Origin of the sequence: Cobetia sp. MMG027, from assembly GCF_027947415.1 — a bacterium.
GTDB classification, from domain to species: Bacteria; Pseudomonadota; Gammaproteobacteria; order Pseudomonadales; family Halomonadaceae; genus Cobetia; species Cobetia marina.
Window position 1 is genome coordinate 172,492 of the sequence record NZ_JAQJIO010000010.1, and the last position, 55,403, is coordinate 227,894.

45 protein-coding genes (1 of these 45 running past the window's edge) are annotated in these 55,403 nt (G+C 63.6%); 29 read left to right on the forward strand and 16 right to left on the reverse strand.

The window, feature by feature from the left end:
* Nucleotides 1–1,294 carry the 5' portion of a beta-ketoacyl synthase gene (locus PJK54_RS14765; RefSeq protein WP_271303260.1) on the reverse strand. The gene continues 581 nt to the left of window position 1, outside the view, so only the first 1,294 of its 1,875 coding nucleotides appear in the window; it begins with the start codon at nucleotides 1,292–1,294; its stop codon lies beyond the left edge, outside the window.
* A gap of 465 nt (nucleotides 1,295–1,759) precedes the next feature.
* On the opposite strand from PJK54_RS14765, the gene trmB reads away from it, so the two are divergent.
* A complete protein-coding gene (gene trmB / locus PJK54_RS14770) occupies nucleotides 1,760–2,449 on the forward strand; it encodes a tRNA (guanine(46)-N(7))-methyltransferase TrmB (protein WP_176494265.1) in 690 nt (229 codons plus the stop codon).
* 6 nt (nucleotides 2,450–2,455) lie between these two features.
* Here trmB and PJK54_RS14775 read toward each other — a convergent pair whose 3' ends face one another.
* A complete protein-coding gene (locus tag PJK54_RS14775) occupies nucleotides 2,456–3,382 on the reverse strand; it encodes a LysR family transcriptional regulator (protein WP_077378039.1) in 927 nt (308 codons plus the stop codon).
* A 142-nt stretch (nucleotides 3,383–3,524) separates the two neighbouring features.
* Between PJK54_RS14775 and PJK54_RS14780 the strand changes: the two genes are divergently transcribed.
* The 3 genes from PJK54_RS14780 to dacB all read left to right on the forward strand — a co-directional run bounded on the left by PJK54_RS14780 (nucleotide 3,525) and on the right by dacB (nucleotide 5,945).
* Nucleotides 3,525–3,977, forward strand: coding sequence for a PACE efflux transporter (locus PJK54_RS14780; RefSeq protein ID WP_077378043.1), 453 nt, complete (start codon nucleotides 3,525–3,527; stop codon nucleotides 3,975–3,977).
* Between the two features lie 4 nt (nucleotides 3,978–3,981).
* Complete coding sequence (locus PJK54_RS14785) at nucleotides 3,982–4,311, forward strand: DMT family transporter (RefSeq protein WP_077378046.1); 330 nt, start codon at nucleotides 3,982–3,984, stop codon at nucleotides 4,309–4,311.
* Between the two features lie 68 nt (nucleotides 4,312–4,379).
* Nucleotides 4,380–5,945, forward strand: a complete 1,566-nt coding sequence (gene dacB / locus PJK54_RS14790) for a D-alanyl-D-alanine carboxypeptidase/D-alanyl-D-alanine endopeptidase (protein WP_271303243.1) — start codon at nucleotides 4,380–4,382, stop codon at nucleotides 5,943–5,945.
* A 316-nt stretch (nucleotides 5,946–6,261) separates the two neighbouring features.
* Here dacB and PJK54_RS14795 read toward each other — a convergent pair whose 3' ends face one another.
* Together PJK54_RS14795 and nhaB are read right to left on the reverse strand one after the other, a co-directional pair.
* Nucleotides 6,262–7,239 (reverse strand): MDR family oxidoreductase, encoded by a 978-nt coding sequence (locus PJK54_RS14795; protein WP_077378051.1) that lies wholly within the window; start codon nucleotides 7,237–7,239, stop codon nucleotides 6,262–6,264.
* 163 nt (nucleotides 7,240–7,402) lie between these two features.
* Nucleotides 7,403–8,935 carry a sodium/proton antiporter NhaB gene (gene nhaB / locus PJK54_RS14800; protein ID WP_136939576.1) on the reverse strand — a complete coding sequence of 511 codons (1,533 nt, stop codon included), beginning with the start codon at nucleotides 8,933–8,935 and terminating at the stop codon, nucleotides 7,403–7,405.
* 292 nt (nucleotides 8,936–9,227) lie between these two features.
* On the opposite strand from nhaB, the gene PJK54_RS14805 reads away from it, so the two are divergent.
* The 4 genes from PJK54_RS14805 to PJK54_RS14820 all read left to right on the forward strand — a co-directional run bounded on the left by PJK54_RS14805 (nucleotide 9,228) and on the right by PJK54_RS14820 (nucleotide 14,738).
* Entirely contained in the window at nucleotides 9,228–9,599 is a 372-nt protein-coding gene (locus tag PJK54_RS14805) for a diacylglycerol kinase (protein WP_077378057.1), read from the forward strand.
* A gap of 80 nt (nucleotides 9,600–9,679) precedes the next feature.
* Nucleotides 9,680–12,769 (forward strand): bifunctional [glutamate--ammonia ligase]-adenylyl-L-tyrosine phosphorylase/[glutamate--ammonia-ligase] adenylyltransferase, encoded by a 3,090-nt coding sequence (gene glnE, locus PJK54_RS14810; RefSeq protein WP_271303244.1) that lies wholly within the window; start codon nucleotides 9,680–9,682, stop codon nucleotides 12,767–12,769.
* Between the two features lie 148 nt (nucleotides 12,770–12,917).
* The gene (locus PJK54_RS14815) at nucleotides 12,918–13,688 is read left to right on the forward strand and encodes a hypothetical protein (protein ID WP_271303245.1); all 771 of its coding nucleotides are present in this window, start codon (nucleotides 12,918–12,920) and stop codon (nucleotides 13,686–13,688) included.
* 150 nt (nucleotides 13,689–13,838) lie between these two features.
* Entirely contained in the window at nucleotides 13,839–14,738 is a 900-nt protein-coding gene (locus PJK54_RS14820) for an ion transporter (RefSeq protein WP_077378068.1), read from the forward strand.
* A gap of 77 nt (nucleotides 14,739–14,815) precedes the next feature.
* Here PJK54_RS14820 and speD read toward each other — a convergent pair whose 3' ends face one another.
* The 4 genes from speD to PJK54_RS14840 all read right to left on the reverse strand — a co-directional run bounded on the left by speD (nucleotide 14,816) and on the right by PJK54_RS14840 (nucleotide 18,519).
* Nucleotides 14,816–15,610: an adenosylmethionine decarboxylase gene (speD, locus tag PJK54_RS14825; RefSeq protein ID WP_077378071.1), complete on the reverse strand. Its 795-nt coding sequence runs from the start codon at nucleotides 15,608–15,610 to the stop codon at nucleotides 14,816–14,818.
* Nucleotides 15,611–15,914: 304 nt separating this feature from the next.
* A complete protein-coding gene (locus tag PJK54_RS14830; protein WP_077378074.1) occupies nucleotides 15,915–16,340 on the reverse strand; it encodes an OsmC family protein in 426 nt (141 codons plus the stop codon).
* Between the two features lie 146 nt (nucleotides 16,341–16,486).
* Nucleotides 16,487–17,320 (reverse strand): nucleotidyltransferase family protein, encoded by an 834-nt coding sequence (locus PJK54_RS14835; RefSeq protein ID WP_271303246.1) that lies wholly within the window; start codon nucleotides 17,318–17,320, stop codon nucleotides 16,487–16,489.
* Complete coding sequence (locus tag PJK54_RS14840; protein WP_271303247.1) at nucleotides 17,320–18,519, reverse strand: aminoglycoside phosphotransferase family protein; 1,200 nt, start codon at nucleotides 18,517–18,519, stop codon at nucleotides 17,320–17,322. Before PJK54_RS14840 ends, PJK54_RS14835 begins: the two co-directional genes overlap by 1 nt.
* Before the next feature lie 360 nt (nucleotides 18,520–18,879).
* Here PJK54_RS14840 and PJK54_RS14845 point away from each other — a divergent pair, with 360 nt between their 5' ends.
* The 8 genes from PJK54_RS14845 (at nucleotide 18,880) to PJK54_RS14880 (ending at nucleotide 27,779) form a co-directional block, all read left to right on the forward strand.
* The gene (locus PJK54_RS14845; RefSeq protein ID WP_176503641.1) at nucleotides 18,880–21,264 is read left to right on the forward strand and encodes an LPS-assembly protein LptD; all 2,385 of its coding nucleotides are present in this window, start codon (nucleotides 18,880–18,882) and stop codon (nucleotides 21,262–21,264) included.
* A gap of 84 nt (nucleotides 21,265–21,348) precedes the next feature.
* Nucleotides 21,349–22,632, forward strand: a complete 1,284-nt coding sequence (locus PJK54_RS14850; RefSeq protein WP_077378083.1) for a peptidylprolyl isomerase — start codon at nucleotides 21,349–21,351, stop codon at nucleotides 22,630–22,632.
* Nucleotides 22,633–22,639: 7 nt separating this feature from the next.
* A complete protein-coding gene (gene pdxA / locus PJK54_RS14855) occupies nucleotides 22,640–23,638 on the forward strand; it encodes a 4-hydroxythreonine-4-phosphate dehydrogenase PdxA (protein ID WP_084207861.1) in 999 nt (332 codons plus the stop codon).
* 210 nt (nucleotides 23,639–23,848) lie between these two features.
* The gene (gene rsmA, locus PJK54_RS14860; RefSeq protein ID WP_077378089.1) at nucleotides 23,849–24,757 is read left to right on the forward strand and encodes a 16S rRNA (adenine(1518)-N(6)/adenine(1519)-N(6))-dimethyltransferase RsmA; all 909 of its coding nucleotides are present in this window, start codon (nucleotides 23,849–23,851) and stop codon (nucleotides 24,755–24,757) included.
* On the forward strand, nucleotides 24,754–25,134 hold the full coding sequence (gene apaG, locus PJK54_RS14865; RefSeq protein WP_077378092.1) for a Co2+/Mg2+ efflux protein ApaG: 381 nt from the start codon (nucleotides 24,754–24,756) through the stop codon (nucleotides 25,132–25,134). Before rsmA ends, apaG begins: the two co-directional genes overlap by 4 nt.
* A 115-nt stretch (nucleotides 25,135–25,249) precedes the next feature.
* A complete protein-coding gene (locus PJK54_RS14870) occupies nucleotides 25,250–26,092 on the forward strand; it encodes a symmetrical bis(5'-nucleosyl)-tetraphosphatase (RefSeq protein WP_141392525.1) in 843 nt (280 codons plus the stop codon).
* 67 nt (nucleotides 26,093–26,159) lie between these two features.
* Nucleotides 26,160–26,486 (forward strand): thiosulfate sulfurtransferase GlpE, encoded by a 327-nt coding sequence (glpE, locus tag PJK54_RS14875; RefSeq protein WP_077378098.1) that lies wholly within the window; start codon nucleotides 26,160–26,162, stop codon nucleotides 26,484–26,486.
* Nucleotides 26,487–26,534: 48 nt separating this feature from the next.
* Entirely contained in the window at nucleotides 26,535–27,779 is a 1,245-nt protein-coding gene (locus tag PJK54_RS14880; protein WP_271303248.1) for a polynucleotide adenylyltransferase, read from the forward strand.
* A 46-nt stretch (nucleotides 27,780–27,825) separates the two neighbouring features.
* On the opposite strand, the gene PJK54_RS14885 is transcribed toward PJK54_RS14880, so the two are convergent.
* Complete coding sequence (locus PJK54_RS14885; RefSeq protein ID WP_271303249.1) at nucleotides 27,826–28,506, reverse strand: glycerol-3-phosphate acyltransferase; 681 nt, start codon at nucleotides 28,504–28,506, stop codon at nucleotides 27,826–27,828.
* 115 nt (nucleotides 28,507–28,621) lie between these two features.
* On the opposite strand from PJK54_RS14885, the gene folB reads away from it, so the two are divergent.
* Both folB and folK read left to right on the forward strand, forming a co-directional pair.
* A complete protein-coding gene (folB, locus tag PJK54_RS14890) occupies nucleotides 28,622–28,990 on the forward strand; it encodes a dihydroneopterin aldolase (RefSeq protein WP_077378104.1) in 369 nt (122 codons plus the stop codon).
* Nucleotides 28,987–29,526 carry a 2-amino-4-hydroxy-6-hydroxymethyldihydropteridine diphosphokinase gene (folK, locus tag PJK54_RS14895; protein ID WP_077378107.1) on the forward strand — a complete coding sequence of 180 codons (540 nt, stop codon included), beginning with the start codon at nucleotides 28,987–28,989 and terminating at the stop codon, nucleotides 29,524–29,526. The genes folB and folK overlap by 4 nt, the downstream gene beginning before the upstream one ends.
* 196 nt (nucleotides 29,527–29,722) lie before the next feature.
* Here the strand turns inward: folK and tsaD are convergent, their stop codons facing one another.
* Nucleotides 29,723–30,763: a tRNA (adenosine(37)-N6)-threonylcarbamoyltransferase complex transferase subunit TsaD gene (tsaD, locus tag PJK54_RS14900; protein WP_271303250.1), complete on the reverse strand. Its 1,041-nt coding sequence runs from the start codon at nucleotides 30,761–30,763 to the stop codon at nucleotides 29,723–29,725.
* Nucleotides 30,764–31,188: 425 nt separating this feature from the next.
* Between tsaD and rpsU the strand changes: the two genes are divergently transcribed.
* The 3 genes from rpsU to rpoD all read left to right on the forward strand — a co-directional run bounded on the left by rpsU (nucleotide 31,189) and on the right by rpoD (nucleotide 35,852).
* Entirely contained in the window at nucleotides 31,189–31,404 is a 216-nt protein-coding gene (gene rpsU / locus PJK54_RS14905) for a 30S ribosomal protein S21 (protein WP_024951433.1), read from the forward strand.
* 245 nt (nucleotides 31,405–31,649) lie between these two features.
* Complete coding sequence (dnaG, locus tag PJK54_RS14910) at nucleotides 31,650–33,704, forward strand: DNA primase (protein ID WP_271303251.1); 2,055 nt, start codon at nucleotides 31,650–31,652, stop codon at nucleotides 33,702–33,704.
* 309 nt (nucleotides 33,705–34,013) lie between these two features.
* Nucleotides 34,014–35,852 carry an RNA polymerase sigma factor RpoD gene (rpoD, locus tag PJK54_RS14915; protein ID WP_084207866.1) on the forward strand — a complete coding sequence of 613 codons (1,839 nt, stop codon included), beginning with the start codon at nucleotides 34,014–34,016 and terminating at the stop codon, nucleotides 35,850–35,852.
* 162 nt (nucleotides 35,853–36,014) lie between these two features.
* Here the strand turns inward: rpoD and PJK54_RS14920 are convergent, their stop codons facing one another.
* The 3 genes from PJK54_RS14920 to PJK54_RS14930 form a co-directional block, all read right to left on the reverse strand.
* Nucleotides 36,015–36,341 (reverse strand): S24/S26 family peptidase, encoded by a 327-nt coding sequence (locus PJK54_RS14920; protein WP_077378119.1) that lies wholly within the window; start codon nucleotides 36,339–36,341, stop codon nucleotides 36,015–36,017.
* 274 nt (nucleotides 36,342–36,615) lie between these two features.
* Nucleotides 36,616–37,350 (reverse strand): hypothetical protein, encoded by a 735-nt coding sequence (locus tag PJK54_RS14925; RefSeq protein WP_103751455.1) that lies wholly within the window; start codon nucleotides 37,348–37,350, stop codon nucleotides 36,616–36,618.
* Between the two features lie 147 nt (nucleotides 37,351–37,497).
* Nucleotides 37,498–38,472 carry a LysR substrate-binding domain-containing protein gene (locus PJK54_RS14930; protein ID WP_077378122.1) on the reverse strand — a complete coding sequence of 325 codons (975 nt, stop codon included), beginning with the start codon at nucleotides 38,470–38,472 and terminating at the stop codon, nucleotides 37,498–37,500.
* A gap of 216 nt (nucleotides 38,473–38,688) precedes the next feature.
* Here PJK54_RS14930 and PJK54_RS14935 point away from each other — a divergent pair, with 216 nt between their 5' ends.
* The 6 genes from PJK54_RS14935 to PJK54_RS14960 all read left to right on the forward strand — a co-directional run bounded on the left by PJK54_RS14935 (nucleotide 38,689) and on the right by PJK54_RS14960 (nucleotide 45,617).
* Entirely contained in the window at nucleotides 38,689–40,071 is a 1,383-nt protein-coding gene (locus PJK54_RS14935; RefSeq protein WP_077378125.1) for an L-serine ammonia-lyase, read from the forward strand.
* A 480-nt stretch (nucleotides 40,072–40,551) separates the two neighbouring features.
* Nucleotides 40,552–41,385, forward strand: coding sequence for an ABC transporter ATP-binding protein (locus PJK54_RS14940; RefSeq protein ID WP_176503631.1), 834 nt, complete (start codon nucleotides 40,552–40,554; stop codon nucleotides 41,383–41,385).
* The gene (locus PJK54_RS14945) at nucleotides 41,382–42,209 is read left to right on the forward strand and encodes an ABC transporter ATP-binding protein (RefSeq protein ID WP_271303252.1); all 828 of its coding nucleotides are present in this window, start codon (nucleotides 41,382–41,384) and stop codon (nucleotides 42,207–42,209) included. Before PJK54_RS14940 ends, PJK54_RS14945 begins: the two co-directional genes overlap by 4 nt.
* 228 nt (nucleotides 42,210–42,437) lie before the next feature.
* Nucleotides 42,438–43,619: an ABC transporter substrate-binding protein gene (locus tag PJK54_RS14950; protein WP_271303261.1), complete on the forward strand. Its 1,182-nt coding sequence runs from the start codon at nucleotides 42,438–42,440 to the stop codon at nucleotides 43,617–43,619.
* Nucleotides 43,620–43,726: 107 nt separating this feature from the next.
* The gene (locus PJK54_RS14955; protein ID WP_176494279.1) at nucleotides 43,727–44,614 is read left to right on the forward strand and encodes a branched-chain amino acid ABC transporter permease; all 888 of its coding nucleotides are present in this window, start codon (nucleotides 43,727–43,729) and stop codon (nucleotides 44,612–44,614) included.
* A gap of 1 nt (nucleotide 44,615) precedes the next feature.
* Nucleotides 44,616–45,617, forward strand: coding sequence for a branched-chain amino acid ABC transporter permease (locus PJK54_RS14960; protein WP_136939562.1), 1,002 nt, complete (start codon nucleotides 44,616–44,618; stop codon nucleotides 45,615–45,617).
* A gap of 462 nt (nucleotides 45,618–46,079) precedes the next feature.
* On the opposite strand, the gene nirD is transcribed toward PJK54_RS14960, so the two are convergent.
* Genes nirD through PJK54_RS14975 form a run of 3 tightly spaced genes read right to left on the reverse strand, consistent with a single transcriptional unit; the run spans nucleotide 46,080 to nucleotide 50,586 of the window.
* Nucleotides 46,080–46,526, reverse strand: coding sequence for a nitrite reductase small subunit NirD (gene nirD, locus PJK54_RS14965; RefSeq protein WP_271303253.1), 447 nt, complete (start codon nucleotides 46,524–46,526; stop codon nucleotides 46,080–46,082).
* Nucleotides 46,523–49,177 carry a nitrite reductase large subunit NirB gene (nirB, locus tag PJK54_RS14970; RefSeq protein ID WP_271303254.1) on the reverse strand — a complete coding sequence of 885 codons (2,655 nt, stop codon included), beginning with the start codon at nucleotides 49,175–49,177 and terminating at the stop codon, nucleotides 46,523–46,525. Before nirB ends, nirD begins: the two co-directional genes overlap by 4 nt.
* Complete coding sequence (locus tag PJK54_RS14975) at nucleotides 49,174–50,586, reverse strand: NAD(P)/FAD-dependent oxidoreductase (RefSeq protein WP_191237678.1); 1,413 nt, start codon at nucleotides 50,584–50,586, stop codon at nucleotides 49,174–49,176. Before PJK54_RS14975 ends, nirB begins: the two co-directional genes overlap by 4 nt.
* Before the next feature lie 791 nt (nucleotides 50,587–51,377).
* On the opposite strand from PJK54_RS14975, the gene PJK54_RS14980 reads away from it, so the two are divergent.
* Both PJK54_RS14980 and cobA read left to right on the forward strand, forming a co-directional pair.
* On the forward strand, nucleotides 51,378–54,236 hold the full coding sequence (locus tag PJK54_RS14980) for a nitrate reductase (RefSeq protein ID WP_271303255.1): 2,859 nt from the start codon (nucleotides 51,378–51,380) through the stop codon (nucleotides 54,234–54,236).
* Complete coding sequence (gene cobA / locus PJK54_RS14985) at nucleotides 54,205–55,173, forward strand: uroporphyrinogen-III C-methyltransferase (RefSeq protein WP_271303256.1); 969 nt, start codon at nucleotides 54,205–54,207, stop codon at nucleotides 55,171–55,173. Before PJK54_RS14980 ends, cobA begins: the two co-directional genes overlap by 32 nt.
* Nucleotides 55,174–55,403: the final 230 nt, after the last annotated feature.

Here is a 55,403-nt window from a genome sequence, read left to right on the forward strand (position 1 = left end):
TGGAGGTGGCGTGCGCATGCACGAAACTGCGCTGGCGTACGCCTTCATCACCGACGATGTCTCGCGCCAGCGCCACCGCCTTGCTCAGCGTGATGTAATTGCCGACGCCCGGTGCCGAGATGGACCGCTTCCAGCCATCCGCATTGACGAAGACATCCGGGACACTGCCCAGGATGCGAGCGCCGGTCTCCAGCGCCAGCTCATCCGCCATCAGAATCACGAACTGGGTCGCTTCGGCGATGGTGAAACCGCAGTTGCGCGCAAAGGGACGGCAGGCTTTCTGGTAATCGCTGTCAGTGAGGACTTCCAGCGCATCGAGGGCCTTGAGGCTCTCGTCATCGGCCAGCGCCCCCATGCTGCGGAACCCTTCAATGACTTCCGGCGTGATGGGCGCATCCGCCGTGCCTACCATCACCACGCGACGGCGTCCGCTGCGGATGTCATTCAGGCCCAGCTTCAGGTTGTAGAGGAAACTGGCGCAGGCACCCATCGCGGCACCGGCTCCCCCGACATTGCCAAGCACATAGGCATTCAGGAAGTCGGCCGGCATCTGGGCATAGCCCAGCGGCATCTGCTTGGAGGTGGCGCGCTCGCCGGCCACGAAGGACTTCATCAGTCCGCCCCAGCCTTCAGTGTCCATCTGGCCGATCGAGTTGCCGGCATAGACGGCAATGTCGTCGGGGTCGAGGCTGTCGCGCAGCGAGTCCCAGTCAAGTCCGCTGTCGCCGAGGCAATCGCTGGCGCCGAAGATCGTCATCGACAGGCCGCGAGGGTGATGCACGCTGCGGTAGAGCTGCTCCGGCGCGAAGCCGCTGGGCAGCTGACCGGCGGCGCGGACCAGTGCCTTGCGGTTGTCCGGCAGCAGGACATCGAATTCGCCTGCCGGCACCGTGACTTCGACGCGACGATTGTCCAGCTCGCGGATCTGCCACGCGGCGGGTGGCTGCTCCGGCAGCTGGCGGCTGCGCAGGGTGAAGCTCAGGTCCTCGGTCAACGTCAGGCGTGACTGGCGGTTGGCGGGAATCCCGGCGTCATTGAAGCGTTCGTCTTCGATGCGACGAATCAGGGAATGTGCCAGTACCTGCTCTTCCAGACGAGCCGCGAGTGCCTGTGCCTCGGCGGGCTGGCCTTCGGCATCGAACCACTGACCCTGCTCGTCGCAGCGGGCGAGATTCATGAGCGATGCAAGGCCCAGCAGGGTCTCCTGGCGGTCCGTCTCCGACAGAGTCTCGAGCACCGTGCGCCGGAAGGCTTGATGACCCGAAGTCCTGCCGGCGGCGTTGACTCCGCCCATGCCGACGATCACCGGTAAGTGTGACAAGCCGCTTTCCTCGTGAAAAATGCTGTGAGTCGTTGGTCTGGGCGACGCCTCTGCGGGCATTCGTCCAAATGATGCCGCGATGATAACACCCCCTCAATACAGGCGTCATGCACCCTGCTCTCAGGCTGCGGCGCTAGCGAGGACTCGCTGCGAACACTGTGCGATATCCTGCGTTGCAGGGTAGGCCATTCCACCGAGGTCCTGGGTCACGAAAAAAGATCAATCGTTTGTTTGATTATGGGCGTGACGGATGAGATGCTTCAGGGGCTGTTTGAGTCGCTAGAGTTGGTGTAGGCGCGTGCCGAGAGGCATGCGCTTTTTTTGTGCATTGCCTGCCGGCGCTTGCCGCCAGACCGAGCGGGGCGCGGCGGATTCCCGAAAGAGGAATCTGCTAGAATTCCCTCGTCCATTTTCTGCTCGCCTGCCACCGGAATTCCGATGTACGCCAACTCCCGTCAGATCGACTCTCCCCAGACCGGCCCCCACGAGGACATCGAGCGGCGCGTACGCCGTGCGATGGCACATCCGCTTCGCAAGCCAGTCGCGGAGCACACGCGTGAGGCGTTTGAACAGGCGCAACGCTGGCTGGCGGAACAGGACAAGCCCTTGTGGCTGGACAGCGGCTGTGGCGTCGGGCGCTCGACCCGCCTGCTGGCACTGGCCCATCCGGATCATGCGGTGATCGGGGTCGATCGCAGCGAGGACCGCCTCACTCGCAAGCACGGCGAGCTTCCGGACAACGCGTTGCTGGTACGTGCTGATCTCGTTGATTTCTGGCGTCTCGCACTGGCGGCAGGCTGGGCGCCGGCTCATCACACCCTGCTGTATCCCAATCCCTATCCCAAGGCGCGTCACCTCAAGATGCGCTGGCAAGGCCATCCGGTATTTCCGATCATCATGGCATTGGGCGGTCGGCTCGAGTTGCGCACCAACTGGCAGATCTACGCACTGGAATTCGCTCAGGCCATCGGTCATGCCACCGGTGTCGAGGTGACGGCAGAGGCCTTTGTTCCGCACGGCGATTATCTGACCCACTTCGAGCGCAAGTATCATGAGTCCGGTCAGGCGCTGTGGCGCCTTGAATGCCAGCTCGAGCACACGCCTGAGCGTTACCCCCTGCAGGTGTGAGGCGTGTCATGCCGGCGGCAGGTTCTGGTTGGCGATGGCGGCGTGACTGTCACGGAAGGTGTCGCGCAGTGATTGGCGCAGCCAGCTGGCGGCAGGGCCGCGGGGGCTGTCACGTCGCGAGATCAATTCGATATCGATATCGGCGGTGGCGCCCAGTGCACTCAGGTCCAGTATCGTCAGCCGCTTCTGGAAGGGCGGGTAATGGGCGATGTGACGTGGCACCTGTGCCCAGCCCAGGCCACGTGTCGTCAGTTCCGCCATGGCATAGAAGCTGTTGAGCTGCCAGAAACGCTGTGAACGAGGAGCTTCCTGGCCGGGGCCCAGCTGCTGACGCTGACCGATCATCAATTGACGGTGATCCGCCAGATCGCTGTGGGTCGGGCTCTCGAGCTGTGCCAGGGGATGGTCGCGGGCGACGATCAGCACCTGCTCCAGTCGTCCCAGAGCCTCCCGCTCCAGTGCCATGGCACAGAGCGGCTGGCAGAACAGGATGCCGAGGTTGGCCTCGTGCTGCTCCACCCAGCGCGCCACTTCATCCTGAGCCCCATTGAGCAGATTCAGTGTCAGTGTCGGATACTGTACCGCCATCTTTTCCAGTACTTCCATCACGGGTGGCATCTCCACCAGCGCTTCATCGATCGCCAAAGTCAGGCTGGCTTCCAGGCCCTCGCTGAGGGTGCGTGCGCGGGCCTCCAGGCGTTGGCATTGCACCAGCACGCTATTGGCTTCGTGCAGCAGTGCCTTGCCTGCAGGTGTCAGGATGGGGGTACGCGGGGTGCGATCGAACAGCTCGCAGCCCAGGTCCATCTCCAGATTGGCGATGGCGGTGCTGACGGCGGACTGCGCACGGCCTAGACGACGTGCCGCGGCGGAGAAAGACCCCGTTTCCGCCACGCAACGCAGCGTCGTCAGCTGTTCCAGTGTCCAGTTCATTGCCTTGCCTCTCGCCTCGATCCATCTGAATACTAGATGGATACTAACTTTTATCCATCTCCATGACCTCTAGAATGCCTGACATATCCACCTCGCACAGCCGCACGGCATCATGTGCGAAGTCTGAGCAGGAGTCTCGGTGATGCGTTCCAACAAAGAGCGATTGGCACAGGCTGGGTTGCTGGAGCTGGGCGGCATTCTGATCGTGGCCCCGCTGTCCGCCATGTTGACGGGGCATGATCTGGCGAGCATGGGGAGCCTGGCCGTGGTGATGTCCACGCTGGCCGTGATCTGGAGTACGGTCTGGAACTGGATGTTCGACCGCTGGGTACCGACTCGCCAGCGCAATATGCTTCAGCGCATCACCCAGGCACTCGGCTTCGAGCTGGGCCTGGTGCTGGTGACGGTCTTCCTCGTCGCGGCCTGGCTGGAGATCGGGCTATGGCAGGCACTGTTGCTGGACCTTGGTTTCGTGGCCTTCTTCCTTGTCTGGGCCATGATCTTCAATCCACTGTTCGACGCGGTCATGACCCGCCTGCTGGCACGCAAGGCTGCCCGTGAGCGGAAGCACCCGTCACCACATTCCATGAGGTGAGTCGATGAGTTATGTCTTTCTGGCGCTGGCAATACTGGCAGAGGTCATCGCGACCAGTGCGCTCAAGGCCTCCGAGTCCTTTTCGCGACTCGGCCCCAGCCTGATCGTGGTGGTGGGGTACGGCATCGCCTTCTATCTTCTGACGCTGGTGCTGCGGGACCTGCCGCTGGGCGTCACCTATGCGGTGTGGTCTGGACTGGGGATCGTGCTGGTCACCCTGTTCGGCGCGGTGGTCTATCGCGAGATGCCGGACCTGCCGGCGATCCTGGGTCTGGCGATGATCGTGGGGGGAGTTGCCGTCCTGCATCTGTTTTCCAGCGCCACTCCTCATTAAGCTAGAGGCATCACGGCGCCAATCCGGCTGTGACATGGATGCTCACCGACGACGTCACTGGATGCCTCATGCCTCTACTTCGCACTGCAAAAACCTCTGCGCGACCTGCGTTGCTGTCCACGTTGCTCTCTTCGCTGCTTCGCCCGTTCAAGGCAGCGGCACACCCCGCGATGTCGGGAATGCCGCTGCGCTTCACGCGCTCGCTGCGCGGACTGGCCATCGCCGCCGGCGCTACCCTGGTAGCGACCGGGCCGGCGCAGGCAGCCGGGTTCGACAACCTCACTCGCCTGGCTGACAAGGGCTTCATCGTCAGTGCCCAGGCTCGCATGCTGGACACCGGCGAGACGCTGGCCTCGGTCAATCCCGACCAGCAACTGACGCCGGCTTCGCTGTCCAAGCTCTATATCGCCGGCGCGGCGCTGGACCGTTTCGGGCCGCAGTATCGCTTCTCCACACGTCTGCGCAGCACGGGCTCGATCAATGACGGCGTGTTGACCGGCGATCTGGTGCTCGAGGGCAGTGGTGACCCGGCATTGACCAGTGAAGAACTGTGGCGTCTGACCGAAGAGCTGCGCTTCAGGGGCATCCGGCGTATCGAGGGACGCCTGCTGGTCAGTCAGTGGCGTTTCGGGCCGGTGCCATGCATCAGTACCGATCGCTGCAATGCCTCGCGTCGCTCGAGCAACGCCTATGATGCGCTGCTGTCGTCCGCGGCCAGCAACTATGCCAGCTGGTGCGTGAAGGTGATGCCGGGGGCGGGCAGTCAGGCGCCGGCGCGACTTGCCAGCTGTGACACGACCCAGCCCACCGAGATCTTCGACAATCAGGTCACCACCGTCGCGGCCGGCGGAAAGAATGCCCTCAATGCGCGGCGTACCACCAGCAACGGGCGCGATACGCTGGTCGTCAGTGGCACCATCGCCGCCGACAGCCAGCCGCGCAGCATCTACCGTGCCGTGTCCAATCCGGCGCTGTATACCGGCGAGCTGATGCGCGACATGCTGGCGCGTGCCGGCATCGCGGTCACGGGCGGCGTGGACATCACCACCACGGCGCCGCCTTCCAGTGCGGTACAGCTGGGGAGTGTCGAGGGCAAGCCGATGCAGGAGCTGTTGACGCGGATGCTCAACTACTCCAACAACTTCATGGCCGACCAGCTGACATTGGCACTGGTCGGTGGCAGTCAGGCCACGCTGCGTCAGGGAGGCGCCAAGCTTGAGACCTTCGCCAGCGCGATCCCGGGTCACGGCCCGCTGACGCTGTATTCAGGCAGTGGTCTGACCTCGCAGAACCGTACCAGCGTCAATGGTCTGATCGCGTTGCTCGACAGCATGTACCACCGTCCGGCCCTGTTCCCCACTTTCGTTGCTGGGCTTCAGGCACCGGCCAATGGTCCGATGCGCTTCATTCGGCGCGGCAGCGAGACCTTCCGCAATCACGTGATGGTCAAGACGGGAACGCTCAACAATCCTGTGCCGGTGCGCGCCATCTCGGGCTACTTCCGCACCCAGACAGGCCGCTGGGGAGCCTTTGCCGTGATGGTCAACGGGCGTGCCGCCGTGCCGTATCTTTCCTGGCCGCAGGTGCTGGATCCGGTCGCGGAGGACCTGACCGCGATGATCGAGCGCAATTGATCCATCGGCCGTGACTGCATGATACGAAAGCCCCCGCCAGCTGGCGGGGGCTTTCGTCTTCATGGCCTGTGTGACAGGCACAAAAAACCCCGCCCGAAGGCGGGGTGATCCTCCACACGCCCGGCATGGCTGAGGGGAGGGCACTCGGGACGCTCGACAGGGCGTAACGAGATGCCTAGAGCATAGCGTCGTGAGGCCGCCTTGGCTAACCTCAAACAGCGTATTGCACCGCAACAATCAATGACTTGGCGCAATTTTCGAGGCAATGGCGCATTTTTTCCGTGATCGGCTGCGATTCGTGGTGCGCGTTGGCATGTCAGCGGGCGGGATCCAGCAGTACGCGGCCACTGATGTTGCCGTCGATCATGGCCTCGGCACGTGCCGCGATGTCATCCAGTCCCACCGTCTCCAGCTGCATCCGCGCGTGCAGCTCGCTGGAGACCTCGGCCAGTCGTTGCCACACCTGCTGGCGACGCTCGGCATTGATCATCACGCTGTCGACGCCGAGCAATGAGACGCCGCGCAGGATGAATGGCATCACGCTGGTGGGCAGGTCGGCGCCCGCCGCGAGCCCCACGGCCGCCACCTTGCCATCGTAATGCATCTGCGCCAGCAGATTGGCCAGTACCTGGCCACCGGCGGTATCCACGGCACCGGCCCAGCGGCTCTTCTCCAGCGGACGGCCCTTCTCCTCGAAATCGCTGCGCAGATGGACCTCGCTCGCACCCAGTGACTCGAGCCACTCACGCTGCTCGGCCTTGCCGCTGACCGCGTGGACCTCGAAGCCCTGCTCGGCCAGCATCTGCACTGCCCAGCTGCCGACCCCGCCAGTGGCGCCGGTGACGATCACCGGGCCTTGCTGGGGCGTCAGGCCGGCCTCTTCGAGACGCATCACGCACAGCATGGCAGTCAGGCCCGCCGTGCCGAAGGCCATGGCCTGTTCGGCGCTCAGGTTCGCGGGGCGCTTGACCAGCCACTCGGGCTTGACGCGCATGCGCTCGGCCAGTCCGCCCCAATGACGCTCGCCCACGCCCCAGCCGGTCAGGATGACCTCGTCGCCTGGCTGGAAGTCCGGCGAATCGGAGGCCTCGACACGTCCCGCGAAATCGATGCCCGGCACGAAGGGCAGCTCGCGCACGATCTTGCCACGGCCGGTGATGGCCAGCGCATCCTTGTAATTGAGGCCGGAACGCTCGATGGCCACCGTGACAGGCAGGTCGGGTAGCTGATCATCGGAGAGTTCGACGACTCGGGCGCGTGGGGTCTCGTCGTGCAGCATCAGTGCGCGGGACATGGCAGTCTCCTCGTGATTGGCGTTGGTGTTGGCGCTCTTCCTGCGTGAAGGTGTCAGGGCGTCTGGCGTGAGACGCTCGGTCTCACAGTGCCTGCAAGCGACGCCGCGGGGAAGTCCTGAGACCTCGACATTGGGATGAGACTGACGCAACCGGGGCCGCTGATCAGATGAAGCTGCGTACGGTGGCCAGGCCGACAAGGGTCATCAGCACGGTATAGGGCAGCGCCATCCATACCATGCGTCCGTAGGACAGCCGGACCAGCGGGGCGATGGCCGAGGTCAGCAGGAACAGGAACGCCGCCTGACCATTGGGGGTCGCCACGCTTGGCAGGTTGGTGCCGGTGTTGACCGCCACCGCCAGCGCATGGAAATGCTCACGACTGATGTTGCCTGCCAGGTACTCGTTCTTTACCTGAGTGATGTATACCGTCGCCACGAAGACATTGTCCGAGATGGCGGACAGCAGTCCGTTGGCGAGGAACAGCGCCCCCGCCTGGTCCTCCATCGGCAGACTGAGCACCCATTGGATGAAGGGCTGGAACAGATGCTGCTCGTGGATGACGGCGACGATGGTGAAGAACACCACCAGCAGTGACGTGAAGGGCAGCGCTTCCTGGAAGGCGCGTCCGATCTGATGCTCATCGGTGATGCCGTTGCCGGCGGTCAACAGGATGATCACCGCCAGCCCGATCAGCCCGACCTCGGCCAGATGCAGCGCCAGTGACAGTACCAGCAGGATGGCCACCACCACCTGCACGATCAACGCTGCGCGCTCGCGCGGGGTGCGGCGCGCATCCTGATGGCGATCATAGTCCTCGAGAATCCGGCGGACGCTGGCAGGCAGGCGTTGGCCATAGCCGAACCAGCGGCCGCGTTCCAGCAGCACGCATAGCGCAAGTCCGGCGAAGAAGGTGGGAAGGGTGACGGGGGCCATCTGCAGGAAGAAGGACAGGAAATCCCACTCGGCGGCCTTGGCGATTACCAGATTCTGCGGCTCGCCGATCATGGTGCTGACGCCCCCCAGCGCGGTACCGACGGCACCATGCATCAACAGCGAGCGCAGGAAGCCGCGGAAGTCCTCGAGATCTTCGCTGTGGATCGCCTCGACACTGATGTCGTTGGCGTGATCATGCTGGGTATCGAAATTCTTGCCTGACGCCACCTTGTGATAGACGGAGTAGAAGCCCACCGCGATACCGATGATCACCGCGGTCACGGTCAAGGCATCCAGGAAGGCGGACAGCAGGGCGCTGGCCAGACAGAACATCAGCGACAGCCAGGTCTTGGAGCGGACGCCGAGAATGATCTTGGTGAAGGTATAGAGCAGCAACGGCTTCATGAAGTAGATGCCTGCCACCATGAACATCAACAGCAGGATCACCGGCAGATTGCGCTCCATCTCCTGCATGATGGCATCCGGGGAGGCCATGCCGATGGCGACGGCCTCGATCGCCAGCAGGCCGCCGGGTTGCAGCGGGTAGCACTTGAGCGCCATGGCCAGCGTGAAGATGAACTCGCCCAGCAACAGCCAGCCGACGATCACCCCACCCTGAGGGCCGCTGAACCACAGCAGCAGCGGATTGGTGATCAGGAACAGGCACATCAACTGCTTGTACCAGCGCGGCGATTGGCCGAGGAAGTTGCGCGCCAGTCCGTGACCGAGTGTCTGGCGTGTGTCGTGAGATGAGGAAGGCATGGGCAGTTCCTGGGCGTTGACTTGTTGTTGTTGGATGACCGTATCGGCAATGCCGCAACATCGCGGGCTTTGCTATCATCGCCGCCGTCATCGAGCGCCTGGCGGTATTAGAGCATGCTCGGTGATGAGGTCTCGGGTAGCCTTTGGTCGTGAAAACCGCGCAGCTAGCGCTGCGAGGTCGCCAGCCGGTGTGCTGGCAGCTCTTCCCGAGACGTGTTTCTGGTAAACGTCATCGTCCGATTGAAAGATCGGCCTCTGCAGCCACCGTGCTGCGTCTGCACGAGACCCGAAGATGAAATCACGGCATACCGGCCTGACCCACCTCAAGCACTCCGCGCGTTACTCTCTCAAGGGGCTCAAGGCGGCCTGGCGCAATGAAGAAGCCTTCCGGCAGGAATTGATCCTGTGCGCGCTACTCTTGCCGTTCGCCTGGTGGATTGGGGAATCGCACATCGAGTGGCTGCTGCTGGTCGGCTCCATCCTGATCGTGTTGATGGTCGAGCTGCTCAATTCCGCGGTGGAGTGCGCGATCGATCGCATCGGCCCGGAGTTTCATGAACTGTCCGGGCGCGCCAAGGACATGGGCTCGGCAGCGGTGATGCTCGGTCTGATCTTCGCGGGCCTGACCTGGGGCACGCTGCTCTACGACAAGCTGTTCGGATAGGGCATATCGCCTGTGGGGCATGGCCGTGTCATGTCCCCTCTGCCTCCGTTATGCTGAAAGCCGGATCGAAGGAGACGACCATGCCCGACAACGCCCCCGCCTCATCACCCCACTCTTCCCGCCCGTCAGCGGATCTCCCGCTGCCGGCAGACTTCCTGCCGCTGGAGGCGCTGCTCGGCCAGCAATCCGAGCACAGTCGCCAGACACTGGAGGAGGCTGCCGGCGCCGTACGGGAGCGTCTGAACGAGAGCCTGATGCAGGCCCGGAGTCTCAGCGAGATGCGCGGCGATGCCAGCTCGCCCGTGGCGACGTTTCTGGCGCTGGGGGCGCAGCAACGTCTCGAGCTCGCCCGTCTGGTCACGCTGTCGGACTTCGCTCTCGATACCCTGTGCCGTCGCCCTGAGCTTCTGGCCGAACTGATCGAGAGCGGCGAGCTTGAACGCGCCTTGCCGCCACGGGAATTGAGCGCACGGCTGGCGGAGGGGCTGTCGGCCGCCGAGGATGAAAAGGCGATGCAGCAGGTGCTGCGGCGTTTTCGCCAGCTGCGCATGCTGGGCATCATCTGGCGTGATCTCAATGGCACGGGCATGTGGGACACGGCGGGCGCGGTCTCGCGACTGGCCGAGGTCTCGCTTGAAGGTGCGCTGGGGTGGCTGGAGGCCTTTCTTGAACCGCGCTATGGCCGCCCGGCAGCGGATCGTTTCGGAGAGCCGCAGCGGTTGGTGGTGCTCGGCATGGGCAAGCTGGGGGCCGGAGAGCTCAACCTGTCCTCCGATATCGACTTGATCTTCGCCTTCCCCGACAAGGGCGAGACGACGGGCGGGCGCAAGTCGCTGGATCACCAGGAATATTTCACGCGGCTGGGCCAGAAGTTGATCGCGGCGCTGGATGCGATGACCGCCGATGGCTTCGTGTTCCGCGTCGACATGCGCCTGCGGCCGCTGGGGGACGGCGGCCCACTGGTGGGCAGCTTCTCGATGCTGGCCAGCTACTACCAGGATCAGGGGCGTGAATGGGAGCGCTACGCGATGCTCAAGGCGCGTCCAGTGGCCGGCAGCATCACCGCGGGCGAGCGACTGATCGCACATCTGCGGCCCTTCGTCTACCGCAAGTATCTGGACTTCGGCGCCATCGAATCCCTGCGCGAGATGAAGGGGATGATCAATCGCGAGGTCAAGCGCCGCGGGCTCTCTGACAACATCAAGCTGGGGTCCGGTGGCATTCGCGAAGTGGAATTCGTCGCCCAGGCCTTCCAGTTGATCCGCGGTGGGCGCGAGTCGGAACTGCAGGTCACCTCACTCAAGACAGCCTTCGCGCGACTGCCCGAGCTTGGCTTGCTGCCACAGGCGGTCGTGGATGAGCTGGTGCCGGATTACGTCTTCCTGCGTGATCTTGAGCATGCCCTGCAGGCGCAGGCCGACCGCCAGACCCAGACATTGCCGCTGGACCCGCTGGGGCGCGAGCGTCTCGCCCTGGCGATGCAGCTGCCGGACTGGGAGGCGCTCACCGAGCGACTCGAAGAGGTGCGCGCTCGCATCCGGCTGCACTTCGACAACGTGATCGCCGCGCCGGAAGACGAGGAAACCGAACCGCCCGAAGGGCAGCAGGCACTCGATGAGTGGCGTGCCCTGTGGCGCGATGAGCTGACGGTGGAAGAGGGTCGGGAGCTGCTCGCCGAAAGCGGATTTGAGGCACCCGACGAGAGTCTGCGGCGTCTGAACAGCCTGCGTCGCTCACGGGCAGTGCAGGGGATGCAGCGCATCGGTTTTGATCGTCTGGATGCCTTGATGCCCTCATTGCTGCAGGCGCTGGGCTCGGCGGCGGGCGACCCGGAAAAGCCCGGCGAGCATGATGCCAGTCGCGTACTGGAGCGTGTGCTGCCGCTGATCGAGGCCGTGTTGCGTCGCACGGCCTACCTGGCGCTGCTGCGCGAGAATCCTGATGCACTGACGCAGTTGATGCGCCTGTGTGCGGCGAGCCCCTGGATTGCCGAGCAGCTGGCGCGCTATCCGGTGCTGCTGGACGAGCTGCTGCACCCGCACAATCTCTACTCGCCCGCCGACAAGGTGCGTCTGGCCGATGAGCTGCGCATCGCGCTGTCACGCATCCCCGAAGAGGATGAAGAGGCGTTGCTCGAGGCGCTGCGCGTCTTCCGTCACGCCCAGGTGCTGCACGTCGCGGCCTCCGACATCGCGGGGGCGCGCCCGCTGATGAAGGTGAGCGATTATCTGACCTTCATCGCCGAGGTGATCCTCGAGCAGGTACTGGCGATGGCCTGGAAGACCCTGACCCGCAAGCACGGCTTTCCGCTGGGGCGGGATGGCCAGCCGATCACCGGGGACAGTCTGAGCGGCTGCTTCGTGATCGTCGGCTACGGCAAGCTTGGGGGCATCGAGCTGGGCTATGGCTCGGATCTGGATCTGGTCTTCCTGCACGATGCCGCCAGCAAGGGCCAGACGGATGGCCCGCGCCCCCTCGACAACCCGCTGTTCTTCACCCGGCTGGGTCAGCGCATCATTCATCTGCTGACCGCGGTGACTCCGGCCGGTGCCCTCTACGAAGTCGACATGCGCCTGCGGCCTTCCGGCAACTCCGGACTGCTGGTCTCGAGCCTGGCTTCCTTCCGTGATTACCAGCTTTCCCAGGCCTGGACCTGGGAGCATCAGGCGCTGGTGCGGGCACGTGCCGTGGCGGGGGATCCGGCGCTGGCGCTGGCGTTTGAGCAGACACGTCGGGAGGTGCTGGGGCAGGCCCGAGAGGCCGATGCCCTGGGCAAGGACGTCGTCGCCATGCGCCACAAGATGCGGGATCACCTGGGGAGTTCCGCCAAGGACCGGGATGCAGGCCAGTTCCACCTCAAGCAGGATGCGGGAGGCATCGTCGATATCGAGTTTCTGGCCCAGTACTGCGTGTTGTCGATGAGCCATCAGGAGCCTGAGCTTCTGAGATGGAGTGACAACATGCGACTGCTCGAGACGCTGGAGGCCTGTGGGCGCCTGCCGGGTGAACAGGCCAGTGAGCTGCGCGAGGCCTATCTGGCCTATCGCAATACCAGCCACCGCCTCGCGCTGGAAAAGCGTGGCAGCCTCATCAATCTCGAACAGGTGCCGCTCATCGCCATGCACCGCGAGCGTGTCATCGCCATCTGGCAATCCTTGCTGGGGGAGTGATCTTGACTCAGACATTTCGTGTTCAGCTCAGGCATTCCCTGTCCCGATGATTCGCGCGGCGTGATTAAACGCCATATCAATGCTCGCAATCCCCTGTCGCCATCCCCAAGAAAGGGTGCACCAGACAACGTTGACAGGGGAGGTCAGCATGATGGAGTGGATCGCGAATCACTCGAAAACCATCTCGGCGATTGCCAGTATCGGCTCGTTCTTCATCTGGCTGGTCTACGCACAGCTGCTGTATCACAACTTCCGTCGCCAGCGGCGCCCGCGCGTGTTGATCAATCGCGGCAAGTCCAAGGGGATCGACAGCCTGTGCATCGTCAGCAACATGAGTGCCGAATCGATCTTCATCGAGCACATCATCGCCCGGCTGGATACCAGTCATGGCAGCCTGCTGATGGATGTCACCGAGTTCGAACGCAGCTATCAGGAAGGTGACGAGCAGAGTGACAATCAGCAGGATGGCGACAGCGAACAGTCCGCGAAGGAGGCTTCCAGCAGCAGTGAATGGCGTATCTCCGATACCACGCGTCAGGGGCCGCTGGGCTCGGGCGACTTCCTGCATATCGGGACGTTCTCTGAAGTCATCGAGCGCATGGCGCGCCGCAATGGCATCTCGCTCGACGGTCACTGGCCCAGCAATGAGCAGCTGAAATTCCAGCGCCTGACGCTGAGCATCATCGGCATCTATGGCAGTGAGGACCACCCGATCGGCGTCGAGCGTGCCTTCCGTCTGTACGATGCCAATGGAGAATGTGCGCTGGTACCGGAGCGCTGGGATTCCAATCGCCTGTCATCACGCCGCCAGCGTCACAAGTTGCGCAAGCTTCTGAATCGCATCAGTGGGGAAGACATCAGCGAGCAGTCTACCTTCCAGCCCCCGAGTGACGACGAGTCGCGCGACAAGGCGTCATGAGTGCGGGCACATGAGGCTAACGCATGAACTACCGGACGCATGAATCACTAGGCGCATGAATCATCGCAAGCATGACAGCGGTGTCTTCACACTGTCAGGGCGTCGAGGATGGGGTAGGCTTTCCTGAGCCCCATTTACGGAGATCCTCGGATGCAGGAACGCGTCACGCCCTTTCAGCTGTTCATCCTGGTGCTGTCACTGTATGTCATCGGTGCGATGGTCGTGGATCTGATCTTCGAACTGTCGCCCCCGGTCCAGCGACTGCTGCAGTACATGGACTACGTGGTCTGCCTGTTCTTCTTCGTCGATTTCTGCAAGCGGTTCGCCAGTGCGAAGAGCAAGCGCGAGTACATGAAGTGGGGCTGGATCGACCTGCTGGCCTGTATTCCGGCAGGCCTCTTCCAGGGGGCGAGGCTGTTTCGTGTGGTGCAGATACTGCGAGTGCTGCGCGCCATCAAGTCGATGGAGATGATCTGGAAGCTGCTGTTCCGCAATCGCGCCGAGGGGGTGTTCGCCTCTGCGGCCACTGCCACGGTGCTGCTGGTGGTCTTCGGCGCACTCACCATGCTGATGGTGGAGACTCCCAACCCCGACAGCCCCATCAACACTGCCGAGGAGGCGCTGTGGTGGGCCGTCGTGACGGTGACCACCGTCGGCTATGGGGACTATTATCCCATCACCACCCTGGGGCGGGTCGTGGCCGTGCTGTTGATGGTGGGAGGCGTGGGGTTGTTCGGGAGCTTCGCGGCCTACATCAGTTCGATCTTCATCGAGGATGACAGTGAGCAGGAGGCGCGCGCGGCGCGTGCCCAGCGCGACATGACCCGCGCGCTCTACCACCAGATCAGCGAGCTGACGACCGAGGTGCGTGAATTGCGCACCCGGCTTGATGAAGTGGCGGTGATGCAGGGGGAGTCGCTGGCGGAGCGCGAACAGCGCCGTGAGGCGCTCCAGCGTGAGGTCAATGACGAGATGGCCCGGCGTCTGGACGAGGCCGGCACCACTGCGCCGCAACGCAAGACGGACCCCGGGCCTGACGGAAAGCGTTGAGCCGTGATCGGGCCAGAAAAAAGCCCCTGACACCCAAAGGTGTCAGGGGCTTTTGCATGCCTCAAGGCGTGCCCGGCTCAGTCGAAGTTGCGCGAGTAGAAGATCTCGAGCATTTCGCGACGCAGACGGCTTTCGATGTTGGTGGCTTCCTCGAAGGTCAGCTCGCGACGCGAGGTGCCGAAGAGGTAGTTGTCCAGCTCGAAGTCCTTGAGCAGCATCTTGGTGTGGAACATGTTTTCCTGATACACGTTCACATCGACCATCTGGTAGGCACACTTGGTGTCTTCCGCCAGGTAATCCTGGATCGAGGTGATGTCGTGATCGATGAACAGCTTCTTGCCATCCACGTCGCGGGTGAAGCCGCGCACGCGGTAATCCATGGTCACGATGTCAGAGTCGAAACTGTGGATCAGGTAGTTCAGCGCCTTCAGCGGGCTGATCATGCCACAGGTCGAGACATCGATATCCAGACGGAAGGTGCTGATGCCGTTGTCCGGGTGGGACTCAGGGTAGGTGTGCACCGTGACGTGTGACTTGTCCAGATGGCCGACGACCGTCTCGGGCAGCGGGCCCGGGCCCGGCTCCGTCTGGGCGGGGTCCGTCTCTTCCAGCTCATGCTCGGCGATCAGGATGGTCACGCTGGCACCATGCGGCTCGTAGTCCTGACGCGCGATGTTCAGCACGTGAGCACCGATGATGTTGGTGACATCCTTGAGTATCTGGGTCAGGCGCTCGGCGTTGTAGAGTTCATCGATATAATCGATATACGCCGTACGCTGTTCTTCGGTCTGCGCGTAGCAGATGTCGTAGATATTGAAGCTCAACGAACTGGTGAGGTTGTTGAACCCGTGAAGGCGGAGTTGATCGCTCACGTCCAGGCCTCCTTGAGATGGGAGGGTGGTATGACATCCGATGCCTCTATCACGCCCGCGTGGCGTTGCCATCCAGGGGTGAACATCGGGCCGAAGAAGGTGTCCTGCGGCGCTCGTTTCGTGGCCGATGGCCGAGGAGCGACCGGGAAGACAACCGGTTTGAGGGGCGTATTATGCACAGGCAGGGCTGACACGCCAGCGTCAATTCCCGTCGAGCGTCGCTCGCTGGCGTGAGCCCCCCTCTGCCACCCGCCGTCAGATCGCTCATGGCGGCGGGTGGCAGAGGGGGAGTGCCGGGAGATGATCAGGCGGCGCTGTCGATGACTTCGTAGGAGTGCGTGATCTCGACGCCACCGGCGCTGAGCATCAATGACGCGCTGCAGTACTTTTCGGCGGACAGCTCCACGGCGCGTTTTACCTGTGCTTCCTTGAGGTTGTAGCCCGTGACCACGAAGTTGACGTGAATGCTGGTGAAGACGCTGGGCACGCCATCGGCGCGCTCGGCCGTGAGGTCTGCGCGGCAGTCCGTGACCTGCTGGCGGGCCTTCTCGAGAATCTGGATGACGTCAAAGCTGGTGCAGCCGCCCAGCCCCATCAGCAGCATCTCCATCGGGCGCGGGCCGGTGTTGCGTCCGCCATTTTCCGGATTGCCATCCATGACGACGCTGTGGCCGCTGCCGGATTCCGCGAGGAACTGGCGACCATCGGTCCACTTGATGCTGGTGTTCATTGCCATGACGAATTCTCTCCCTTCGGTGAATCAATGAGTCAGTGAGGTGCACCGGTGCGCAGGCGGGACCGCACGAAGGCGCACAGAATAGCATTGCCGCGCCCGCGGCCGGAGGAACGTCCGGCGCTGAGCTTATGCCTGCGAGCTCATGCCCCCGGATGTGCCGGGCGATCGCTGAGCAGCCTGTCCAGCTCGTCCAGTCTTGCCGGCGTTCCGACGTCGATCCATTCGCCACGGTGATGCAGTCCGCGTGCCTCCCCGCGCTGCATGGCATCGCGCAGCAGCGGTGCCAGCTTGAACACGCCATCACCCTCTCGCAGAGCCGGCGTCTCGTGCAGGGCGCGCCGGATCAGGCGTGGGGACAGCCATGACACGCCGGAGAAGGTCAGGCGGTCTGCGTTGTCCATGCACTCGTCCGCTTCATTCACGGGGCCGTCGCACACTTCGCCATCCTGCATCAGCAGGAAGTCGCCGCTCGGATGGTGTGGCGGGTTGTCCACCAGTACCAGGCCCGCCAACGGCCTTGGCGGCAGGCACTGAGTCTGGCTGGCCAGTGCCTGGGCCATCAGCGCCCCGAGATCCACATCGCACCAGACATCGCCATTGATCAGCAGGAAGGGCGTCTCGTCGGCGTCATCGGCCGTCAGAGCGCCGGGCAGTGTCAGCGCGCGTGCGATGCCGCCACCGGTCTCCAGTGGCGTCGTCTCATGAGAGAACGTCAGTGTCAGTTCGCGCCTGCGGCCCTGCCAGCGCGCCTGCAGCAAGCCGCAGGGAGAGCGAGCAGCGGCGAAATGCTCCAGGATCTTCTGCGCAAGATGGCCGACGTTGATGACGATGTCATCCACGCCTGCGGCTTCCAGCCTGAGCAGGTGATGCTCCAGCAGCGGGCGTCCTGCGACGTTCAGCAGCGGCTTGGGCGTGTGGTCAGTCAATGGACGCATGCGAGTCCCGAAGCCCGCGGCCAGAATCATCGCGCGCATCAGCCTTTCTCCTGCGTGACATCTGTCTGACGTGCCTCGGCGTTGCGCATCAGGCGTGCCGCGCGATCGGCCAGAGCGGCCAGCTCATCGTAGTCGTCAAGGTTGATCTCCGGCGTCTCGCCATTGGCCAGTCGCAGGCCTCGTGCCTCGCACTCGGAGGCCAGACGCAGTGACAGCGCCGGGGTCAGCACCTCATCCAGCCAGTGGGTGAAGGAGATCAGTTCGGGGCAGAAGGCCAGACCTTCACGCAGATGGCCGAGGAAGCGTGGCATCAGCGTCAGATAGCGTGGCTTGGCGTCGCGCAGGGTCAGGCGCGCGAAGATGCCGAGAATCTTGAGATTGCGCTGCACGCCCATGCGCTCGACGCTCTGACGATACGCGAGCGGGCTGGGGGCCGGCAGGCCAGCGGCGTCATAGCGTGGCAGGGCGGCAAGGCGGGCCTGTTCGATCCAGCGCGCCATGGCGGGCTCCGGCCAGCGCCAGTGGCGGTCACGCAGCAGCGAGATCAGGTCGTAGTTCTCGGGGCCGATGACGGCATCCTGGAAATCGATGATCCACAGCGTCTCCCGCGACTGGCCGGCATCGGCATGCAGGAACAGGTTCTGGGCATGGAAGTCGCGGTGCACGGTGACGAGAGGTTGCGCGCGCGCGGCCGTCAGCAGCTGTCCGCAGAGCGTTTCCCAGGCGGCGTAGCGGCGGTCATGCGGCATGTCGAGCAGCTGCCCCAGACACCATTCGGGGAAGAGGTCCATCTCGGCCTTGAGGCGCGCATCGTCATAGGCGGGCAGGTCGGCCAGCGGCAGTTCATGCAACTGCTCGAGCAGGCCGATGGCCTCGCCATAGTAGTGGTCGGCGTGTTCGGTGCTGGTCAGGGCCGTCATCAGTGGCGTATCACCGAGATCCTCAAGCTCCAGAAAGCCTCGGGCGTCATCGAAGGCGAAGACCTCGGGTAGGGGCAGGCCGGCTTCCCGCCACTGGCGAGCGATGGCGACGAAGCCATGGCTGTCCTCCTTTTCCGGCGGTGCATCCATCAGGATGCGGGGCGACATGCCGGGGGCGCTCTCATCGAGATGCAGGCGGAAGTAGCGACGAAAGCTGGCGTCGTCGGCCACCGCGCTCATGCGGACGGTGTCGGGGGCGAGGTCGTGGCGTGCGGCAGCCCAGGCGTGGAGGGCCTGACGGCGGGCGTCGGATGTCATGGGGCGGGGCTCCTGTCGGCGGATACGGGGGCCGGCTGTCAGTTGACGCCTGTGCCGCGGCCCCGCATGCTGGGGTGTGGTGACCACAGGACAGGCGGAACCGGCAAGCAGGAAGGCCGGTTGCTGGGCCTGTATAATACCGATTCCCCCAGCCAAGGACACAGAGCAGCCATGGCCCAGCGCAGCCATTCAATACACACGGGCAAGCCGGTGTCCGCCCTCGGGCGGCCGCATCGTCGTCTTGCGTCTTCCACGACGGCGACGCGTCTCCCCGTCAGCCAGCCGGCGACATGGCGGCTCAAGCCGCTGGTGCTGCGTCTCCTGTGGACGCTGGCCCCGCTGGCCGCTGGCGCGCCGCTGATGGCGCAAGCCGCCCCGCCGGAGCCGCTGTCGGCAAGCCAGCTCGACTGGCAGCCTTATGATGAGGTGCCGAAGGGGCAGTTGTGCAGCGGTCGCTACGTGACACCGGCCTACCGGATCGATGCGGGCGACACGCCCGAGCAGGTCGCGACCTCCGCCGACAAGGCCAATTATGGCAATGACGGCGTCGCGACCCTGATGGGCGAGGTAGTGCTCAGACGGGGTGATTCCCAGCTGGAATCGCCCGAGGTCAGCGTCAACGAGGCGCGAGATACCGCGACGGCCAAGGGCCCGGTGACCTACCGTCAGCCCGGCGTGCTGCTGCGCGGAGATGATGCCCGCGTCTCGCTCAACAGCGACGCGGCCAGCGTCGACAATGGTCACTACGTCTTCCACAAGCAGCGTATCCGGGGGGATGCGGTGCAGTTGGCGCGTCTGGAAGATGGCCGTTATCGCCTGAAGGATGCCAGCTTCACCTCCTGTGAGCCGGGCAACAGCCTGTGGCGTCTGGTCGGCAGCGATATCACCATCGACCGGGAGTCCGGTTGGGGGGAGGCGACCCACGCGCGCATGGAAATGGGCGGCGTGCCGGTCTTCTATTGGCCCTATGTGCGTTTCCCGGTCGATGACCGCCGCCACACCGGGTTGCTGTGGCCGCAGCTCAGCTACACCAGCTCCAGCGGCTTCGATTATGCCCAGCCCATCTATCTGAACCTGGCCCCGAATTACGATGCCACCATCACGCCTCGCTACATTTCAGAGCGCGGTGAGATGCTGGAAGGTGAGTTCCGTTACCTGCTGCCGCGTGGCGACGAAGGCACGCTGGAAGGCGCCTGGTTGGCCGATGACGATGGCGGCAGTGATCCGGATGACGATGAAGAGGATCTCATCGGCGAGGATCGCTGGTACATCAATTACCAGCACTCTGGTCGCTATGACGCGCGCACGGCCTATCAGCTCAAGTATGGCGCGGCATCCGACGGCAATTACTTCGATGACTTCGGGCGCAACTTCGGCGAGACCGAGACGGACAGCCTCGAGCGTCTCGCGCGACTGAATTACCGTGGCGACGTCTGGGATCTCGAGTTCAAGGCGCAGGGGTATCAGCGGATGGACTTTCCGCTGGATGACGAGGACAAGCCGTTCTATCGCCTGCCGAGCCTGACTGCCAACGCGCGCTGGAGCCAGACCAGCGGCTTCTATGAAGAATGGAATTCCAACGCCACCTACTTCTGGCGTGATGTGGACGAGACCGACACGGACATCGACGACGATGAAGCCGCCAACGGCACCCGTCTGCGTCTGGCGCCGGCCGTGGGCTGGCGCAGCGATCAGAGCTGGAGCTTCATCGAGCCGCGTGCCCAGCTGATCAGTCTGAGCTACGACCTGGACTACGGGGATCGCGAGACCGATCGTGACAGCAGTACCTCGGCGACCATTCCGGTGCTGTCACTGGACAGCGGCTTGATCTTCGACCGTGATACCGAGTGGTTCGGCGAAGGTTACAAGCAGACGCTGGAGCCGCGTCTGTACTACGCCTATGTCCCTGAGGTCGATCAGTCCGACTTCCCGGACTTCGACACCTCCGAGGATGCCTTCAGCTGGAATCAGCTGTGGTCTCCCTACCGCTTCAGCGGTGGCGACCGAGTAGGCGACACCAACAAGATCTCCTACGGCGTCTCCTCGCGCTTCATCAGTGACGAGAGCGGTCGTGAACGCCTCAAGCTGGGCGTTGGCCAGTCCAGCTACCTGTCGGACCGCAACATCGACATGGATGGGGACCCGGACAAGACGTCTCGCTCCGACTTCGACAGCTACTCCGATTACTATCGGGCGACGCGTGACCGCTCGCCGGTGGTCTTCCAGGCCGATGTGGTCCTCAACGACCAGTGGACCGCGACCCAGGCCGTGTTCCAGGACTTCGATCGCGGTGTCACCGAAAGCGCCCAGACATCACTGCGTTATCGCGCCAAACAGGGCACGGTACTGAACTTTGGCTTCAATCGTGAGATCGAAGGGTTCGTGCCTTACGATGATGAGGACGATGAAGACGTGCTGGGCTATACCCGCAACGAGTGGGATTTCTCGTTCGCGACGCCGGTCAGTGCAAGCTGGTCGCTGCTGGGCCGCTATCAGTACGACAGCACCAATTCCCGCTCGCTGGAGAAGGTGCTGGGTGTCCAGTACAACGACTGCTGCTATGGCGTCCAGGTCACCTGGCGGGAATGGCAGGATGACAACGACACCGCCAATACCATCTCGGATGATGAAGAGAAGAACGGTATCTTCCTGACCTTCGAGTTCAAGGGACTGGGTGGCGTCGGCCAGAGCGCGGACAGCTATCTGGAGCAGGCGGTGCCGGGCTATCGCAACGCCGGTTTCTGACCCCCGGGATGCGTCACGCACGCTGACGACAGGGCGCCGCTGCAAGGCGGCGCCATCAACATTTTTACGTCGAGAGAACACCCGATGCGCAAGACCCTGATTGCCCCGCTGGGGCTGGCATTCGCGCTGGCAAGCCTGCCGGTGAGTGCCGCCGAGTTGCTCGACCGTGTGGTTGCCGTGGTCAACAAGGACGCCATCATGCAAAGCGACATGGAGCGGCGTGTCTCCCAGGCCAGCCAACAGCTGCAGAGTCGCGGTATCAACCTGCCGCCGCGCAATGTGCTGGAGCGCCAGGTGCTCGACCGCATGGTCAATGAGCAGATTCAGCTGCAGATGGCGGAGCAGGCCAATCTGAGCATCGATGACACCCAGCTCAATGCCACCCTGCGGGGAATCGCCAAGGACAATGGTCTGAGCCTAGAGGCCTTTGCCGACAAGCTCGAGCAGGATGGCATGTCGCTGGCCGATGTGCGTGATCAGGTGCGTCGTGAACTGCTGGTGCAACAGATCCAGCAGCGTCGCGTGGCCAGCAAGGTGCGCATCTCCGATCGCGAGATCGACCGGTATCTCAACCAGCAGGACGTCGGCAGTGATATCCAGTATCACCTGGCGCACCTGCTGGTCGCCCTGCCGCAGGAGCCGACACCGGCTCAGGTCAAGGCGGCGCGCGAGCGTGCCGATGGTCTGCGTCAGCAGATCGCCGATGGGACGGACTTCGCCCAGGTGGCAGCGGCGGAATCCGCTGGCAGCCAGGCGCTGAGTGGCGGGGATCTCGGCTGGCGCGCCGGCGGTGAGCTGCCGAGCGTATTCGCCGATGTGGTGCCGGACATGCAGGCAGGTGAGGTGTCCCAGCCGTTGCGCAGTGCCAGCGGCTATCACCTGGTCAAGCTGATCGAGAAGCGTGGCGCAGGCAAGTCATTGATTTCCCAGACTCAGGCGCGTCACATCCTGATCCAGCCCAACCCGAACATGAGTGATCAGCAGGCGCTTGAGCGTGCCGAGTCCATCCGCCGTCGCGTGCTGGGAGGCGAGGACTTCGCCGCGCTGGCCCAGGAGTTCAGCGACGACAAGGGCAGCTCTCTCAAGGGTGGCGAGCTGGGGTGGGTCAGCCCGGGGCAGACGGTGTCGTCCTTCGAGACTGCCATGAACGCCCTGAAGGTGGGGGAGGTCAGCCAGCCCATCAAGACGCGCTTCGGCTATCACATCATCGAGGTCGAGAATCGTCGTCAGCAGGATGTCACCAATTCCAGCCAGCGTGACAAGGTCCGCAAGACCCTGTTCCAGCGCAAGCTCAATGACGAACTGGAAGCCTGGCAGCAGCAGATCCGCGCCGAGGCCTATGTCGACAACCGCCTTGATGAGCAGTGAGCGCGCCATGTCGTCCGAGGTGATCGCGCTGACCGCCGGGGAGCCGGCGGGCATCGGTCCCGAGCTGCTGGTGATGCTGGCGGCTCAGGCCGAGGACTTCCCGGCGCAGCTGGTCGCGGTCGCCGATCCCGACCTGCTGGCCAGTCGTGCCCGCCTGCTGGGGCTTTCGCTTGAATTGCATGAGCTGAGCCCCGGCGACCCCCTGCCACCGGCCCGCAATGGTCATCTGGCCGTATGGCCGGTGCCGCTGGCGGTGCCCAGTGAGCCGGGGGTGATCGATGCGCGCAACGGTGATCATGTCCTGCAGATGCTCGACGTGGCCATCGCCGCCTGTCAGGCCGGACACGCCAGTGCCATGGTGACGGCGCCGCTGTCCAAGGCTGCCGTGATCGAGGCCGGCCACGCCGGTTTCACGGGGCATACCGAGTATCTGCGCGACGTCTGCGGTGTCGAGGAAGTGGTCATGATGCTGGCGTGCCCGGGACTGCGTGTCGCGCTGGCCACCACCCATCTGCCGCTGCGTGAGGTGGCCGACGCCATCACGCCGCAGGGGCTGACACGAGTGCTCACTATCCTGGCGGAAGATCTCAAACGCTACTTCGGGCGTGAGACGCCGCGCATCGCGGTGTGCGGACTCAACCCCCATGCCGGCGAAGGTGGGCATCTCGGTGTCGAGGAGATCGAGGTGATCTCACCGACGCTCGAGGCACTGCGCGCCACGGGCATGCAGCTGGCGGGGCCGCTGCCGGCGGATACCCTGTTCACGCCACGTCATCTCGATGGCGTGGATGCCGTGCTGGCGATGTATCACGATCAGGGGCTGCCGGTGCTCAAGTACGCCGGATTCGGTCAGGCGGCCAACATCACGCTGGGCCTGCCTATCGTGCGTACCTCGGTCGATCACGGTACCGCGCTGGATCTCGCGGGCACGGGTCGGGCCGATGTCGGAAGTCTCGTGCAGGCCGTGCAGGTGGCCATCGAGATGGCAGCCGCCGCGCGAGCCTGAGATAATCCCCCATCATCTGGCGTGACCGTCCATGCGGCACGCCGAGCGCGCACCTCAAGCAGGCGTCGCCGCTACCCCAGTCATTCGACCATCCAGGATGGTCTCGCCGTCCTTTCCATGTCCCTCGATGCCTCTGCATCGATTCCACAGGTGAAGGATGGCGTCTTGTTGTCGGGAGTCCACAGGGCTCCCCGGAGGAAAGTCAGTCCCATGTCCCAACATTTCCCGGCGCATCGTGCGCGCAAGCGTTTCGGCCAGAACTTCCTGCAGGATCTTGGCGTCATCTCCCGTATCGTCAGGGCCATTCGTCCGGCAGAGGGGGAGCGGCTGGTCGAGATCGGTCCGGGGCAGGGGGCGCTGACCGGTCCGTTGCTGGAAGCGGCGGGCAAGCTGGAGGTCATCGAGCTGGACCGTGACCTGATCCCCGGGCTGCGCGTGCAGTTCTTCAACTATCCCGATTTCGTCATCCACGAGGGCGATGCCCTGCGCTTCGATTTTCCGGCGCTGGTGGGCGATGGTCCGGCACTGCGCGTGGTCGGCAACCTGCCGTACAACATCTCCACGCCACTGATCTTCCACCTGCTGGAAGCGCGTGGCGCGATTGCCGACATGCACTTCATGCTGCAGAAGGAAGTGGTCGAGCGTCTGGCGGCTGAGCCGGGTGGTACGGACTGGGGCCGTCTGTCGGTGATGACCCAGTATTACTGTGCGGTCGAGAACCTCTTCCTGGTGCCGCCCAGTGCCTTCTTCCCGGCGCCAAAGGTGGACTCGGCCATCGTGCGTCTGGTGCCGCATGCCGAGCTGCCGCATCCGGCGACTGACGAGAAGCTGCTGGCCATCATCGTGCGGGAAGCCTTCTCCCAGCGTCGCAAGACCCTGCGCAACAACTTCAAGGGGCGTATCGATGCCGAACAGCTGACGGCGCTGGGCATTGATCCCTCGCGTCGCCCGCAGACGCTGACGGTCGCGGAGCTGGTGATGATCACCAACCATCTGAGCGCCCAGGGCATGACCGCCAGTCAGGCGGACAGCGCGCCCCGCAAGCGCCCCCGCAGCAATGTCGGTCACGGTGAGGTCACGACCTCGCAGGCCGCCACTGACAGCGATCACGACGCATGAGCGGCGTGGCGGACATTCATGTCGACGCCGTACCGGAGTACTGCGCCGACGAGAGTCGTCCGAGCGAGAACCGCTTCGTGTTCCGCTACACCATCACGGTGCACAATGGCAGCGACGAGACGATCCAGCTGCTGGCGCGTTACTGGAAGATCACCCAGGGAAGCGGCAACGAGCAGGAAGTCCGCGGCAAGGGGGTGGTCGGCAAGCAGCCGCTGATCGCCCCGGGGGAAAGCTTCCGCTATACCTCGCGGGCCGTCCTCGACATGCCGGTCGGCGTGATGCAGGGGGCCTATACCTTCTCCGATGCCACCCATGCGCGCACCTTCGAAGTCGCCATCGCGCCATTTCGTCTGGCCGGGCCGCATCAGGTGCATTGATGCCTGCCGAGTCTCGGGCCAGGTCGGGACATGGCCCATCGGTCTGTCGCCGTCCTGAACGAAATCATCAGCAAGTCATTCACGTAGCAGGCCGCCAGGCGGCCGGGGGAGCAGCATGACGCAGTGGGCGATTGGCGATCTGCAGGGATGTCACGTTGAGTTCGAACGCCTGTTGCAGCGTCTGGAGTTCACGCCCGGACGTGATGTGATGTGGTTGGCCGGAGATCTGGTCAATCGCGGGCCGGGCTCGCTTGAATGCCTGCGCCATGCCAAGGCTCTCGGGGACAGTGCGCGCATCGTGCTGGGCAACCATGATCTGCATCTGCTGGCGGTCGCGCATGGCTTCGGGCGCCTCAAGCGTTCCGATACGCTTCAGCCCATTCTGGACGCGCCGGATCGCGACGAGCTGCTTGACTGGCTGCGTCGCCAGCCGTTGATGGTGGAAGAGACCATCGATGCGCGGCGCACGGTGATGACGCATGCCGGCGTTCTGCCCGGCTGGACCTTGAATCAGGCGGCAGCGCTGGCCCGCGAGGCGGAAGCTGCACTGGCGGGGGACGCCTATCGCGAGTTTCTCGGCGAGATGTATGGCGACACGCCCGATCTCTGGCGGGAGGATCTCAGCGGCATCGCGCGGCTGCGTTGCATCGTGAATGTCTTCACCCGCATGCGTTTCGTGGACCGCGAGGGTCGCATGGACTTTGCGGCCAAGGAGGGGCTGGATTCCGCGCCCGAGGGCTATCGTCCCTGGTTCCAGTTTCCGCGTCCCGAGGGGGCCTGGGATGACTCTCCGCGCCTGCTGTTCGGCCATTGGGCGGCGCTGGAAGGCGAGACTCCAGCGGCGCGCCAGGATGTCGCGGCACTGGATACCGGCTGTGTATGGGGTGGCGGGCTGACAGCGCTCGATCTCGAGACGGGGCAGCGCGTGTTCGAACCGGCGGTGACATCGCGCGACTGACTCTGCAAGGCGCCTCCCCTGCGCGGCGCACGTCCATTTTCCTGTCCCTATCTTCAGCGGAGTTCCCATGAGTTTCGAACATCTTGATCTGGCGTCACTGGCGCAATGGCGCGACGGCGAACAACCCTTCGTGCTGCTGGACATCCGTGATCCGCTCAGCTTCACCCAGGGGCGCATTCCCGGCAGCCGGCATCTGGACAACGCCAGTGCAGGGGCGATCCTGGAAGAGACCCCTCGCGACACACCGCTGGTAGTGGTGTGCTATCACGGCCACTCCAGTCAGCAGGCAGCGGCCTGGCTTGCCGGGCAGGGCTTCGAGAAGGTCTACTCTCTCGATGGCGGTTTCACCCAGTATCAGCTCACCCATGGCGACGATGTCGAAAGCGGTAGCTGATCCCACCTTTGCCTGATTGTCTCATCTCCCTTCTGCCAAGGAGTCCCCATGACTCGTAGTGCCCCTCATCGACTTGATGCGTCATCGGACCGCCTGCTGCAAGGGCTCGAGGTCTATCGGGTAGGGGGCGCCGTGCGCGATGCGCGCCTGGGCTGGCCATGGCATGAGTGCGATTTCGTGGTGGTGGGCGCGACGGTCGAGGACATGCAGGCGCGTGGTTTCCGCCCGGTGGGGCGCGACTTTCCGGTCTTCCTGCACCCTCAGACGCAGGAGGAATATGCGCTGGCACGCACCGAGCGCAAGTCCGGACATGGCTACGTTGGCTTCACCGTGCATGCCAGCCCCGACGTGACCCTGGAAGAGGATCTCGTGCGTCGTGATCTGACCATCAATGCCATGGCCGAGCCGCTGGGCAGTCCGCCCGGCGAGGGCGAACTGGTGGACCCCTACGGCGGACTTGCGGATCTCGAGGCACGACTGTTGCGCCACGTCTCCGACGCCTTCAGTGAAGACCCGCTACGCGTGCTGCGCGTGGCACGCTTCCTGGCACGTTATCAGGGGCTGGGTTTCACGGTCGCCGAGGAGACTCGCGCGTTGATGCAGGGGATGGTCGAGAGCGGCGAAGTCTCGCATCTGGTCGCTGAGCGTGTCTGGAAGGAAACCGAGAAGGCGCTGGAGGAAGCCAGTCCTGAGGCCTACTTCCAGCTGCTGGATGAGCTGGGTGCCCTGAGCGTGCTGATGCCGGCGCTGGCGAGGGAGGCCCGTGCGCTTGAGTCAGCGCTGGAGCGGCTGGATCGACTGCCGCGACAGCTGGTCGATGAGGCGGAGATAGTCTGCTGGCGCATGGCACGGCTGGTGGAGCACCTGTCGCGTGAGGAGATCGATACCCTGGCGCAGGAGCTGCGTCTGCCCAGTGCCGTGCGCGATGCGGCTCAGCAGGCGCGTCTGTGCCGAGAGCTGAATGATGCGTCGCATCGTGAGGGTGGCGTGCAGGCGGAAGATCTCAAGGTCTGGCTGGATGGCGTCGATGCGTGGCGTCGTGGTGAGCGCCAGTCGGTGCTGGTGGCCTTGCTGGCGGTGGAAGACAAGGGGCTGGCACGGCTGGGCAATGCCGCCTGGCAGGCCGCGACGGCGGTCTCGCCGCAATCCCTGGTCGCTCAGGGGCTCAAGGGTGCCGAGATCGGGCGGGCGATGGGCGAGCAGCGTCAGCAGGCGATTGCCGAGGCGTTGGATGAGTGGCGAGCCACGCCAGAGGTCCATGCGCCGCACTGTGGTTGTGGCCACGCTCACTGAGAGGACGATGCACGCAGAGGCAAGGGCCGGGCTGCGGAGTGAGGGTCTACAGGCGCGGTTCGCTGCCATCGCTCAGGCGGCGCAGATTGAGCGCGTGACGCACCACGATCAGACTGGCGAAGACGAGTATCACGCCGCTCATTTCCGGCGCCAGCCACAGGCTGAAGAGCGGGGCGGCAAGCCCTGAGACGAGTGAGGCAATGGCGGCGGTGCGCAGGCGCCACGCCAGTCCGATCCACAGGGCAGCACAGCTCAGGGCCACGCCCGGTGCCAGCATCAACAGCACGCCGAAGGCGGCAGCGACAGCCTTGCCGCCTCGATGTCCACGATGCCATAGCGGCAGGCTGTGGCCGATCAGCACCGTCAGCCCGATCAGTCCCAGCGCCCAGGCGGGCAGGGCGATCTCGCCACCCAGCCACAGGGCAGGCATGCCCTTGGTGGCATCGAAGGCCAGGACCAGCGCGGCAGGCATGGCACCGTGCAGTCGCAGTACATTCGAGAAGCCCGGATTGAAGGAGCCGGCCAGCCGCGGGTCGGTCAGGCCCAGGCGCTGGCAGATCCACACCGCTCCCAGAACCGACCCTCCCCCATAGGCCAGTGCCAGCAGCAGGCTCAGCTGCTGCCAGTGTGCCAGCGTGGCCACCCAGCCGATGATGTCGCTCAGCATGCCTCCCCCGCACATGACCCGCTGCGCGCCGTCAGCCATGTCGCTTGCGGACAGGCGCATCGCGCGGCTCGGTTTGGCCAAGCAGGGGCTGGGTGCAGTAGAATCTCGGGCATGATGGCGGGGCCTTTGGCGGCGTCGTTTTACTGGTTCATCCGACAAGCATAGAGGTAACGCCATGGATCGTGTGCTGATCGAGGCTCTGGCAGTTGAGACCGTGATAGGAGTCTATGACTGGGAGCGTACCATTCGCCAGCGTCTGGTGATCGATCTAGAGATGGCGACGGACATCCGTCCTGCCGCGGCCGGGGATGATCTGACGCATACCCTTGATTATGCTGCCATCAGCGCTCGGATCCAGACCTACGCAGACGACAGCCAGTTCGAGCTGGTGGAGACCTTCGCTGAGCGTCTCGCCGCGCTGCTGCGGGAAGAATTCGGGATTCCCTGGCTCAGGATGACGGTGCGCAAGCCGGGGGCGGTCCCGGAGGCGCAAGCGGTGGGCGTGCGCATCGAGCGTGGCACGCTCGTGGATGTCAGCGCATGACCCTGGTGCTTGTCTCCATCGGCAGCAACATCGAGCGTGATCATCACGTGCGAGTCTGCCTGGATGCCCTGGAGGCGACCTTCGGGGAGCTCACGCTGTCTTCCGTCTACGAAAGCGAGCCGGTGGGGTTCGTCGATGGGCGCAATTTCTACAATCTGGTGGCGGGATTCCACAGTGACTGGAGCGTCGGTGAGCTGCAAGCCTGGTGCAAGCAGGTCGAGTTCGCCAACGGGCGCCTCGAGGGCAGCCCCAAGTTCAGTCCGCGTACGTTGGATATCGACATCCTGACGGTCGGTGAGCTGACCGGCGAGATCGACGGTGTCCTGCTGCCGCGCGAGGAAGTGGATCGCAATGCCTTCGTGCTGCTGCCACTGGCGGAAGCCTTCGCCGAGCAGCGCCACCCGGTGCGTGGGGTCGACTATGCCAGCCTGTGGCAGTCATTCGTCGAGCATGGGCATGCCGAGTCGCAGCCCTTGTGGCCGGTGGAGTTCAGCTGGCGTTGTCGGAGGATCTCCCGCACCGGCGTCGCGCCGTGATGAGGCGGCACTCTGCGCGGTCTGATCACGGCGCTGAATGACGCTCGCGCCATGACCTGCGCCACATGAAGCACGAACGCCCTGCCGGGTAGCCCGGCAGGGCGTTGCTGTTTTCATCGGAACCGTTTTCATCGTAGCCGTTTCATCGCAGCTACGCCTTTTCACGGCCGCCGAGACGCGCCGGGAGCGGCAGTGATCAGTCGTGATGCCCCTGCGGCGCGGACAGGCTATCGAGAGGCCAGCGTGGTACGGCCTTCATCGGGCCTGTGTCCTGCTCACCGGCTTTCAGTCGTTGTGCACCCACGTAGGCGATCATGGCGCCATTGTCGGTACAGAAGCGACCGCGCGGATAGTAGGCGCGGGCGTTGCGCTTGGCCAGTTCATGGCTCAGGCGCTCGCGCAGGCGGGTATTGGCACTGACGCCGCCCGCCACGACCAGACGCTTGAGACCGGTCTGATCCAGCGCGCGGCGGCACTTGATGACCAGGGTGTCGACCACGGCTTCCTCGAAGGCGCGCGCGATGTCGGCGCGATGCTGTTCGTCCGGCTCGCCACTGGCCTTTGCCTTCTTGAGGGTGACCATGGTGTGGGTCTTGAGGCCCGAGAAGCTGAAATCCAGTCCGGGGCGATCCGTCATCGGGCGCGGGAAGCGGTAGCGCTTCGGATCGCCCTGCTCGGCCAGCTTGGCAACCTGCGGGCCGCCGGGGTAGGGCAGTTCCAGCATCTTGGCGGCCTTGTCGAAGGCCTCGCCTGCGGCATCATCCACGGACTCGCCCAGCAGCTCGTACTCGCCCAGCCCGCGCACCGCCACCAGCTGTGTGTGACCACCGGAGACCAGCAGCGCCACGAAGGGGAATTCCGGTGCGTCGTCTTCCAGCATCGGGGCCAGCAGGTGGCCTTCCATGTGATGCACCCCGAGCACCGGAATCTGCCAGGCTCTGGCCAGGCCATGGGCCGTCGAGGCGCCGACCATCAAGGCGCCCACCAGCCCCGGGCCTGCGGTATAGGTGATGGCATCGATGTCAGCGGCTTTCAGATTCGCCTCGTCCATCACCTGCTGGATCAACGGCAGCAGCTTGCGGGTATGATCGCGAGAGGCCAGCTCCGGCACCACACCGCCGAATTCGGCGTGCATGGCGATCTGGCTGTAGAGGGCGTCTGCAAGCAGGCCCTGGTCCGTGTCGTAGATGGCGACGCCGGTCTCGTCGCAGGAAGTCTCGATGCCGAGCACACGCATGGCTGACTCTCAGGAAATATCAGAAGTAGAGGGCGGCACGGCCAGCGAGGCTGCCTGAGCGAGCCCGAGAGGCGCGGGTGCCGTGAATGCGCGATATTCTACTGGCTGTGAGCACGGGTGTCGCGCCAGCTGGCGTTATGCGAGAGACGATTTCCGGTTTCCGCGTTTGCAAAGGCGGGGACGGGTGTCTAGAATATGGCACTCTGCAAGACTGGGTCGTGCATCCGACCACCCCGCAAAAGCTCCCCGAATCATGATTCCAGCCAGCGACGGCTACCCTCACCGGTGGTGTCGCAGGCGACTGATTGATGCTGGATCGACCTGCAGGTGGCGGTTTACCGTCGCTGGCTGGTGGCTCCTGAGGAGTGGCTGCACCGGATGTGCGTTCAAACCGAACTCATGATCTCAAGGTAGGTGAGTGTTTAATGCCTTCAGTTAAAGTACGTGACAACGAGCCGTTCGACGTCGCCCTGCGCCGTTTCAAGCGCTCCTGCGAAAAAGCCGGTGTTCTTTCCGAAGTGCGTCGTCGTGAGCACTACGAGAAGCCGACCGCTGTTCGCAAGCGTCAGCAGGCGGCCGCTGTAAAGCGCCACGCCAAGAAGGTTCAGCGTGAGCGCAAGCGTTTCGAGCGTCTCTACTGATCCGTACTTTTGGGGAGTGATCCACTGCTCTCTGGAAGGACACCAAGCGGCTGCCTCACGGTGGCCGCTTGTTTTTGTCTCTGGTGATCCGTTTGTTCCCGAGTCGTGTGTCAGTTCACTGCACACGTTGCTGTTTCTCGAGGGATGGCCTGACCCGAGCGCTGTCGTCGATGTGATCGCCCGTTGGCGTGATGTCGACTCACTGCGTTGGGGTCAGTCCGTTTTTCCATGACTTCTGGCGAACCATGGCTGGTCTCATCCCGCAAGGCTTCATAGACGATCTGCTGGCCCGTACCGATGTGGTCGAGGTGGTAGGTGAGCGTGTCCAGTTGAAGAAGGCTGGCAAGAGCTATGTCGGCCTCTGCCCCTTCCATCAGGAAAACTCTCCCTCGTTCAACGTCATTCCGGACAAGCAGTTCTATCACTGCTTCGGGTGCGGGGCGAGCGGCAGTGCCCTCAAGTTTCTGATGGAATTCGATCGTCTGCCGTTTCCGGAAGCGGTCGAGCAGCTCGCCTCGCGTCTGGCGCTCGAGGTGCCCCGTGAAGGCGGCAATCAGAGTCCCCATGAACGTCGCGAGCGCCAGCGCCGCGAGCAGGCCCGTGAAGAGGGTGTCAATCTGCTTGAGGCGGCGGCTGACTTCTATCGCCAGCGCCTGACGGAACCTGCCGCACAGTCCGCCCGTGAGTATCTTGAGGGGCGTGGGCTGTCGCGTGAGGTGATGCGCGATTTCGGTATCGGCTTTGCGCCCCAGGGCTGGGAACACCTCAAGCACCATCTGAGCAAGCTGGGTGTCAGCGAAGAGGTGCAGATCGAGTACGGCCTGCTGATCCATCACGAGGAGAGTGGGCGGCGCTATGACCGCTTCCGCGATCGCGTGATGTTCCCGATCCGTGACTGGAAGGGGCGCACCATCGCCTTCGGTGGTCGCGTGATGGGCGATGCGAAACCCAAATACCTGAATTCCCCCGAGACGCCTGTCTTCCACAAGGGGCGTGAGCTCTACGGCCTGTATGAGGCCCGCGAGGCGAATCGCAAGCTTGAGCGCATGCTGATCGTCGAGGGCTACATGGACGTCGTGGCGCTGGCGCAGTATGGCATTCGCAATGCCTGCGCCACCCTGGGCACCGCGACCAGTGAGGAACACCTCAAGCGCCTCTATCGGCTGGTCGATGAAGTGGTGTTCTGCTTCGACGGTGACAAGGCTGGCCGTCAGGCCGCGCGCCGGGCACTGGAGACGGTGCTGGACGTCATGATCGATGGCCGTCAGGCACGTTTCCTGTTCCTGCCTGAGGGTGAAGACCCGGATTCGCTGGTGCGCAGTGAAGGGCAGGAAGCCTTCGAGAAGCGGGTGACCTGCGCCTCGGGGCTCTCCGAGTTCCTGTTCGAGCAGGCGGCGGAAGGGCGCGACCTCAAGCGCATGGAGCAGCTGGAGCGCTTCGTGACCCAGGCACTGGAATGGATCTCCCGGGTGCCCGAGGGGGTGCTGCGTTCACTGCTGCTCAAGGAGCTGGAGCGCCGCAGTGGCCTGGAGCGTGAGCGGCTGGATGCCATGCTGGTGGAGCGTGCCGCGGCGCGTGATGCCCAGCAGGCGCGTCTCCGGCAGCATCAGCAGCTGCGCCAGTCGCACTCCGCCGCTCCGGCGGGGAATCGCCTGGAAGGTGGCAGTCTGAATGAACCGCAGGGTGGCGACTGGTCATCGCTGGATGCGATGGCAGATGCCGGCTTCGGTGAGCAGGATGCAGAGGGCTGGCAGCCGGAGGACTGGGCGCCACCCCCGGAGGCTGGTGGTGCCTCGGGTGGGCGGTCTCGTCCGGCCGCTGCCTCGCATGGCGCGGCGCGCAAGACGTCACCGCGTCACTCGGTCAGCATGCTGACGCGCCTGCTGCACCTTCTGGTGCATGAGCCGCAGCTGGTGGCGGAGCTGCCGGCCAGTGATGAATGGATCGAAGGCGCCGGCGAGCCGGCAGACAGTGAGGATGTCCGTCTGCTGGTCGAGGTGGTGAGATTGCTCAAGGCTGGCCAGTATCGTTCGCCTCAGGTGCTGCTGGCGCACTTTCTGGGCACTGCTCAGGGGCCGCGCCTCGAGCAGTTGGCCGCGCGTGAGCTGCTCATCCCGCGTGAAGTGCGCAGCGAGGAGCTGAAGGGGCTGGTGGAGCATTGCCAGCATCAGCTGGCGCGCACGTCACCCGAGGCGGAATACCAGGCCTTGCTGGCCAAGGAAAAGCAGGGCGAGAAGCTGTCGGCTGAGGAGAAGCAGCGGCTGATGGCCCTGCTGATGCAGCTGGCAACGCGGCGCTGAAGCTCACGGAGCCTTTCGGTGACCGCATGTGGGAGATGGGCCGTCCTCGCGGATGAAAAAGCGTTGGCTGACCTTGAAAGACGCTCACACACACACTATCTAATGGGGTAGTTCCCGATGCGGACTGCCGCAACGTAACCGATAACGCTAACACACCTGGATGGTCCGGCAAATACGCCGCTGGCAGCATCTCCCGATGGCACGCTATACTGGTGCGCTTGATGCTCTCTTCGTCCCTAACCGGCGCTTACTCGCTGAGCAGCGTCGCGTCCAGGTGCTTCATTCTTCTTCGTCGAGATTAGGGGTTCTATGGCTGGTAATGCGCAGCAGCAGTCGCGTCTCAAGGAGTTGATCGCGCGCGGCAAGGAACAGGGTTACCTGACCTATGCCGAGGTCAACGATCACCTGCCCGAGGATATCGCTGATCCAGAACAGGTGGAAGACATCATCAGCATGATCAACGATATGGGCATCAAGGTCGCTGAAGAAGCGCCTGATGCCGATACCTTGATGATGTCTGATTCCTCCACTGACGAGTCCGCCGCCGAAGAAGCCGTCGCTGCTCTCGCCGCGGTGGAAAGCGATGTGGGACGCACGACCGACCCGGTCCGCATGTACATGCGTGAAATGGGTACCGTCGAACTCCTGACCCGTGAAGGCGAGATCAAGATCGCCAAGCGGATCGAGGAAGGCACGCGTGAGGTCATGTCGTCTCTGGCCTTCCTGCCGGGAGCGGTCGACTCCATTCTCGAAGCCTACGATGGCACGCTCGGCGAGGACGGCGGACGTCTGTCCGACCTGTTCTCCGGTTTCATCGATCCGGATGAAGGCGTACCGGGTGTCGCTGAAGTCGAGGTCGAGGAAGTCGAGGAAGTCGAGGAAGGCGAGGAGTCTGAAGGCGAGGACGACGACGAGGACGACTCCGCTTCCGAGGGTGGTCCGGACCCTGAGCTCGCACGCGTGCGCTTCGAGCAGATTCGCGAGCAGAATGATCTGACCAAGGCCGCCATCGAGAAGTACGGTTCAGGTTCTCCTGAGGCCAAGGCCGAGCAGGAGCGTCTTGCCGAGCTGTTCTCGCCGATCAAGCTGGTGCCCAAGCACTTCGAGCGCCTGGTCGGTCAGGTTCGCGTGTCCGTCGAGCAGGTGCGCGAGCAGGAAAAGGTCATCCTGCAGATCTTCGTCAAGCGCGGCAAGGTGCCTCGCAAGAGCTTCATCAAGGCCTTCCCGGGCCACGAGTCCGACATGGATTGGTTCGACGGCTTCATCGGCGGCAGCAAGAAGTACGCCGACAAGCTCGAGCCGTTCCGTGCCGACGTGCTGCGTGCCCAGCGCAAGATCGCCTTCGAGCAGGACATGGTCCAGCTGCCGGTCAGCGAGCTCAAGGAAGTCAATCGTCGCCTGTCGATCGGTGAAGCCAAGGCGCGGCGTGCCAAGAAGGAAATGGTCGAGGCCAACCTGCGTCTGGTCATCTCCATCGCCAAGAAGTACACCAATCGTGGCCTGCAGTTCCTGGATCTCATCCAGGAAGGCAACATCGGCCTGATGAAGGCCGTGGACAAGTTCGAGTACCGTCGTGGTTACAAGTTCTCGACCTACGCCACCTGGTGGATCCGTCAGGCGATCACGCGCTCCATCGCGGATCAGGCGCGCACCATCCGTATTCCGGTGCACATGATCGAGACCATCAACAAGCTGAACCGTGTCTCGCGTCAGATGCTGCAGGAAATGGGTCGCGAGCCGACGCCGGAAGAGCTGGGTGAACGCCTCGAGATGCCGGAAGACAAGGTGCGTCGCGTGCTCAAGATCGCCAAGGAGCCCATCTCCATGGAGACGCCGATCGGTGACGACGATGATTCGCACCTGGGTGACTTCATCGAGGACGGCACCATGGTCTCGCCGATCGACTCCGCCACCGGCGAAGGTCTGATCGAAGCGACCCGTGGCATCCTGTCTGGCCTGACCGCACGTGAAGCCAAGGTGCTGCGCATGCGTTTCGGTATCGACATGAACACCGACCACACCCTCGAGGAAGTCGGCAAGCAGTTCGATGTCACCCGTGAGCGTATCCGTCAGATCGAAGCGAAAGCGCTGCGCAAGCTGCGTCACCCGTCACGCTCCGAGTCACTGCGTTCCTTCATGGAAGAGTGATCTGAAGCGTTCGGAGCCACGGTTCAGCCGCTGGCCTCGCTGACAGCACAACGCCCGCCCCCATGCGAATGGGAGGCGGGCGTTGTCGTTTCTGGACGCGAGTGAATGGCGTGGATGGCAGGCGGACATGATCGTCTTGCGATGCACTGAGTGGTGGTGCCGTCAGGCTCCATGCCCCAGCTGATGCGAGGATGAGGTCGCGGCCACGCTGAAGATGACGCGTCCCTTGACGCACTGGCGGGACACCGGGCCCATCTGCTCACTGCTCAAGCCATCGGGGTGCTCTCCGTACAGCCAGAGGCGGCCGTGGTGGTCGATGCGATCTACATGCTTGATCAGCCGTCCCAGCGTCGGGTGTTCCACCACGATGGTGGTACCCGGTGCCAAGGGCCAGTGTCCAGGCCAGCGCATGCTGATGACCAGACTGTGCTGCGGGAGGCGGGGGGCAAGACTATGACCGTGCAGGCGGTAGCTGTTGAACCAGCGCATGTGAGGCTCCTTGAAGGTGAGGGCATGACACGGTCGGGGTCTTGTCGGTGTCTTTCCTGAGCAGTGGTGATAGTTGTAAGATATCCACTGCTTAGTAAAATATAATCATTCTCATTTGATGTCCAGGCATTCTCATCCCCGGACGGAGGGGTGGTGCCGGGCAAGGGCCGAAAAAAAGCCGCGGCTCATGGTGAGCAGCGGCTTCTTCGGTATCACGAACGTGCGGGATTCTCGGGGTTCCAGCGGCGCTGGAGAGGGACTCGAGCGATGTGCGTCAGAGTGCGGCGTCGAGTTCGCGCAGTCGGGCACGGCGCTGGCGACCCATGCGAATGGCCAGCAGCACGATTTCGGCCACGGCGATCGCCATCAAGGTGTAGCCGAACAGTTCGGTGACTTCCTCGGCAGCATTCTTGACCGAGCGCAGGTAGGCGCTGCCCATCAGGGTTTCCCAGAACTCCGAGCGACCATAGAGGCGCGAGAAGACATAGGTGGCCAGGAAGCCGGCGCCAAACAATCCGAAGGCGAAGCTGCGACCGAAGTGTTCGAACTCGGCCACGAAGCGGGTGCGATGGCGCCATACGCCGATGATGACCGGAATCGCGACCACGCTGACCAGGATCTGCCAGCTGCCATCACCGAGCATGCCATCGAGCATGGCGTCCTGTTCACGGATCAATGACGCTGCGAACAGGCCGAACAGCAGCAGGCTGACGGTGCGCAGATCCGGCAGGCGTGAATGTACCAGCCACATGGTGGCGGCACTCAGCGCCAGCAGGGTGCTCTGCATGTGTTCCGTCCAGCTGGCTTCGCTGAAGCCGACATCGCCGAAGTGATGGGCATCATGCATTACCAGCGACATCATCGCTGCCACCACGGGGGCATAGATGGCCAGGCGCAGGCAGGCCTGCATGAACAGCGAGGTCGGCTTGCGACCATAAAGAGGCTGTTCGGCGCTGATGGGCAGCGGGACGGTATGGTGGTGTCGTGTCTGTGAGGTCAGGCGAGACAAGGGACTCTCCGGACAGTCCATGGACTGCCTGTCAGGGTGAGGGTGTCGTTTGCCTGCTCATTATAACGATGCAAAGGTGGCGGGTTAATATTGCCTTAAGAAAACTGTGAGGTGCCATTTGAGCATCGATGTCGCGTCATCAATCACTCATCCCTGTCTCAGGCGGTCGCGCTCGGCCTCTTCGACGATCCAGTCATGCACGGCCTGGATACGGCCATCGTCCAGAGTGCCGTGGGGATGGACGATGACGTAACGCTTGCCGGTCAGCACGCGCTCCGCGAACGGGGCAATCAGGATGCCGCTGTTCAGTTCATGGGTGATCAGGGTGCGTCTTGCCATGGCGACGCCCATGCCGGCGATGGCCGCTTCCATCGAGAGATGATTGCGATTGAAGGTATAGCCACGCTGAACGTTGACCTCCGGTGCGCCGATGCTCGCCAGGTAGAATTCCCATTCGGCATGGTCGTGGCTGCCGCGCCACGCAGTGACGTCATGCAGGAGGGGGTACCAGGCGAGATCCTGAGCATTGCGCAGTGGGGGGCGGCCGCGCATCAGGCCGGGGTGGCAGACGGGGAAGATCTCTTCTTCCATCAGCTCCGTGACCTGCATGCCGGGGTAGTGGCCATCGTTGAGGTCGACCGCCAGCTCGAAATCCCCCTCGCGCAAGGGTGAGTCACTGTCCTCGGCACGTACGTGCAGCTCGATGTCCGGGAAGCGTGCCTGCAGGCGGGGCAGGCGTGGTGCCAGCCATTTCGAGAGGAAAGACGGCACCGAGCGCAAGCGCAGCACGCCGCTCATCAGGCCGCTGCGCAGCCGCTTGACCTCCAGCCCCACTGCGCCGTAGGACTGCTCCACCACGCGTGCCAGACGCGCACCTTCCCCCGTCAGTTCCAGCCCGCGTGAACGGCGTAGAAACAGCTTGAAGCCCAGCCGCTCCTCCAGCTGCTTGATCTGCTGGCTGACTGCACCCGTGGTGACATGCAGTTCCTCGGCGGCACGCGTGAAGGAGGCGTGGCGCGCCGCGCAGGCGAATACCTGAAGCCAGGCGTGGGTCTGGCCATTGAGGTGGCGTGGGCTGATGGGGTGAGGCGTGGCGAGTGGCGAGTCGGAGGGCTTGGGCATGCTGGAACTCGTGCTGGCAAGAGACGACAGATGGATACTGACTGAACAGGGATGACGCTTATGACACAGTCTACGCCGTTTTTGTCTCGTATGGTTTAGTAAAACTAAAGCCATGGGCAATTTTTATGGTTTGTGACTGTGGTGCCCCTCCCTCATCATGGCGTCATTCACTCGCACGGCCACTGGCTCGGCGGGAACTCGAGATGAGGTGTCGTCATGTCCATCAGCGTATTTGATCTCTTCAAGGTCGGTGTCGGTCCGTCCAGCTCGCATACCGTGGGCCCGATGCGCGCTGCCGCACAATTCGTGGAAACGCTGCGCGCAAGGGATCTGCTCGAGCGTGTGGCGCGCATCGAGGTGCAGCTGCATGGCTCGCTGTCCGCGACCGGTGTCGGGCATGGCACCGACAAGGCTGCCATCCTCGGGTTGATGGGTGAGCTGCCCGAGACCATCGACCCGACCATCATCGAGCCCTGCGTCGAGGAGCTGCTGGAATCCCAGACGCTGCTGCTCGACAACCGCATCGCGGTGCCCTTCGTGTGGGTGCGCGACATGCAGTGGCACGACGAGCCCTTGCCCTATCACCCGAATGCCATGCGTCTGGTGGCGCATGGCTACCGTGAGGAGCTGTATCGCAATGTCTACTACTCGGTAGGCGGCGGCTTCGTGGTCGATGAGGTGGAAGCGGCGCGTGATCCGTTGCTGGAAGACGAAACCCTGCGCCTTCCCTATGAGTTCAATACCGCCAATGAGCTGCTGGCGCTGTGTCGCATGCACAAGATGCGCATCAGTGAGCTGATGATGGCCAATGAGTGCTCGTTGCGCAGCGAAGCTCAGGTGCGTCGCGGTCTGTGGCGCATCTGGGAGGTGATGAATGAATGCATCGACAACGGCCTGAGCCATGAGGGCATTCTGCCCGGCGGGCTCAACGTCAAGCGGCGTGCCAAGCGGCTGCACGCGCGCCTTCTGGATGTGGAGTCCAGCAAGTCGATCATCACCTCGACCTTCTCGGCGATGGATTGGGTCAACCTGTTCGCGCTGGCGGTCAATGAAGAGAATGCCGCTGGTGGTCGCATGGTCACCGCGCCGACCAATGGCGCGGCGGGCATCATTCCGGCGGTGCTCAGCTACTACATGAAATTCCAGGAGGATGCGCGCGAGGAGGATGTGGTCGATTTCCTGCTCACGGCGGCCTCGGTAGGCATCCTGTGCAAGAAGAACGCGTCCATCTCCGGGGCGGAAGTCGGCTGTCAGGGCGAGGTGGGCTCCGCCTGCGCGATGGCGGCGGCCGGCCTTGCCGAGCTGATGGGCGCGACGCCGGAGCAGGTCGAGAACGCCGCGGAAATCGGTCTCGAGCACAATCTGGGGCTGACCTGTGACCCGATCGGCGGCCTGGTGCAGATTCCCTGCATCGAGCGCAATGCGATTGCCTCGGTCAAGGCGATCAACGCCGCCCAGATGGCGATGTGTGGCGATGGGGATCATTTCGTCTCGCTGGACAAGGCGATCCGCACCATGCGCGACACCGGCCGCGACATGCAGGACAAGTACAAGGAAACCTCCAAGGGCGGGCTCGCCGTCAACGCCATCGAGTGCTGATGCGGCTCCCTGTTTCGACGCTCTCTTTTCTCTTCTGAAGTCTTGCCATCTTCGGAGGCTAACGCATGGTCTCCGGCCAGAGATCATGTGCTCGGCAACCCTCATTGACGCCTCTCGGCACGGATTTCCGTGACCGGGATGGCGTCTTTTTTTGTGCGTCTCTTTCACCGACCGTCACCACCCGACGCCTGATATCTGGCAAGGAATCGTCCCCTTGCGCGTGCCCTGGCGGCAATCACCTGCCGCTGGCACCGCCATGCCCGATATTTCGCGCCTGTCGATGATCAAGCAGAAACTGATATATCGGCTATTGGTCGAGTGACGTGGGATGAGGCTGGCAGCGTGAGTGGCAGTGTTCTAGTTTACGTTAACGTTAATTGCGCTGAGTGCAACGCCCCTGTCGGGCGGCGTCAGCGCCTCTTCACTCAGCCTTGTCGCCACAGACACTGCCGGCTTGCCGGACAGGGACGGAGACCCGACATGCCATCACCTCCCATTCAGGGACCGCGCGCCAGTGGAGGTGCCTCTGCCACGGCGCCCATTCTCGAGACACGTGGCCTGAGCAAGGATTTTCGTGGTTTCACCGCCGTCGATGATGTCGATCTGCAGATTCAGGAAGGCCACATCCATGCGCTCATCGGACCGAATGGCGCAGGCAAGACCACGGTCTTCAACCTGCTGACCCGGTTCCTGCCCGCGACCCGTGGCGAGATTCTCTATCGTGGCAAGTCGATCACCCGCATGCGCTCGCATGAGATCGCGCGTCTCGGGCTGGTGCGTTCCTTCCAGATATCCGCAGTCTTCGCGCAGATGACGGTACTCGAGAATGTGCGGGTGGCACTGCAGCGCTCACAGGGCACCTCGTTTCACTTCTGGAAGTCCGAGCGCAGCCTCGACAGCCTCAATGAGCAGGCGCTGCATCTGCTGGAAGAGGTGGGGCTGCGCGAGGACGCCAACCGAGTGACGGCCAGTCTGCCCTATGGCCGCAAGCGTGCGCTGGAGCTCGCCACCACGCTGGCACTGGAGCCGACGGTGATGCTGCTGGATGAGCCGACCCAGGGCATGGGCGCCGAGGATGTAGACCGCGTGGTCGAGCTGATTCGCGTCGCGGCACGTGGGCGCACGGTGCTGATGGTCGAGCACAACCTGAGCGTGGTCAGTCGTCTGTGTGACCGCATCAGTGTGCTGGCGCGCGGACGCGTGCTGGCGGAAGGCGACTACGCCAGCGTATCGGCCGACCCCGAGGTGCGCGAGGCGTATCTGGGCAGCGAGGTGACCGATGTCACAGCGGATCAGCGCGAGGAAGTTTCATGACCCAGATTCTGGAAAGCCCGGCCAAGCGTCAGGCCTCTGCGAGTGACTCCGCCACGCCGCAAGAGCAGCTCTGTCTGCGCGAGCTGAACGCCTGGTATGGCGAGTCCCATGTGCTGCATGGCGTCAACATGACGGTGCGGCGCGGCGAGCTGGTGACCTTGCTGGGTCGCAATGGTGCCGGCCGCAGCAGCACGCTGCGCGCGATCATGAACATGGTCGGCCGGCGCAGTGGCGGGATCTTTCTCAAGGGTCGCGACACCATGAAGCTGGCCCCGCATCACATCGCCCATCTCGGTGTGGGCTACTGCCCCGAGGAGCGTGGCATCTTCTCGAGTCTGAGCGTCGAGGAAAACCTGCTGTTGCCACCGATGGTCAAGGGCGCAGGGCATGGCCAGAGCCAGAGCCAGCGTCAAGGTCAGGGTCAGGGTCAGGGTCAGGGTCAGAATCAGGGCATGTCGCTGGATGAGCTCTACGCGCTGTTTCCCAATCTGCATGAGCGGCGCAACAGCCAGGGCACGCGCCTCTCCGGTGGCGAGCAGCAGATGCTGGCGCTGGCGCGCATCCTGAGAACCGGTGCCGACCTGCTGTTGCTGGATGAGATCACCGAGGGCCTCGCGCCGGTCATCAATCAGAAGCTGGGTGAGGTGCTGATGCTGCTGAAGGCGCGCGGCATGACCATCGTGCTGGTCGAGCAGAATTTCCGCTTTGCCGCACCGCTGGCCGACCGCCATTACCTGATGGAGCACGGCACCATTCTTGAGGAGATCACCGCCGCTGAGCTGCCGGCACGCCACGAATATCTGCACAAGGTACTGGGGGTCTGAACTCCCGGTCGGGGTGAGCTGCACCGGGCTTGCCGCCATGCACCGCCGTTGCATTCGCCAATCTGAAGTCCGTACGTCTCACCACAACAATCACAATATTGCCGGGTAAACCGGTCTGGAGATGTCATGCACGCCACCGTTTCATCCAACGCCACCCCTGTCGCATCACCGTTGTCACGCCGCATCACGGCGGCCACACGCCGGCGCCTGTGGCCGCTGTCCGCGCTCATGATGGGGTCACTGCTGTCGGCGGGAATCGCGCAGGCCGATATCAGTGACGGCGTGATCAAGATCGGCTATCTGGCCGACATGTCGGGTACCTATCGTGACCTGGCAGGCCCGGGCGGCCTGGATGCGCTCAAGATGGCGGTCGAGGACTTCGGCGGCAGCGTCAACGGCATGCCGATCGAGGTATTGAGTGCCGATGACCGCAACAGCGCCGATGTCGGTGCCAATACGGTGCGCGGCTGGATCGATCAGCAGAATGTCGACATGGTCGCAGGCCTGGTGGCCTCATCGGTGAGCATCGCGGTGACGCGGATTCTCGCCGAACAGGACACGCTGGGAATCGTCTCCGGCTCGGCGGCCTCCAGCATCACCAATGAGCATTGCACGCCCAATCATGTCCACTGGGTGTATGACACTTATCCGCTGGCGCATGGCACGGCCAAGGCCATCGTCGATGAAGGCGGCGACAGCTGGTTCCTGCTGACTGCGGATTATGCCTTCGGTCATGCCCTGGAAGGGGATGTGGAAAAGGTGGTGACCGAGAACGGCGGGAGCATCGTCGGCAAGGTGCGTCATCCGTTCCCGACCAGTGATTTCTCCTCCTACATCCTGCAGGCGCAGGGTTCCGGCGCCAAGATCGTCGGGCTGGCCAACGCCGGGGCGGACACCGTCAATGCGTTGACCACGGCGAGTCAGTTCGGCGTGGTGCAGTCGGGGCAGTCGCTGGCGGGGCTGTTGATCTTCCTCAACGACGTGCACGCGCTGGGGCTTGAGGTCGCGCAGGGGCTGCAGCTCACCACCGGCTGGTACTGGGACCTCAATGACGAGACGCGTGCCTGGTCCCAGCGCTATCACGAGCGCAATGCGCGCATGCCGACCATGGTCCAGGCCGGCATCTACTCAAGCACCCTGCATTACCTGAATGCGGTGGCAGCCACCGGCAGTGATGACACCGCCACCGTGCGGGCGAAGATGGGCGAGACGCCGGTCAATGACATGTTCGCCAACAACGGCACCATCCGTGCCGATGGGCGCATGGTGCACGACATGTACCTGGTCAAGGTCAAGGCGCCCTCCGAATCCCGAGGCGAGTGGGATGTCTATGACGTGATCCGCACCATTCCCGGCGCTGAAGCCTACCGACCGCTGGCGGACAGCCAGTGCGAGTTGGTCAAGGGCTGAAGGCGAACGTCAGTCGAGTCGCTGAGACGTATGGCATGGCGCTGCTGATCACGGGATCGGCAGCGCCGAACGGCTGACGCAAGTGGGCGCTGAAAAGGACTGAGCGGATGACGATGATTCTTGGAATACCCCTGATGGTACTGTTCGGCCAGCTGATGCTGGGGCTGATCAATGGTGCCTTCTATGCATTGCTGAGTCTGGGGCTGGCGGTGATCTTCGGTCTGTTGCGCATCATCAACTTCGCGCATGGTGCCCAGTACATGCTGGGGGCCTTCGCGGCGCTGCTGGGGGCGCAGTATCTGGGGCTCAATTACTGGGCGGCGCTGATCGTGGTGCCGCTGGTGGTGGGGGCGCTGGGCATTCTTGTCGAGCGCTTCCTGCTGCGCCGCATCCAGCATCTCGATCACCTTTATGGCCTGCTGCTGACCTTCGGTCTGGCGCTGATCCTCGAGGGCACGCTGGTGAATCTGTTCGGTGTCTCGGGGTCGAGCTACCCGATTCCCGAGGCGCTGAGTGGCGGCTTCAAGCTGAGCTTCATGTTCCTGCCCACCTATCGCGCCTGGGTGCTGGTGGCGGCACTGGTGGTCTGCTTCGGAGTCTGGTTCCTGATCGAGCGCACGCGTCTCGGTGCCTATCTGCGCGCGGGGACCGAGAATCCTGAGCTGGTGCAGGCCTTCGGCATCAATGTGCCCTTGATGGTGTCACTGACCTACGGACTGGGCGTGGCGCTGGCCGCCTTCGCCGGCGTGCTGGCCGCACCCTTGTATCCCGTCTCGCCGACCATGGGCTCGAGCCTGTTGATCGTGGTGTTCGCGGTGGTGGTCATCGGTGGAATGGGCTCGATTCTCGGTGCCATCCTCACCGGGCTCGCGATGGGGCTGATCGAGGGGCTGACCAAGGTGTTCTATCCCGAGGCCGCCAATACCGTGATCTTCGTGGTGATGGTGATGGTCTTGATGCTTCGCCCCGCCGGGCTGTTCGGAAAGGAGGCCTGACATGGCCGTACTGCAACAGGACCACCAGGCCGCGCGTGCAGGCAGCGCGCCGCGCAGAATCACCCCGCTGGGCGTGCTGTATCTCGTGCTGTTCCTGCTCGGGTTGCTGGCGCCCTGGGTCGCCTATCCCGTCTTTCTGATGAAGATTCTGTGCTTCGCGCTGTTCGCGAGCGCCTTCAATCTGCTGCTCGGCTTCGTGGGGCTACTGTCCTTCGGGCATGCCGCCTTCCTGGCCACGGGTGCCTACATCACCGGCTTTCTGCTCGCGGAGTATCCGGGCCTGAGTCCCGCGCTGGGCATCGTGGCCGGCACCTTGGGGGCCGTGGTGCTCGGCACGCTGTTCGGCGCGCTGGCCATCCGGCGGCAGGGCATCTACTTCGCGATGATCACGCTGGCCCTGGCACAGATGATGTTCTTCTTCTTCATCCAGGCGCCGTTCACCCATGGGGAAGATGGCCTGCATGGCGTGCCGCGCGGTGAGCTGTTCGGCGTGTTCGATCTGGCGGACAACCACACGCTCTATTACGTCGTGTTCGCGATCTTCGTGGCGGCCTTTGCCCTGATCCGCCGTGTGGTGCATTCCCCCTTCGGTCAGGTGCTGAAGGCGATTCGCGAGAACGAGCCGCGTGCCATCTCGCTGGGCTATCACACCGATGCCTACAAGCTGGTCGCCTTCGTGCTGTCGGCGGGGCTGGCGGGCCTTGCGGGAGCGACCAAGACGCTGGTGTTCCAGCTCGCCTCGCTGGGCGATGCCAGCTGGCACATGTCGGGGGAGGTGATCCTGATGACACTGCTGGGCGGTGTCGGCACGCTGCTCGGGCCGCTGGTGGGTTCCGGACTGGTCATCGGGCTTCAGCATCAGCTGGCGCAGTCCGCGCTGGGGGATTGGGTCAGCGTGATACTGGGCGCCATCTTCGTGGTCTGCGTGCTCAGCTTCCGCAGCGGCATCATCGGGGAATGCCAACGCTGGATCGCGCGTCGTCAGCAGCGGGAAGAAAAATGAGCGGCGAGGGTGGGGATGAGAAGCGAGGTCAGCAAGAAGGTGCGGGTGGCGCGTTTTGCTCTTAAGCAAAGAAAATCAATGGCTTGCCGATGACTTCAGGCATAAAAAAAGTCCACCCAAGTGGGTGGACTTAAATGCCATTGTATATCGAGGGGGATACGCCGGTCCCGGATCCTCGACTCAGCAATGAGCACGCCATGCGAGATAGCCGCCATTTGCCATCTCGCTTTATAGATTGCATACCTGGTGCCAGCTTTCTAGCAAGTCATTCAAAATCAATAGCTTGAGTGTTTTCTCTTCGCCAGATGCCTGCCAGGTGGCGGTCAGGCGAGTCGAGGCGTGCGCATTGCCGGGCGGATCATGGTGCGTTGCAGCATGGTTGTGCACCAAATATGTGCCATTTTTCGAGCATATCCGTACGTCATCAATAGCTTATGTGCTTTTCAGGCATCGGCCTGTCCGCTAGCACTGTATCTGCACGGCATCCCCCTCGAGGCGAGCCGGCCACACCTGAAGCGAGAGCGTCTCGTCATCCAGGCATTGGCCATCCTTGAGTCGATAGCGCTGCTTGTAGAGCGGCGAGATCACCAGTGGCTCACCGGCATGATCGCCCAGCAGACCGCGGGCGATCACGTTGGCGCCGGATACCGGATCATGATGGTCGATGGCGAACAGCGTGAGGGCGTCGCTGTCCGCGCTGGAGGGTAGCGTGAACAGCGCGATCTGGAAGTCCTGGCCGGCCTGTTCCAGCCAGGCGGCCACCCCGGAGCCCGGCACCAGGTCCCCGCGCTGACAGAGTGTCACCCAGCGAAGTGGCGACTCCTCCTTGGTTGAGGTGTCAGGTGCCGTGTCCTGAGCCGTGTGGCACGCTGTGGAGAGCGGTGTGGAAGCGAGTGCAGGCGATGTCATGAGCGCACCTCCGTGGCCAGGTTGGCCGTCAGTTCTGTTGCCAGGCTGATGCCTGAGTCCGTTCCCTCATCGAGAGAGCCGCCGTCACTGGTGATCAGCTCGCCGCGGCTTGCCGGGCGTATCTGGTCACGCTCGATGATGTTGACCACGGCCGGGTCGGGTCGCTGGTCATTCACGTAGTGGCGGAAGCGCTTGAGCTTCTCGGGACTCTTGAGGGCATTGGCCCATTCGCACTCGTAGCGGTCCACCACCTGTTGCATCTGCTCCTCGAGGGTCTCGCCAAGCCCCAGACTGTCCTCGAGAATCACCTCCTTCAGATAGTCGAGCCCGCCTTCGAGGCCCTCGCGCCAGACAGAGGTGCGCTGCAGGCGATCGGCGGTGCGAATGTAGAACATCAGGAAGCGGTCGATGGTGCGGATCAGTGTCTCGTCATCCAGATCGGTCGCGAACAGCTCCGCGTGACGCGGGCGCATGCCGCCGTTGCCGCAGACGTAGAGGTTCCAGCCGTTCTCGGTGGCGATCACGCCGACATCCTTGCTCTGGGCCTCGGCGCATTCGCGGGTACAGCCGGAGACGGCGAACTTGAGCTTGTGCGGTGAACGCAGGCCCTTGTAGCGGTCTTCCAGCGTCAGCGCCATCGCCATGCTGTCCTGCACGCCATAGCGACACCAGGTGCTGCCGATGCAGGATTTCACCGTACGGGTGGACTTGCCGTAGGCGTGGCCGGTCTCGAAGCCGGCGGCGATCAATTCACCCCAGATATCCGGCAGTTCATGCAGCTGGGCGCCGAAGAGGTCGATGCGTTGCCCGCCGGTGATCTTGGTATAGAGGTTGTAGCGCTTGCCGATCTCGCCGATGGCGATCAGCTTGTCCGGCGTGATCTCGCCGCCGGGAATGCGTGGCACCACGGAGTAGGTGCCGTTCTTCTGCATGTTGGCCATGAAGGTGTCATTGGTGTCCTGCAGCGGAATGTGCGAGGCCTCGGTGATCGGCGCATTCCAGCACGAGGCCAGAATCGAGCCCACCGCGGGCTTGCAGACCTCGCAGCCCAGGGCATCGGGATGGCGACCGTGGCTGGCCATCAGCTCGGCGAAGGTCTGGATGCCTTCGACGCGCACCAGCGAGTAGAGCTCCTGACGGGTATGCGCGAAGTGCTCGCACAGCGAGCGATCGACCTCGACGCCACGACTTTCCAGCTCGGCATCCACCACCTTCTTGAGCAGCGCCGCACAGCCCCCGCAGCCGGTACTGGCCTTGGTGCAGGCCTTGATGGCGCCCAGATCGCTGTTGCCGGCGTCGATGGCGCTGCACACATCTCCCTTGGAAACGTTGTGGCAGGAGCACAGGGTGGCGCTGTCAGGCAGGGCATCCGCGCCCAGGGTGATGGACTCGCCACTGGCATCCGGCAGGATCAGTGCCGCCGGGTCCTTGGGCGCCGCGATGCCATTGGTGACGTACTGCAGCAGGGTGTCGTAGCGCGAGTTGTCACCGATCAGCACCGCGCCCAGTACCTGCTTGCGGTCCTGCGAGACGACAAGGCGTCGATAGACGCCGTCGGCCTCGTCACAGTAACGATAGCTGATCGCGCCTTCGCTCTTGCCCTGGGCGTCACCGATGGAGCCGACATCCACCCCCAGCAGCTTGAGCTTGGTGGACATGTCGGCGCCCTGGAAGCGGAAGCGCTCCTGCGCATCGCTTGTGGCATCGCCTGTGCTGGCGGCCAGCAGGGACGCCACGCCGCGTGCCATCTGATAGCCGGGCGCGACCAGCCCGAAGATGCGCGATTGCCACAGGGCGCACTCGCCGATGGCAAAGATTTCCGGGTCCGAGGTGCGGCATTCGTCATCGATGATGATGCCGCCGCGCTCGCCGATCTCGAGGCTGGCGCTGCGTGCCAGTGCATCCTGAGGACGGATGCCGGCGGAAAACACGATCAGATCCGCTTCCAGATGCTCACCGTCGGAGAAATTCATCCGCCACTGGTACTCCTCGCCGGGCACGATGTCGGTGGTGGCGCGATTGAGGTGCACTCCCACGCCCAGCGCAGTGATGTGTTGCTTGAGTGCCAGGCCGCCATCCTCATCCAGCTGCACCGGCATCAGGCGTGGCGCGAATTCGACCACATGCGCCTCCAGACCGAGTGACTTGAGGGCGTTGGCGGCCTCAAGTCCCAGCAGGCCGCCACCGACCACCACGCCACGCGTCTTGCCGTCGGCAGCGGCGCGTATCTGGTCGAGGTCTTCCAGGGTGCGGTAGACCAGCCGATTGCTGGCGGCAGCCTCGCTGCCTGGCTCGCCAAGGCCCTGGATGGGCGGCACGAAAGGCGTGGAGCCGGTGGCCAGCACCAGGCTGTCGTAGGGATAGCGCCCTTGGGGAGTGATGACATGGCCGCCGTCGCGATCGATCGCCGTGACGCACTCGTCGAGGTGCAGCGTGATACCGGCGCTGGCGTAATCCTCCACGCTGCCGAGCGCGAGAGAATCGGCATCGCGTCCGGTGAAGTACTCCGAGAGATGTACGCGGTCGTAGGCGATGTGGCGCTCTTCGCCGAAGACATGAATCTGGTAGTGCGCGGTGGCGCCCAGCGCGATCAGCTGCTCGACGCAATGATGGCCTACCATGCCATTGCCGATGATGATCAGGTGTTTCATGCGGCCTCCTCGAAGGTGTCAGGGGTGGTGTCGCGATCAGGATGTTGAGATGCAGTGTTCTGGTGGGTCGCTCTGCCGCCGGGGTCATTCGGTGGGCCAGAGGGTGTCTCGTCCAGTTGTGCCAGCGCTTGTGCGGGCATGAGCAGCAGGTCGTCACGAATCGCTGTCAGTGGCGTGCCTGCCTTGAGGGCTTCGAACAGCGCGTTGCCGGCACTGACATCGCCGTAGAGCACCACCCCGACCAGACGCTCATCGCGCAGCAGCAGGCGGCGGTAGTCACCCAGGGCGTGGTCCTGATAGACCAGCACCTCGTCAGTGGGATGTGGCATCAGCTCGCCGCAGCTGTAGAGGTCGATACCGCTGACCTTGAGACGCGTCGCCAGGGGGGCATTGCGATAGGGCGGGGTCGCTTGCTCAAGAAGATGGCGTGCGAGCACCTCGATCTGTGCCCAGATGGGCTCGATCAGACCGAAGGTCTCGCCCTCCACCTCACAGCATTCGCCCAGCGCGTGAATGTGCGGATCGCTCGTGAGCAGGTGGCCATCGACCTGGACAGCGCGCTGGCAGGCCAGGCCGGCAGCACGCGCAAGCGTGATCTCGGGGCGGATGCCAGTGGCGGCGATGGTCAGTCCGGCGTGCAGTTCACGGCCATCCTTGAGACGCACGCCAGTGATGCGGCCCGCCGGCGTCTCGAGCCATTGCTCAAGATGCGCGTCGGTGATGATCTCGAGGCCGCGCTCGCTCAGCTCCTGCTCCAGCAAACCAGCGGCCACGTCATCCAGCTGACGGTTCATCAGGCGCTCGCTGCGCTGTAGTAGCGTCACCTCAAGGCCACCCTTGCGCAGGCCCTCGGCGGCTTCGAGCCCCAGCAGGCCGCCGCCGATCACCAGGGCATTGCCGTCGTGACCGGCCCCGGTGCGACAGGCGGCCTGCATCTGCTCGACATCCCTGAGGTCACGAAAGCCCATCAGTCCCGGTGGCCAATCATTGGCATCCAGTGCCTGAGGCAGGTGAGCGGGGAGCGGCAGTGGCAGCGCCGGGCGTGACCCCGTGGCGATCACCAGACGCTGATAGGGAATGCGGCGACCGCTGGCGGTCTCGACACAGCGGGCGGCGCGGTCGATCTGACAGGCGGGATCACCGCTGATCCGTGTGATGCCATGCAGCGAGAACCAGTCGGCCTGCTGGCTGATCAGGTCATCGGCTTGCGTCTCGCCCGCCAATAGTGGGGAGAGCTGAATGCGGTTGTAGGGCAGGTGAGGTTCTTCACCGATCACCGTGACTGCCCAGGGGAGCTGGCGATCAGGTGACAGCGCGACCAGTTGCTCCAGCAGCTTTTGCGCCGCCATGCCATGACCGATGATGATCAGGGACGGGGTCGTGTCGCCGGTGGAAGATGACGGATGCATGCTGCCTCCTTGCGATGGGATATCGAGTGCAAAAAAAAAGCGCCTGCTTGCCGCCGTGAAGTTCACGACGTCAAGCAGGCGCCTTTGCCTGGAAGATGAGGGCTAAGCATTGGATAGCGAGTTGCAGTGCTGCGCGACGTTACGGCTGTCACTCGGGACTGCGGCAGGTCTGGCGGACCGTTGGCTGCCGTGCATCCACATGGATGCGCGGCGAGACCTGCGATTCGGGGTCGTCATTGACCCAACCTGTCAGGAATACAGCGAATTTGGTGCCGCCTGAGGAAAAACCACCAACTTTCATTGGTTTGTGAGTATTTCGATGTCGAGGGTCAGGTGTTTTCGAGTGGCTTGAGGCGCCATGGGAGCCGCCTGTCGTGAGGGAATGGTGCAGGAAGTCTCAAGGATGCACAGGGCTGGTGCGACAAGGCGGAGTGAGCGGCAGGGTCTTGCGGCTCCTGTCGACAGACTGGTGAGGCTGAATTGTGCAAGTTGCTGTTATCAAAGAGAAAGAGAAAGGGTTGGTCTGGTATCTGCCTCTTTTACCGCATTCATGTGCAGACATGACTGAGGGATCCATGTTCGCGTCAGCAATGACGTCGGGCATTACATCCGGCCAATGGCGGCTTGATCAGTCAGTCCCCGCGATGACCCGAACCGGGTCAGATACCTAGTCAGTGAACAGATATCAGCAACAGGCAAAGGCGCCTGATGACCGCACGCTTCGTGCTCGGTCGTCAGGCGCCTTTTTCGTGGTCAACGTTCTGTGCTCAATGCACCAGGGAGTGATGTCGATGCAAGTCAGGAATCCCCCAGACGCCCCGCAACCTGCTAGATGTCGTGCCACTACCACCTGCCCGTATTGCGGTGTCGGATGTGGTGTGGCGGTCGAGCTTGAGCAGGACCAGGACAGTGTGCGCATCGTGTCGTTGAGTGGTGATGTCGCGCATCCGGCCAATCATGGCCGGCTCTGCGTCAAGGGCTCCGCGCTTGCCGAGACGCTGTCGGCCGATGGGCGTCTGACGATGCCGCAGGTGCGTGATGAGGCCGGGGTATTGCGAGAGGTGAGCTGGGAGACGGCGCTGGACCTGATCGCCGCACGCTTTGCTGATCTGAGCAGGACGCATGGCGGAGAAAGCATCGCCGCCTATCTCTCGGGGCAGCTGCTGACCGAGGACTATTACGTCGCCAACAAGCTGTTCAAGGGCTTCATCGGTACCCCTCATCTGGATACCAATTCGCGACTGTGCATGGCCTCGGCCGTCGTGGCTCACAAGCGTGCCTTCGGAGCGGACGCCGTGCCCTGCAGTTATGAGGACCTCGAGCGTGCCGAGCTGGTCGTGCTGGTCGGCAGCAATCTGGCCTGGAACCATCCGGTGCTGTTTCAGCGGCTCAAGCAGGCGCGTATCGACAATCCATTGCTGCGAATCGTGGTGATCGACCCCCGGGTGACCGACAGCTGCGAGATCGCCGATCTCTATCTTGGCCTGCGTCCCGGCAGTGATGCGCGTCTCTTCAATGGTCTGCTGGCCTACATGGCAGATCGCGGACGCCTGGATCGCCTCTATCTGAAGGCGCACACCCAGGGCTTCGATGCGGCGCTCAAGGCGGCAAGGCGGGAAGACTGCTCGCTGGCGGCAATCGCGCGCGACTGTGATGTCGATGTGGAGCGTCTCGAGACTTTCTATTACTGGTTCGCGACCCAGTTGCATGTGGTGACGCTGTTCTCCCAGGGTGTGAACCAATCGACCAGCGGTACCGACAAGGGCAATGCGATCATCAATTGCCATCTGGCCGGGGGCAAGCTCGGGCTGCCGGGGGCGGGACCGTTCTCGATCACCGGACAGCCCAACGCGATGGGCGGCCGGGAAGTCGGTGGACTGGCCAATCAGCTGGCGGCACACATGGACTACGAGACGCCGGGCGCGCGGGAGCTGGTCGGTGAATTCTGGAACGCCCCGAATATCCCTCAGGGGCCGGGGCACAAGGCGGTCGAACTGTTCGCGGCGATCGAGCGTGGAGAGATACAGGCGCTATGGATCATGGCGACCAATCCGGCGGTCAGTCTGCCGGACAGTACGCGCGTACGTGCGGCGCTGGCGGCCTGTCCGCTGGTGATCGTCTCCGAGTGCATGGCGGACAGCGACACCCTGGCGTATGCCGATGTGGTGTTGCCGGCCAGCAGCTGGAGCGAGAAGGATGGCACCGTCACCAATTCCGAGCGCTGCATCTCGCGTCAGCGTGGGTTGCTCGCACCGCCGGGCGAGGCACGTCACGACTGGTGGCAGCTGGCGGAGGTCGGCAAGCGCATGGGGTACCAGGCGGCATTTGGCTACTCGGGGCCCCACGCGATCTTCCGTGAGCACGCCAGACTGTCCGGCTTCCGCAACGTCGCGCCACGTCACAAGGCTCACAAGGCGGGCAGCAAGCCTCTGGCGGCTTCCTCGATCAGGCGGCTGTTCAACATCGCGCCGCTGGCCGAGCTGGATCGCGAGGGCTATGACGCGCTCAGACCGATTCAATGGCCGGTACGGCGTGGTGAGAAGGGGGAGCTCATCGGCACATTGCGGCTGTTCGAGGATGCCACCTTCAATACGCCCAATGGTCGCGCACGGCTGGTGCCCGTGACCCCGCAATTGCCGCATCAGGCGCTGAGTGATGCGACACCGCTGCGCCTCAATACCGGTCGCATTCGTGATCAGTGGCACACCATGACACGGACTGCACGCAGCGCGCGCCTGATGAATCATCGCGCCGAACCCTTCGTGGAGCTTCACCCGCAGGATGCCGCGGCTCGCGGCCTGCAGGACGGGGCTCTGGCGCAGCTTGCAGGGCGTGATGAGCAGGGGAGCGTGCGTGGCGACTATCGTGCGCGTGTGCGTATCAGTCATGGCCAGCGTCAGGGTGAGGTGTTCATCCCCATGCACTGGAATGATCACTTCGCCAGTCACGGGCGCGCCGGGGCGTTGCTGGCCGGCCTGGTCGATCCTCTCTCCGGTCAGCCGGAATCCAAGCATGGCGCGGTCGATGTCATGCCATTGCCCTGTGAATGGCAGGCCACCTTGCTGATCGCCCCTGGCGTATGGGGTGGGCATGAAGATCTTGCAGGCGCGATGACAGAGCTCGAGGGATGCTATTGGGCGCGCATCCCGCAGGCGACATTGGTGCGCTGTCAGCTGGCAGGAGAAGGGCAGCCGGATTGGGCGCTCTGGTGTGAAAGGCATCTGAGTGTTCAGGCGGGGCTCTGGGCACAGGATGTGGCACAGGGAGGCATCAGTGCCGCAGGTTTTCGTGAGGGACGGCTGATCTGGTGGTTGAGGGTCACCGCTGGCGCGGCACGCTCCGACCGACAGCCCAACATTGCCTGGCTGGGGGAATGTTTCGCCTCTGACCAGCTTTCTGCACTCGAGCGTCGCAGTCTCCTCGCCGGACGCCTCTCTGGTCAGGCGGATGTCGGGACGATGGTATGCGCCTGCCATCAGGTCGGCGAACTCACGATTCGGCAGGCCATCCAGTCGGGTGACCGTTGCGTGGAAGCATTGGGGGCGCGATTGGCCTGCGGCACTCGCTGTGGCTCCTGCCTGCCTGAACTCAAACGTCTTGTGGAAGAGGAGCGATCCGATGAGCGGACTGATTCGTTGGAAATGGCGTGACCTGATGGCATCGAGCATCAATTCAGCAACCCTCGGCATCTCCATGGCACGGCTGACGGAAGGCTTGCTGTCGCGTCGCGAGTGGCGTGCCATTGGCGGACAGGCACCATCACGGACTGACGCCGGGGCCATCACGCCTGCCTGGGGCGGGCTTCTTCCGGGGCAGGTCGCGTTGGTCGGAGCCGGGCCGGGGGATCCGGAACTGATGACGCTCAAGGCCTGGAGAATGCTCAATGCAGCGGATGCCGTGGTCTATGATCGCCTGGTCGGTGACGAGATTCTGGCTCAGCTCCCGATGCACTGTGAGCGCTATTACGTCGGCAAGGCCTGCGGCAATCACAGCGTACCCCAGGACGAGATCGGCGCGCTGATGGTGCGTCTGGCCAAGGAGGGCATGCGTGTGGTCAGGCTCAAGGGCGGGGATCCCGGTATCTTCGGTCGCATGGGAGAAGAGCTGGCGGCACTTGATGAGGCTGGCATCACCCGTCATGTCGTTCCCGGCATCACCGCGGCCGCCGGTGCGGCAGCTTCGCTGGGCATGCCGCTCACCGACAGGGCTCATGCTCAGCGGCTGCGATTCGTGACCGCCCAGCTGTGCAGTCGGAATGACCAGCCCGAATGGCAGCAGCTGGCACGCCGGGATGAAACGTTGCTCTTCTATATGGGGCTGAATCGCCTCGACACCATCTGTGATGAGCTGCAGCGCCATGGTCTGCCGTCAGACTGGCCGATGATGCTGGTGGCCAATGCGAGCCTCCCCGAGCAGCAGGCCCTGCACGGCACCCTGGGTGACATGGTGGCTCGTCTGGCAGAATGCCCGCTGCCGACACCCTGCCTGATCATCGTGGGCAGCGTATGCGAGATGGCAGCGGGGCGAGACCTCGTGATGGCTGCGGCCATGGCACATTCCTCAGAGCGCGAAGCGCGTGTCGCCTGACAAGATCAGCCGCGCCGAGGCGGCTGCAAGGTGGCCAGTCTTGTCACGGGGTCAGAAGGGGAGTCGTTCTGGAGGGCATGTGGATGAATCTTTTATCCACAAGGCCTTGAAACCAGGCCGGTGAATGCGTAAAGTACGCATCCGCTGCCGGGGACGCATGGCGTTACCAGCGGTGAAAGAGGTTTGCAGGTGATTGTTTTGTTTGATGTTTTTGAAGTCCGCTTCCAAAC

What these genes read in the sequence shown, in the direction of transcription:
- rpsU (WP_024951433.1), top strand. Translation starts at nt 31,189, where the DNA reads ATGCCTTCAGTTAAAGTACGTGACAACGAGCCGTTCGACGTCGCCCTG.
- pdxA (WP_084207861.1), top strand. Translation starts at nt 22,640, where the DNA reads ATGTCGTCCGAGGTGATCGCGCTGACCGCCGGGGAGCCGGCGGGCATC.
- PJK54_RS14815 (WP_271303245.1), top strand. Translation starts at nt 12,918, where the DNA reads ATGATGGAGTGGATCGCGAATCACTCGAAAACCATCTCGGCGATTGCC.
- PJK54_RS14885 (WP_271303249.1), bottom strand. Translation starts at nt 28,506, where the DNA reads ATGCGCCTGTCCGCAAGCGACATGGCTGACGGCGCGCAGCGGGTCATG.
- cobA (WP_271303256.1), top strand. Translation starts at nt 54,205, where the DNA reads ATGAGCGGACTGATTCGTTGGAAATGGCGTGACCTGATGGCATCGAGC.
- PJK54_RS14840 (WP_271303247.1), bottom strand. Translation starts at nt 18,519, where the DNA reads ATGACATCCGACGCCCGCCGTCAGGCCCTCCACGCCTGGGCTGCCGCA.
- PJK54_RS14845 (WP_176503641.1), top strand. Translation starts at nt 18,880, where the DNA reads ATGGCGCAAGCCGCCCCGCCGGAGCCGCTGTCGGCAAGCCAGCTCGAC.
- PJK54_RS14980 (WP_271303255.1), top strand. Translation starts at nt 51,378, where the DNA reads ATGCAAGTCAGGAATCCCCCAGACGCCCCGCAACCTGCTAGATGTCGT.
- nirB (WP_271303254.1), bottom strand. Translation starts at nt 49,177, where the DNA reads ATGAAACACCTGATCATCATCGGCAATGGCATGGTAGGCCATCATTGC.
- PJK54_RS14930 (WP_077378122.1), bottom strand. Translation starts at nt 38,472, where the DNA reads ATGCCCAAGCCCTCCGACTCGCCACTCGCCACGCCTCACCCCATCAGC.
- PJK54_RS14935 (WP_077378125.1), top strand. Translation starts at nt 38,689, where the DNA reads ATGTCCATCAGCGTATTTGATCTCTTCAAGGTCGGTGTCGGTCCGTCC.
- glnE (WP_271303244.1), top strand. Translation starts at nt 9,680, where the DNA reads ATGCCCGACAACGCCCCCGCCTCATCACCCCACTCTTCCCGCCCGTCA.
- PJK54_RS14880 (WP_271303248.1), top strand. Translation starts at nt 26,535, where the DNA reads ATGACTCGTAGTGCCCCTCATCGACTTGATGCGTCATCGGACCGCCTG.
- PJK54_RS14835 (WP_271303246.1), bottom strand. Translation starts at nt 17,320, where the DNA reads ATGCGCGCGATGATTCTGGCCGCGGGCTTCGGGACTCGCATGCGTCCA.
- PJK54_RS14940 (WP_176503631.1), top strand. Translation starts at nt 40,552, where the DNA reads ATGCCATCACCTCCCATTCAGGGACCGCGCGCCAGTGGAGGTGCCTCT.
- PJK54_RS14975 (WP_191237678.1), bottom strand. Translation starts at nt 50,586, where the DNA reads ATGCATCCGTCATCTTCCACCGGCGACACGACCCCGTCCCTGATCATC.
- PJK54_RS14785 (WP_077378046.1), top strand. Translation starts at nt 3,982, where the DNA reads ATGAGTTATGTCTTTCTGGCGCTGGCAATACTGGCAGAGGTCATCGCG.
- tsaD (WP_271303250.1), bottom strand. Translation starts at nt 30,763, where the DNA reads ATGCGTGTGCTCGGCATCGAGACTTCCTGCGACGAGACCGGCGTCGCC.
- rpoD (WP_084207866.1), top strand. Translation starts at nt 34,014, where the DNA reads ATGGCTGGTAATGCGCAGCAGCAGTCGCGTCTCAAGGAGTTGATCGCG.
- PJK54_RS14945 (WP_271303252.1), top strand. Translation starts at nt 41,382, where the DNA reads ATGACCCAGATTCTGGAAAGCCCGGCCAAGCGTCAGGCCTCTGCGAGT.
- dnaG (WP_271303251.1), top strand. Translation starts at nt 31,650, where the DNA reads ATGGCTGGTCTCATCCCGCAAGGCTTCATAGACGATCTGCTGGCCCGT.
- PJK54_RS14955 (WP_176494279.1), top strand. Translation starts at nt 43,727, where the DNA reads ATGACGATGATTCTTGGAATACCCCTGATGGTACTGTTCGGCCAGCTG.
- folB (WP_077378104.1), top strand. Translation starts at nt 28,622, where the DNA reads ATGGATCGTGTGCTGATCGAGGCTCTGGCAGTTGAGACCGTGATAGGA.
- PJK54_RS14775 (WP_077378039.1), bottom strand. Translation starts at nt 3,382, where the DNA reads ATGAACTGGACACTGGAACAGCTGACGACGCTGCGTTGCGTGGCGGAA.
- PJK54_RS14795 (WP_077378051.1), bottom strand. Translation starts at nt 7,239, where the DNA reads ATGTCCCGCGCACTGATGCTGCACGACGAGACCCCACGCGCCCGAGTC.
- nirD (WP_271303253.1), bottom strand. Translation starts at nt 46,526, where the DNA reads ATGACATCGCCTGCACTCGCTTCCACACCGCTCTCCACAGCGTGCCAC.
- PJK54_RS14960 (WP_136939562.1), top strand. Translation starts at nt 44,616, where the DNA reads ATGGCCGTACTGCAACAGGACCACCAGGCCGCGCGTGCAGGCAGCGCG.
- folK (WP_077378107.1), top strand. Translation starts at nt 28,987, where the DNA reads ATGACCCTGGTGCTTGTCTCCATCGGCAGCAACATCGAGCGTGATCAT.
- glpE (WP_077378098.1), top strand. Translation starts at nt 26,160, where the DNA reads ATGAGTTTCGAACATCTTGATCTGGCGTCACTGGCGCAATGGCGCGAC.
- PJK54_RS14950 (WP_271303261.1), top strand. Translation starts at nt 42,438, where the DNA reads ATGATGGGGTCACTGCTGTCGGCGGGAATCGCGCAGGCCGATATCAGT.
- PJK54_RS14850 (WP_077378083.1), top strand. Translation starts at nt 21,349, where the DNA reads ATGCGCAAGACCCTGATTGCCCCGCTGGGGCTGGCATTCGCGCTGGCA.
- nhaB (WP_136939576.1), bottom strand. Translation starts at nt 8,935, where the DNA reads ATGCCTTCCTCATCTCACGACACACGCCAGACACTCGGTCACGGACTG.
- PJK54_RS14780 (WP_077378043.1), top strand. Translation starts at nt 3,525, where the DNA reads ATGCGTTCCAACAAAGAGCGATTGGCACAGGCTGGGTTGCTGGAGCTG.
- PJK54_RS14870 (WP_141392525.1), top strand. Translation starts at nt 25,250, where the DNA reads ATGACGCAGTGGGCGATTGGCGATCTGCAGGGATGTCACGTTGAGTTC.
- PJK54_RS14805 (WP_077378057.1), top strand. Translation starts at nt 9,228, where the DNA reads ATGAAATCACGGCATACCGGCCTGACCCACCTCAAGCACTCCGCGCGT.
- PJK54_RS14820 (WP_077378068.1), top strand. Translation starts at nt 13,839, where the DNA reads ATGCAGGAACGCGTCACGCCCTTTCAGCTGTTCATCCTGGTGCTGTCA.
- rsmA (WP_077378089.1), top strand. Translation starts at nt 23,849, where the DNA reads ATGTCCCAACATTTCCCGGCGCATCGTGCGCGCAAGCGTTTCGGCCAG.
- dacB (WP_271303243.1), top strand. Translation starts at nt 4,380, where the DNA reads ATGCCTCTACTTCGCACTGCAAAAACCTCTGCGCGACCTGCGTTGCTG.
- PJK54_RS14920 (WP_077378119.1), bottom strand. Translation starts at nt 36,341, where the DNA reads ATGCGCTGGTTCAACAGCTACCGCCTGCACGGTCATAGTCTTGCCCCC.
- trmB (WP_176494265.1), top strand. Translation starts at nt 1,760, where the DNA reads ATGTACGCCAACTCCCGTCAGATCGACTCTCCCCAGACCGGCCCCCAC.
- apaG (WP_077378092.1), top strand. Translation starts at nt 24,754, where the DNA reads ATGAGCGGCGTGGCGGACATTCATGTCGACGCCGTACCGGAGTACTGC.
- PJK54_RS14830 (WP_077378074.1), bottom strand. Translation starts at nt 16,340, where the DNA reads ATGAACACCAGCATCAAGTGGACCGATGGTCGCCAGTTCCTCGCGGAA.